A 57,671-nucleotide genomic window follows, 5' to 3' on the forward strand; every position below is an offset into this window, starting at 1 on the left:
CTTGTATTTATTAATCATAGAAATGGATGGATAAATCCTGTGACTGGATGGAAAATTATGCAAGCACAAATTGCTATATTTTTTGAGGACAGATTTAATCAATGACACAGTTTATTGAACAGACCCTCATCCCTATTTAATCCACAATATAAAACATACTATTCGCTGCAAGTTCAATACTGTCAACTGCAAGTTCTAAACTGCCAACCTCTAACCTTAAACTATCTACCACAAGTTCAATACTGTCAACCTCTAATCTTAAACTATCTACCACAAGTTCAATACTGTTAACCTCTAACCTTAAACTATCTTCTACAAGTTCAATACTTTAAACCGCAAACCTTAAACTATCTACCACAAGTTCAATACTGTCAACCTCTAATCTTAAACTATCTACTACAAGTTAAATACTATCAACCTCTAACCTTAAACTGCCTATTACAAGTTCAATACTGTAAACCTCTAATCTTAAACTATCTTCTACAAGTTCAATACTATCAACCTCTAACCTTAAACTATCTACCACAAGTTCAATACTGTTAACCTCTAACCTTAAACTTTCAACTGATCTGGCATAGCAAATTTCCAAAGGAATAAGCATTGAAAATTATGTAGAAATAATCAAAAACCAACTGGTCCAGGTAGATAATTCTTTTATCCGCTGCCGCGGGGGCTTTATTCTTTTTGACAACAAAAAGAACCAAAAATTGTCGGCTCGCAATTTTTCTGTTTAAGGCAATGGGTAGGCTTTGCTTGTGCTTCCCGAATAATTGACCATGCCGATTGCGAGCTTAACTAAAAAACAGTGATTTGGACTTGCTAGTTGGTTGGGCAATAGCTAAGCAAACGTTCATATTGCAAAAGCTTTTCCGATTACGCCCAGGCATCCACCAATACCGTCTTTGCGAGGGACGAAGCAATCTTACCAACAATAGATAATTATGATGTATTGCTTCACGCCCTTTGCTTCGGTCGCAAAAAACGATAGCCTTAAATGCGCTTAAATGTCTTAAATGGTTTTTATACAATTCTTTTATCCGCTGCCGCTGGAGGCTTCTCTTCTTTGGGCAACCAAAGAAGCAAAATTGTCGGCTCACAATTTTTCTGTTTAAGGCAGTGAATGGGCTTGGCTTGTGCTACCCGAATAATTGACCATGCCGATTGAAAGCTTAACTAAAAAACAGTGGTTTGGACTTACTAGTTGGTTGGGCAATCGCTAAACTAACTTTAATTAAAATCAGCAACCCTTTCTGATGACGCCTAGGCATCAACCAATACCGTCTTTGCAAGGGACGAAGCAATCTTACCCAACAATAGATAATTATGATATATTGCTTCACGCCCTTTGCTTTGGTCGCAAAAAACGATAGCCTTAAATGCTCTTAAATGTCTTAAATGGTTTTAATGCAATTCTTTTATCCGCTGCCGCGGGGGCTTCTCTTCTTTGGGCAACCAAAGAAGCAAAATTGTCGGCTCGCAATTTTTCTGTTTAAGGCAATGGGTAGGCTTTGCTTGTGCTTCCCGAATAATTGACCATGCCGATTGCGAGCTTAACTAAAAAACAGTGGTTTGGACTTGCTAGTTGGTTAGGAAATCGCTAAACTAACTTTAATTAAAATCAGTAACCCTTTCTGATGACGCCTAAGAATCCACCAATACCATCTTTGCGAGGCACGAAGCAATCTTACCAACAATAGATAATTATGATGTATTGCTTCACGCCCTTTGCTTCGGTCGCAAAAAACGATAGCCTTAAATGCGCTTAAATGTCTTAAATGGTTTTAATACAATTCTTTTATCCGCTGCCGCGGGGGGCTTCTCTTCTTTGGGCAACCAAAGAAGCAAAATTGTCGGCTCGCAATTTTTCTGTTTAAGGCAACGGGTAGGCTTTGCTTGTGCTTCCCGAATAATTGACCATGCCGATTGTGAGCTTAACTAAAAAACAGTGGTTTGGACTTGCTAGTTGGTTGGGCAATCGCTAACAAACGTTCATATTGCAAAAGCTTTTGCGATTACGCCTAAGCATCCACCAATACCGTCTTTGCGAGGGACGAAGCAATCTTACCCAACAATAGATAATTATGATGTATTGCTACACGCCCTTTGCTTCGGTCGCAAAAAACGATAGCCTTAAATGCGCTTAAATGTCTTAAATGGTTTTTATACAATTCTTCTTCCGCTGCCGCGGGGGCTTTATTCTTTTTGACAACAAAAAGAACCAAAAATTGTCGGCTCGCAATTTTTCTGTTTAAGGCAGTGAGTGGGCTTGGATCGTACTACCCGAATAATTGACCATGCCGATTGAAAGCTTAACTAAAAAACAGTGGTTTGGACTTACTAGTTGGTTGGGCAATCGCTAAACTAACTTTAATTAAAATCAGCAACCTTTTCCGATGACGCCCAGGCATAGCAGCATTTCGCTGGATAGCTCTTTATAATTCTTGTACTTACTATCGTTTTACGAATAACCAAAGGAATATGCAGCGAGGGTTGGGATTGTGTTTTCGGCTAAGCCTCATATTACTGCGCTCAGAATTATAATGTTGCTATGCAAGAAAGGGTGCAAGCCTTGATTTTTGGCTACCTTTTTATCAAGAAAAAGGAAGGAGCCTCTCGGCGGCGATGAGCCGAGGCAAGACAAGAGCGTTGGCTTTAAACTAATACATTAACCCTACACAAACTTATTAACCTCAGTAACACGGAACTCAAATAATCTTTCCCTTTATTCTATGTTTCCGTGGCAATCTCATAGATAAATTAAATTTCTTTATTAGCACCCTGCACCATAAAACAACAAAGGACACAAAGCTTTTATACCCTGTGTCCTTTGCAATAAAATATACAATTAAACTTATTTCCAGCCACCACCCAATGAGCGGTAAAGATTAACCACTGCGGTTAACTGTTCAGTTTTAATTGAAGTTAATTCAAGTTCGCTTTGCAATAAATTACTTTGAGCAGTAATTACCTCCAGGTAATTAGCCATCCCGTTTCTAAATAAAAGGTTGGCATTTTTCGAAGCCTGTTGTAAGGTTAACGATCTTTTCTCAGCCAAGCTATATTGAGATTTCAATTTCTCAACCCTTGTTAATTCGTCAGAAACCTCCCCTACAGCATTCAATACCGACTGTCTGAATTGAATTACACTTTTCTCTCTGTCAATTTTAGCAACTTCGTAATTAGCTTTTAGCTGACCACGCTGAAAAATTGGTTGAGTAATTCCGCCAGAAACCATACCGAATAATGAAGCAGGCACATTAAACCAGTTAGCAGCTTTAAAAGAGTTAACGCCTCCACTAGCCGTTATAACCAATGAAGGATAAAGACTTGCTTTTGCTACACCAACTTTGGCATTGGCAATATTTAGTGCAAGTTCAGCGCTTTTAATATCCGGCCTGCGACTTAACATAGCAGAAGGAAAACCCGAGCTTAATTCTGTCGGGATATTCATTTGATCCAAGCGACTTTTTCTGCTGATGGCTTCAGGTAGTTTACCAATTAAAACACTTAAAGCATTCTCTTGCAAAGCAACGTTTTGTTCCAATTTAGGAATCAGTTGTGCAGCAACTAATTGTTGCGCCTCTGCCTGTTGAATGGCTAAAGAAGTAACCTGTCCGGCAGTATATTGCAGATTAATAATTCTGATGGTACTATCATTAAGCTTCAAATTTTTCTTAGCAATTTCAAGTTGCGCATCCATCATTAACAAATTGTAATAACCTTCAGCAACGTTGGCAACCAAGCGGGTTTGCACTGCTTTTCTAGCCTCTTCAGTTTGTAAGTAAGCCGCTAAGGCACCCGCTTTTTGATTGCGAATTTTACCCCAGATATCAGCCTCCCAAAACACCCCTAAATTGGCACTATAATCTTCAATATGCTTTGAACCTGTAAACTGACTAATGCTTAAGCCATTTAAACTGTTATCAGATGGGCGACTTGTATTGCCCGTTACCTGCAACTTTAATTCAGGTAAATAACCCAATTTGGATTGTTTAAACAATACTTCCGCAGCGTCGATATTTTTCAATGCAATTTGCATATCGTAATTCTTTACTAAGGCTGTATCAATCAAAGCCTGCACTGTTGGATCGGTAATAAAACTTTTCAAAGGCAAATCGCCAATGCTTGAAGAATCTTTACCAAAAGAATTTCTGAATATTTTTGGCTCTACGCCCGCAGGTGTAGCCAAATCTTTAGAAATTGAACATCCCGCCAATGTTAAAACAAAGGCTAGGATGCTTATAATATTAAACGATTTCATGAGCAAATTCATTTTCTTTAATGTGATTTTCATTGTAAGTAGCTGCAACAACAGGTTTACGTGAAATCTTTTCCTGTAAATACTGGAAGATTACAAATAATACGGGGATAATAAATAAACCCAGAACTACACCTGAAACCATACCACCAGCAGCACCAATACTTATAGAGTGGTTACCTTGTGCAGATGGACCTGTTGCAATACTCATCGGGAATAAACCAAACACAAACGCAAGTGAGGTCATAATAATTGGTCTTATCCTTAATCTTGCTGCTTCTATAGCCGAATCAACCAAGCTAAGCCCAGCCCTTCGTCGCTGCACTGCAAACTCCACAATAAGAATGGCGTTTTTAGCTAACAAACCGATAAGCATAATCAGTGCTACCTGCACATAAATGTTATTTTCGATACCAGTTAATCCCAATACCACAAATACACCAAATACACCTGTAGGAATTGAAAGAATTACCGCCAATGGCAAAATGTAACTCTCATACTGTGCAGATAACAAGAAATAAACAAATACTAAACAAAGTAGAAATATAACAGTTGATTGTCCACCAGAAGAAATTTCCTCACGAGTTTGACCAGAGAATTCATAAGCAAACCCAGTTGGCAATTCTTCTTTAGCCGTTTCTTGTATCGCCTTAATGGCATCACCAGAACTAAAGCCTGGTTTAGGAATAGCATTTACCTCAATAGAGTTAAACAAGTTATAACGTGAAGCCGTTTCTGAACCATAAACACGGGTTAATTTAACCAATGTATTAATTGGCACGCTCTCTCCAGCCTTGTTTTTAACAAACACACGATCAATACTTGCAGGATCTGTTCTATCGGCAACATCAGCCTGAACCACCACACGATAGTATTTACCAAAGCGGTTAAAATCTGATGCCTGTGCAGTACCAAAATAAGTCTGCATAGTTTGTAAAATGTCTTTAACACTTACACCCAACTGATCGGCTTTTTCATCATTAACATCTAATTGTAACTGCGGATAATCTGCTTTATAAGAAGTAAAAGCATAAGCAATTGCCGGTTTCGCCATTAACTTTGCAATAAAGTTATTAGCCACGCCACTAAATTTATCCAATCTGCCGTTGGTTTTATCCTGTAACATTACGTTCATGGCCTCCACGTTACTAAAGCCCGGAACAGTAGGAAAACTGAATACAAAGAAGGTACCAGCAGAGATAGCCGCCATTTTAGCCCTAACTATATTTTGTATTTCATCTATATTTTTTACCGCCCCTCTTTCGTCGTTCGGTTTTAACAATAAGAAAATCTGACCAGCTGACGGACTGTTTGATGCTGTTAAAAAGTTATAACCAGCCAACGACATTACAAATCTTGCTGATGGCATAGCCCTCAACTCTTTTTCAGCCTGTTTTAATATTTTATTGGTATTAGCTAGCGAAGTTCCTGATGGACTGGCAACAGCAATAGCCACAAAACCCTGATCCTCTGTTGGAATAAAGCCTGTTTTTGTTCTGCTAACCAGAAAAACGGTAACAACAACGATTAAAGCAAGTCCACCCATGCTAATCCATTTATTACGGATAAGTACTTTTAAGCCACTAATATACCTGTTGGTCATATAATTAAAACCACCATTAAAACCAGCATAAAACTTCTCTACAAAACCTTTTTTAGGTGCTTTATGTCCATCTGCATGCTTATTTTTTAAAAATAAGGCAGCCAATGCAGGACTCAATGTTAAAGCATTAACAGCTGAGATTATGATGGCTATAGCCATTGTTAATGCAAACTGTTTGTAAAATATACCTGTCGAGCCAGTCATAAAACCAACCGGTAAAAATACCGCCGCCATTACCAACGTAATGGATATAATTGCTCCGGTAATTTCACTCATTGCCTGTGTAGTTGCAGCTTTCGGAGTAAGCGTGGGGTCTTCCTCCATTTTGGCATGCACCGCTTCCACCACCACAATCGCATCATCCACCACAATACCAATGGCCAGTACAAGCGCAAATAAGGTTAAAAGGTTTACAGAGAACCCGAACAATTGCATGAAAAAGAAAGTACCAATAATAGCTACTGGAACCGCTATAGCAGGAATTAAGGTAGATCTGAAATCTTGAAGGAATATAAATACCACAATAAATACCAGTAAAAAGGCTTCCACCAATGTATGCTCAACCTGATTGATGGATTCATCAAGATCGGTTTTGGTACGGTAAAACTGATTGTATTTAATACCTGCCGGGAAATCTTTTGATAGTTTTTCCATCAACTTATCAATAGAAATCTGAATCTCATTAGCATTTGATCCTGATAATTGGATAACACCAATGGTGATTCCATCATGCCCGTTTAAGCGATTTACACTACTGTAACTATAAGCGCCTAATTCAACACGGGCAACATCTTTTAAACGTAAAATAGAACCATCAGAATTGGAACGGATAGCAATGTTTTGATATTCCTCAGGTTTAGTAAGCTTACCTTTATACTTAATTACATACTCAAAAGCTTCTTCACTTCTTTCTCCAACACGACCAGGAGCCGCTTCCAGGTTTTTATCTTGAATGGCACTAATTACTTCGTTAGGCGTAATTTTATAGGTTGCCAATTGGCTTGGGTTTAACCAAATACGCATAGAGTAATCTTTAATACCACCAAATACACTGGCAGAACCTACCCCCGAAATACGTTTAAGTTCAGGAATGATATTAATCTGTGCATAGTTATTTACAAAAACTGCATCGTATTTTTTTGGATCCTCTGAGTAAATACCTATCGCACCAATAAAGCTATTTTGCTGTTTAGTAGTCGTTATACCATATTGTACAACCTCTGCGGGTAATTGACTTGTTGCTTGCGAAACACGGTTTTGAACGTTTACCGCCGCCTGATCGGGGTTGGTACCTTGTTGAAAGTAAACCGTAATACCCAATGTACCATCGTTACTGGCTGTAGAAGTCATGTATGTCATGTTTTCCACACCATTAATTGCTTCCTCCAATGATGGAGTTACCGAACGTAAAATAGTTTCGGCGTTAGCCCCAGGGTACACAGCAGTTACCAATACCGACGGAGGTGCGATATTTGGAAACCGCTCTAAGGGCAACTTTGTTAAGCCAAGTATACCAACTATTACCAATAATATGGAAATAACAGTTGAAAGTACTGGCCTGTCTATAAATTTCTGAAACATGACTTTTAAAATTTTATCGTTGTATTAATTTTTTGTTTTTGCAACAGCTACTTTATCTGCTGCTTTTTGAGGTTGGATAACCATGCCCTCCTGTAGTTTGTCAATTCCGCTTAATACAATCTGGTCGCCAGCTTTCACACCATCTTTAACCAAATAATTATCACCAGATTTACCAACAATTGTAATGGCTTGTTTTTTCACCTTACTGCTATCGCCTACGGTAAATACAAATACCTTATCCTGCATATCAATCGTAGCAGATCCAGGTACAATTAAGGCATCTTTATGCTCCAGACTTAAGCGAATTCTTCCGGTATTGCCTGATCTTAATAAGCCAGCAGGATTAGGGAAGCTAGCTCTAACTGTAATGGCACCAGTATTTTTATCAAACTGACCATCGATAATGTCAATTTTACCAGTTTTAGCATATTCAGTATTATCAGCCAAAAGAAGGGTAACAGCCGGAAGTTGTTTAATTTTATCCTTAAGTGTTTGTCCTGGATATTGTGATTTAAAATTCACAAAATCTTTTTCACCTAAAGAAAAATAAACGTGTACTTCATGCACATCCGATAATTGAGTTAATGCTTCAACATCTGATGGATTAACTAAACTACCACGTTTTTTAGCCAAACGACCGATGTAACCACTAACCGGAGCTTTAATTACTGTATAACCTAAGTTGATAGATGCTGTAGAAACATTTGCCTTAGCCTGCTCTACATTAGCTTTTGCAGCTTGTGCATTTGCTTTAGCCGATTTTAATTGAAAATCAGAGATTACCTTATTCTGAACCAGAGCAGTTAAACGTTCCACTTCTAAATTAGCATTTACAACAGCTGCCTCTGCAGAGTGTTGCGCTGCTACAGCATTATTTAAAGCAGCACGATAAGGTTGCTCATTAATTTTAAAGATTGGCTGACCAGCACTCACTAAAGCGCCTTCATCAACAAAAACTTTATCTAATGTGCCACTAACCTGTGGACGAACCTCAACATTATCCGTTCCTTCAATTGAAGCAGGATAATCCTGATAAGTAGTTTGAGTACCAGAAACTATACTGGCTACCGGTAAAGATGGTGGCGGCGGAGCTGCTGCAGATTGCTCCTGTTTTGATGAACAGCCAACAAATATAATCGATAAAAGAAAAACTGCAGGAATAGCTATAACACTATTAAACTGTTTAACAGCGTTAAATGATGAAAACAAGCGATGTAGAGATTTCATATGATTAAAAATTATAAGGATTTAATGGTGTAAAAACTATTTAACACTGTTAAATAGACGGGTAAAAAAAAACTAACTATTAATTGATAATGTAATGCCTTTAATGGCATCTTTTAAAATTTGTTGGTTCATTTCATTATTTGTTCTTCCATCTGGGCGAACAAGATTTATAGAAATTAAACCATGTATGATAGACCAATAGGTGTAATATTTCATGCAGATATCATCTTCATCAACCGGTTTTTTAACGAAAAGTGTTTCAATCACATCGCCAAGCAATGTGCCTACAACTTCGGCTTCGGGTAAGTTTTTTTGCATCTCGCAGCAACTCATATCCACACCGTACATTAGTTTATAGAATTCTTTATGCTTAAAAGCAAAATTCCAGTATGCTACCCACATGGCTTCCATCTGATCTTCAGGATTTTCATGTTTGGCTTTGGCAGCTCTAATGTCTTTAGCTAAAAGTAAATAGCCTTGTCTGGTTAATTCAAGTAAGATACCTTCTTTATTGGCGAAATATTCGTAAATAATTGGGGCAGTGTATTCAATCTGATCGGCAATTTTACGCATACTTAATGCCTGCCAACCTTCTGTTTGAACAATGTTCAAGGCTGCATCCAGAATTTTCGCTCTGGTTTCATCTTTTAAACGTAGTATTCTCTCTTTGCTTCCCATTTGGAATTTCAGTGTGATAAATAATCTAACACCGTTAAGCAAATGTATAACCAATTTTAAAATCCATAATCATTCAATTGTCAAATCGATTTAAATGTGCCCTAGCTTCTATTAAAATAAACTTTTTTAAAATAAATAAATTTCGAAATGCCCTGTCGCAATAAAAAATACTGACAAGCAGGGCATTCTCTATTAATAATTTCTAATTATAGATTTGAAATGAAAGGTGCAAACTTAATATAAGTATCATCAGTTATCTGCTCAATAAGGAAATTAGCCAAATTTGCCGCATTAATCTGCTTTCCGGGGCAATCTTTTAAATCAACTTTTATTTCTGTAAGCTCATCGTTTTGTATAATTAATGGTAACCTAATAAGTGTCCACTTCAAATTACTCACAGACAAAATGTCATATTCTTTCTGTCTATCGGCAGTACTTTTAGGGTAATTGGCATACATCCATTCGGTACCAATCTTTGTTTCAGGTCCCTTTTCGTCAAATGGTGTATCTACATTTAAACCTGCAATAACAATATACCTTTCTATCTCCTCTATAGCTAAGGCTTTAATAATGTTTTGAGTTGCCTGACTAAATATGTCAGTCTCGCTTGCCGGAATACCTAAGCCCAATGCACTAATTAACACTGTACAACCTTTAACTAATGTAGAAACGGCTTTATAATCGTTAACATTTCCATTTATTATTTCAACCTTCGGGTGATTAGATTGAAAGTTAGCGGGATTTCTTAAAAGAAGTTTAATTTGAAATCCTTGCTTTATTAGTGCTTTAACCAGATATTTCCCTGATTTACCTGTGCCACCAATTACAGCGACTTTTATATTGTGTTGCATATTCTCTTTATAAAATTTCAATAATATTATTTTAACTCCAATTGGCAGATTGCGAATGAAGCGTTACAGAAAGGTTTCTGTAAAAAATTGAATTATTTTATAAAGAGATTTTAATGAAACTAAATTACGTTATTTCTTGAAATATTCAAACGCCTTTTATCCCAAACAACGACAATTTTTCAAGAGAGAAAAAAGCTTGAATAAGAGAAGATCTCACCTATTCTCAATCGATTATGGTGTTTATTGATTTTAAGTTAAACCATATAAGGCGTGCAAGTAACCTAGCTTTCTTACACGCCTTATATGGTTAAAAAACACTTTAAGCTTTAAACTTTTTCATAAATCCACTCACATTTTCTTCCAGGTCTCCACTAGCAATGGCTTTTACAAAAGCGGTACCTATAATTGCTCCATTGGCATAAGCACAAGCCTTATCAAAAGTTTGTTTATCGCTAATTCCAAAACCAATCATGGTTGGGTTGTTTAAATTCATCGCTTTAATTCTGCCAAAATAGTCTTCGGTGGTATTGCTTACTTCTAAGTTTTTACCAGTTGTGGCTGATGATGATAAAAGATAGATGAAACCGTTGCTTAAACCATCAATTTTGCGAATCCGTTCTTCCGCAGTTTGTGGTGTAATCAAAAAGATATTGCTAAGATTATGTTGCTCAAAGCATTCTTTATAAAACTCTTCATACTCAACCATTGGCAAATCGGGTACAATGCAACCATCAACTCCAACTTCTACACAGGCTTTACAAAAATTTTCTACACCAAACTGTAAAACAGGATTTACATAACCCATTAATAAAACTGGTATAGTTACAGTTTTACGTAATTCCTTTAATTGATCGAAAAGCACATTTAACGACATCCCCTGATCTAAAGATTGCTTACTGCTTGCCTGAATAACAGGTCCATCTGCAACAGGATCTGAATAAGGAAAACCTATTTCAAGCATATCCGCACCAGATTTTTCAAGTGCTTCTGCAATTTTTATGGTATCGCCAATATTAGGGTAACCAGCGGTATAGTAAATTGATAATATATCTTTCTTCTTTTGGAAGAGTTGTTTAATTCTGTTCATATTTTTATTCTTTTCGCAGCTGCGAGTAACTATAAATTAAAATACTTAATGTAGGTATCTAAATCCTTATCTCCCCTACCCGAAAGACAAACAACTACATTTTCGCCGCCTTTAAATTCCATTTTTTCAAGATAGGCAAGTGCATGCGCACTTTCAATTGCTGGAATAATCCCTTCTAACTGAGTACAAAGCAAACCAGCTTGCAAACTTTCATCATCGGTAATGGAAACATATTGTCCGCGGCCTGTTTTAAACAAATGTGCATGCTGAGGGCCAATACCAGGATAATCTAATCCTGCTGAAACCGAATGCGGCTCTACCACTTGTCCATCAGGTGTTTGCATTAAAATGCTTCTGCTCCCGTGCAAAACACCTTCTTTACCCAAATAGGTTGTTGCTGCCGAGAAACCGCTCGACACACCTTTTCCGGCTGCTTCCACGGCAATTAATTTCACGTTTTCATCATCCATAAAATGATAAAACATCCCCATAGCATTACTTCCGCCACCAACACAAGCCAAAACGTAATCTGGCTGATCGCTTCCCGTTTGTTCCAATAATTGTTTTTTGGTTTCCTCAGAAATGATAGATTGAAAAATAGCCACCATATCTGGGTAAGGATGTGGGCCAACTACCGAACCAATGATGTAATGCGTATCAACAGGATTGTTGATCCAATCCCGCATCGCCTCATTTGTAGCGTCTTTTAAAGTTTTACTCCCTGAACTTGCCGGAACAACTTTTGCGCCCAGCATTTTCATTCGGGCAACATTTGGTGCTTGGCGCTCAATATCTACCTCGCCCATGTAAATTACACATTCTAAATTGCGCAATGCACAAACTGTAGCGGTTGCAACGCCATGCTGACCGGCACCTGTTTCAGCAATGATTCTTTTCTTACCTAACTTCTCGGCCAGTAAAATCTGTCCGATGGTATTATTAATTTTATGTGCACCGGTGTGGTTTAAATCTTCCCTTTTTAAGAAAATATTAGCCCCGTATTTTTCTGAATATCTTTTTGCAAGATATAATGGAGAAGGGCGCCCAACATAATCTTTTAATAACTGATGAAATTCCTTTTGAAAATCGGCATCATCAATAATCTTTAAATAATTTTGCCGCAATTCTTCTACGTTTGGATACAGCATTTCGGGAATATATGCTCCTCCAAAATCTCCATAATATCCTTTTTCGTTTACTTTGTATTTCATAATATTTTTCTTCTCTAAAAATTACTTTTATATTCGATACCCTTTGTGAAGGAATAATGATTGACAACGATCGTCATGCTGAATTTATTTCAGCATCTTTCCTACTATAAAGATCCTGAAATAAATTCAGCATGACGAGAGCTTATTTTTTCATTTCGTTTATAAATTTTTTAATTTTATCTGCATTCTTTAAACCAGGTTCCAACTCAAACTTGCTATTAATATCTAAAGCATATAACCGAGAATCTCTAATATTTTTAAGGTCATTAGTATGTTCTAAATCAATGCCACCGCTTAAAAAATAAGGTTTATTTCCTTTATATTGATCTAAAAGACGCCAGCTGAAAGTTTTACCCGAGCCACCATGTGCCTTAGTTTTGGTATCAAATAAAAAATAATCTACCGAATTTTCGTAAGGTATTGTGATCGAAAAATCGAAATCATCATCAACCCCAAAAGCCTTAATTATTTCTAATCCATTAAATGCGGTGTGCAATTCATTACAATAATCAACACTTTCATTACCGTGCAGCTGAACCGCTTTTAAATTATATGAAGCAACTTTTTGTTTTACCTTTTCAATATCTTCATCAACAAATACGCCCGTGGTTTTAATTTCTGCAGGTATATATTTAATCAGTTCGGCAGAAACATCACTAATAAATCGTGGGGATTTTTCGTAAAAGATAAAGCCCATATAATCTGGCTGCAATTCTGCTACTGCTACAATATTGGCAGCTAAACGCATACCGCAAACTTTCAATTTTAACATGCCAATAAACTTTTAAAACTGTTTAAAGCTTTTTTGCTTAACAATGATTCTTCTGCTTCGTAAAAACAATCGGCGAAAGATGCTTCGGGTTTGATGGTTTTTATCGCTAAGGCTGAGTTGCATAAAACTACATTAGTTTGTGCATCTGTGGCTTCATTATTCAACACATCCATAAATATTTTGGCCGATGATTCGACTGTGTCGCCACCTTTAATATCGTTAACTGCTAATTTTTCAAATCCCATGTCATTAAGCGTTAAAATATTTTCTCCTTTGTTGGTAAAGGTTTTCACATCACAGGTTAAAGAAACCTCGTCATAACCTTCAAGCGCATGTACAATGGTATAATTCTTATCTGTATCCTGATATAAATAGGCATATAAACGGGCCAATTCTAAGCTAAAAACGCCAACCATCTGGTATTTAGGATGCCCAGGATTTACCATTGGACCAAGCATATTGAAGAATGTTTTTACGCCCAATTCTTTACGTATTGGTGCTACAATTTTCATTGCAGGATTAAATAGTGGTGCGTGTAAAAAGCAAATTCCGGCAGCATCTAAATTACGTTTTAAAACACTTTCATCGTTAGTAAAAGTATAGCCTAAATATTCCATCACATTGGATGAACCGCAGCCAGAGGAAACCCCATAATTACCATGTTTAGCTACATGATGCCCCGCTCCTGCTACAACAAATGAAGATAGAGTAGAAATATTAAAGGTATCTTTTCCATCGCCACCAGTGCCACAAAGGTCAATCAATTCATAACCTGAAAGATTGGCTTTGATACACATATCAAGCATGGCATCCCTAAAACCCTGCAATTCTTGCACCGTAATATTTCGCATTGCATAAGCTGTAATAAAGGCTGCAATTTGCGAGGAATTGAATTGGCCTTCGGAAATGGAAACCAAAATATTACGGGCTTCTTCTCTGCTAAAGCTTTTATTTTCGAATAGATGATTTAATATTTTTTTCATGTTTGTACTCATTATCTGCCGTCATTCTGAATTTGGCTCAGAATCTGATTTGATTGATGCTGAATTAAATCCAGCATGACGATCCTCAAAAAAACTGCATAAAAAAAGGATTGCTTTTTGGGCAATCCTTCTCATTTTGTTAAATAAATATTTTAAAAAAATACACAATGGAATTTGCCTAACGAATTTCGTTATGCCACCACCAATTGTTATTTAAGTTTTTAATTATCATGTTTGTATATTGACAAATATTCACATTGTTTTTAATATTTCCAAAATCTTTATAAAAAATTATGTCTTTTTTTAAAAGAAAAGTACACTTCAATGATGATTTGGGCTTCAGCTCAGTTCCCGTTGCTAAAAATCAACGCATGCTTAACCCTGATGGTTCTGCAAACATTCTGCGTACGGGTTTGCCTTGGTTTAAATTTGATGATACTTATACCCGATTGGTTACAATGAGTTGGCGGCGTTTCTTCTTAATTATATTAATTGCCTATCTTATTGTAAACACCATTTTTGCTGTATTATACAATATAATAGGTATAAAAAACCTCGATGGGGCAAATGGTATAACTTTGAGAGATCAGTTTTTCGATGCTTTTTTCTTTTCGGCTCAAACCATTTCAACTGTTGGTTATGGGCATATCTCTCCTCAAGGTTTTATTACCAGTTGCCTTGCTGCTTTTGAAAGTATGTTGGGCTTGCTGGCCTTTGCATTGGCAACAGGCTTGTTGTATGGGCGTTTTAGCAGACCAACATCTAAAGTAAGTTTTAGCAAAAAAATGGTTATTGCGCCTTATGAGAATGGAAAGGGTTTGATGTGTAGATTGGTTAACTTGAGGAGAAATCAATTAATTGAAGTGGAAGCTGAAATGGTCATGTCGTACAATGAAACGGTAGATGGTAATAACATCAGACGATTTTATCCGCTTGAACTGGAGCGAAAAAAGGTTGGAATTTTATCTTTAAACTGGACATTGGTACATGCCATAACAGAAGAAAGTCCGTTTTACGATAAAACCGCTGAAGAATTAAAACTTGCCGAGGTTGAGGTATTTCTAATCCTCAAGGCTTTTGACGACACATTTTCGCAGAGCATACATACTAGAACAAGTTACCAGGATGAAGAAATTGAAATAGATGCCAGGTTTGTAAAAATGTACGACCACAATGATGAAGGTAAATTGGTTTTAGATTATAGCAAACTAGATGATATTGAACTGTTAAACTAAAATTTAATACATATTTAACATATTAATTGCTAATTTAGAATATCTAGATATCTAATTATGAAAAAACGCTCCACATTAATTTTCAAAAATTTAGTTCTAATTTTATTGTTCATACAGGTTTTATCCTGCAAGAAAGATGAAAAAATAGAAAGTAAAGCCATAAGAGTCAATTTCTTTCAACAAACTACAGTAGGCGTTGTTGGCGGTCCTTACTTAACTTTATCTACTCAAGAAGGCAAAATGATTGGAACTTCATCTTGGGATACATTTTCTTATAATATAGAAGGTTTTAATTATGAGCCAGGATATATTTACGATCTAAATATTACTTCTTATGAAGTAAAAAATCCGCCGGAAGATGGTTCGCGTATTGCTTATAAATTAGATAAGATCATTTCTAAAACCAAAGCACCAATTGATGCTACTTTTAACCTTGATTTAAAAGCCTACAACTACCTCTTTGTTTCTGGCAGCGCCAATATTGGTTTTAAAGTTTTAAATAGGCTTAATATAGATTGTGGAACTTTGTGTAAAGATTTAGAGCTGGCAATTTCGTCTGGTACAGAAAAGTTAACAGGTAAATTCTCCTTAAATTCTGATGGAAGTTTAAAACTAATATCAATTAAATAATTTGATTACTTTGTTTTTTCGATAAAATCAACAATGTATTTATAAAGGTCATTTCCACCAAAAATCATCTGGCTAATCATTGGAACATGACTTTTACCTTTAATTTCTTTCATGGTAACAGAAACCTTATGCTCAATCAATTTTTGATTTAAAATTGGCGTTTGAATTTTAATTGCCTCATAAGTTTTACTTCCATAAAAAAGCAAATGCGGATTGGTAATATTATTGGCATAGTTTAAGGGTGAGGCCAATTTCCAAACTTCAGGTTTATTGGTAAAGGTTCTTAAAAAATCATAGTAATAATCATCTTTTTCAGCTTCAGTTAAATACTGATAAATATCTAAGCCAAAAGGATCATTTAAAATCACGCCTTTAATTGGATTTTTAATACCTGCCTTTTTAAAATACTGTGGGTCGGCATTAATCAATTCGCCTAAATGTGCACCTGCGGAGTGCCCCATAATAAATATCTTATCAGCACTTGCCTGATAATTTTCAATATTTTCTTTAACCCATTTAATGGCTAAAGCACAGTCATCAGCCATTTTTTCATAGCCCGCATTAGGTGCCAAAGGATAATTAATAATAACGGAAACAACACCTTTACGAGCAAAATTTCTTCCCAGCCACCAATACGTTTCCTTTTTACCACTGCTCCACGATCCTCCATGAATAAACACTAAAACCGGTTTATTTACTACGCCATCATTTTTGTAATAAATGTTCAGCTTATTGGCTTCTATATCATTACCTGCATAATTAATGTTTTTAACCGCTTTAACTTGCGCTGAAGAAATTATAGTTTGAAATAAGAGCATTAGAAATATGGAAGCTTTGAACATATAAATTTTAATTCCTTAACAAGGAAATAAACGAATTTGTTCGGAAAATAGATTTTCTGCCTTTAACATCTAGGCATTTATTAAGCTTTAATTAATGGATTTTTCTCTTTAGCAAACAAATTAAACACTTTTTTATCTACAAAGGCTGGAAACAATTTATTCATCCAAACGGCTAACTTTCCTTGCCCTGTCATAACTAAAGTACGTTTACGTTGTTCTATTCCATTGGCTATATTGGTTGCAACTTCTTCTGCCGACATCATTTTGCCTTCTTCCATACTGGTTTCGCCATGCGCTGCTCCATCTTTTGATAACGCGGCTACTCGAATATTAGAGGTTGTAAAACCTGGGCAGGCTAGCAAAACATTTACACCAGTTTTAAGTAATTCTGTTCTTAAAGATTCCATAAAACCATTCATTGCAAACTTAGAAGCCGAATACCCTGTACGCCCTGGCAAGCCCCTAAAACCTGCAATAGATGAAACACCAACTATAGTTCCTTTGGTTTTCAAAATCTCCGGCAATGCATATTTTGTACAATATACCGTACCCCAAAAGTTAACATCCATCAGGTTTTTTAAAACTGAAAGGTCAAGATCATTAAATAATGCCCTCATGGATAAGCCTGCATTATTAACCAAAATATCAATTTGGTTAAAGGAAATCAGCGTTTGCTTAATAATTAATTCACAATCTACTTCTTTACTTACATCAGCTTGTACGGCAACGGCTCTGATATTATATTTTTTTTCTAAATCTGCAGTAATCTCGCAAAGGGTAACATATTGGCGTGCAGCCAGAACTAGATTAGCGCCACGTTTTGCAAATTCTTCAGCACATGCCTTACCAATTCCGCTAGATGCACCTGTAATAATGATTACTTTATCTTTCAAGTTCATATTAAAACTTAATGTATTTTTAAATTAATGATGTGACGGATTTTTTCTGCAATAAATTATTTCATCATCGCGGTTTCGTATGGTACCCGGGTAATAATGGAACGCCCAAGTGTAATTTCGTCGGTATATTCTAATTCACCACCAAAAGCAATTCCACGTGCAATTGTAGTTACCGGTACATTATATTCTTTTAACCTTTTGTAGAGATAAAAAAGTGTGGTATCGCCTTCCATATTTGGACTTAAAGCCAAAATAATTTCTTTAATACCGCCTGAAGAAACCCTTTGCACTAACGTGTCGATATATAAATCTGATGGTCCTACCCCATCCATTGGCGATATTAAACCACCCAAAACATGGTAAACACCGAAATATTGAGCTGTATTTTCAATCGCCATAACATCACGGGTATCTTCTACAACGCAAATGGTTTCTTTGTCTCTTTTATTGGAAGTACAGATTTCACAAACTACGTGATCTGAAATATTATGACAAATGCTGCAATGTTTAATCTGTTGTTTCAGTTTGATAATACTATTGCCAAACACTTCTACTTCGGCAGTTTCCTGATTAAGCAAGTGCAAAACCAAACGTAAAGCCGTTTTCTGACCAACACCGGGTAACTTAGAGAATTCGTTTACTGCATCTTCAAGCAGTTTGGAAGAGAAATTCATTTTACAAAAATAGATAAAAAGCAGGAATATTATAGATTCACAAAACCAAGGTTTGAAAACTCCTAAACGTAAATGCTAACCACAAATAATTAGCGAAATCCTTATCTTAAAAATCTATATATTGATTATAAAAATCGTTTTTACTACATTTAGCAGCTAAAAACAAATTTATGTCTCCAACAATTCTGTTATGTTTTCTTCTGGGCTATTTTCTGGTCCTGATTATAATTTCTTTTGCTACCTCAAAAAATTCGTCAGACAATTCTACATTTTTTATCGCCAACCGGAACTCTAAATGGTATTTAGTTGCCTTTGGTATGATTGGAACAGCACTTTCGGGTGTAACATTTATTTCCGTTCCTGGAGAAGTTGGTGCACCAAGTGGTAACCAATTCCAATACTTTCAGTTTGTTTTAGGTAACGCAGTTGGTTTCATAATTATTGCCACAGTTCTTCTACCGCTTTATTATAGAATGAATTTAACGTCTATTTACGGATATATACAAAAACGATTGGGCTATTACAGCTATAAAACAGCCGCTTCTATCTTTTTATTAAGTCGTACTTTAGGCTCTGCAACCAGATTATACCTTGTTGTTATCGTTTTACAGCGGTTTATTTTTGATAATTATGGAATACCCTTTTGGTTAACCGTTTTAATTTCATTAGCCTTAATTTGGTCTTATACATTTAAAGGTGGCTTAAAAACCATTATCATCACCGATACCTTGCAAACATTCTTCTTAGTTTTATCGGTCTTTTTAACCATCTACTTTATATGCAACAGCTTAAATTTCAGTATCCCACAAGCTTTTGAAACCATTAAGAGCAGTAGCTACTCTAAAATATTTTTCTGGGATGATTTCCTAACTAACAAATTCTATTTCAGTAAACAATTTATAGGTGGTATTTTTGTTACCATAGCCATGACGGGTTTAGATCAGGATTTAATGCAGAAAAACCTGAGTATGAAAACTATTAAAGAGGCACAAAAAAACATGTTCACTTTTACGGGTGTGTTTATTGTTTTAAATGTGTTTTTTTTAAGCGTTGGTGCACTGTTATATATTTTCGCCAGTAAAAATGGGATTGATATTCCATTGGATCATATCACAAATAAACCAAGAACGGATTTATTGTTTCCAGAAATTGCATTGAATAATTTGGGCGCTTTACCTGCTATTATTTTCATGCTGGGCTTAACCGCTGCAACTTTTGCAACAACAGATTCGGCCTTAACAGCACTTACTACATCATTTTGTGTAGATTTTTTAGGTATGGACAAAAAAGAAAATCTTGATGCACACAACGCCGTTAAAAAGCGCCATGCCGTGCACATCGGATTTTCAATTTTAATGTTTTTAGTTATTATCGTTATCAATGTTCTAAACAGTTCTTCCGTAGTAAGTTTAATTTTCCAAATCGCATCTTATACGTACGGACCGTTGTTGGGTTTGTATAGTTTTGGATTATTTGTAAAAAAACGTGGGTTACATGATAAATTAGTTCCATTTGTATGTTTATTTTCCCCATTTTTATGTTACTTGCTTGCAACTTACTCAAAAGAGCTTTTGGGGGGTTACACGTTTAGTGTTGAATTAATTTTAATTAATGGCTTTATTACATTTTTAGGCCTTTTACTGATCAGTAAAAAAACAGATCAACAGACGAAGTTTTAATATATAATAAGAGTTTATATGACGAGTGAAGAAAAAATAAGAAGTGCTTTTGAGAATAAAGATTGGCAGGAAATTAAAGTAACAGACAGCTGGCAGATTTTTAAAATCATGGCTGAGTTTGTGGATGGTTTTGAGAAATTAGCTAAAATCGGTCCCTGTGTTACCATTTACGGATCGGCACGTACTGCAGAAACAAATAGATATTACCAATTGGCAGAGCAATGCGGTAAACTTTTAACTGATCGTGGTTACGGTGTGATCACAGGTGGCGGCCCAGGTATTATGGAAGCTGGTAATAAAGGTGCATACACCAATGGCGGAAAATCAGTTGGTTTAAATATCGAATTGCCATTTGAGCAATTCCATAACAAATATATCGACCACAATAAACTATTACAATTTGACTATTTCTTTGTTCGTAAAGTAATGTTTATGAAATATAGCCAAGGTTTTGTGGTTTTACCTGGTGGTTTTGGAACTATGGATGAGCTTTTTGAAGCTTTAACGCTAATTCAAACTGGTAAAATTGCCCGCTTCCCAATTGTTTTGGTGGGTAAAGATTATTGGGGTGGTTTAATCGACTGGATTAAAAATACAATGTTATTAAAAGAACATAACATCCATGAGGAAGATTTAAATTTATTCCGTTTGGTTGATACAGCTGAAGAAGCTGCAGAACATATTTTCCGTTTCTACGATAAGTATGTATTGAAACCGAATTTTTAAATCAGCAAAAGATTATAGAATTAATAAAAGCGCCCGTAAAATAGGCGCTTTTTCTTTTAAACTTTAAGTGTAACTTTTAAATACATTTGTGGTCTTAAAAGAAAACCTTTGAGTGATGGAGTATATATTAAATTGGAGAAAAGGCTTATTTGACAGCAATTATCAGGTATTTAAAAATGGATTACTGAAATTTTCATTAAGTTTTAGTTCATGGAAAAATACTGCAATTGCAACTTCAATAGATGGAGTTTATCTTTTAAAAACGAATGGTATTTTGGCTTCAGAAACCAAAATATTAAATAATAAAAATGAAGCTATTGGTGTAATTAGTTATGATTTACTAAGCTTTAAAGCCAAAATTGTTTTAAATACTGGCGAACAATTTGACTGGAGTTACCAAAATAGTTGGTTAAGCAGGTGGTCTATTAATAACCATATGGATAAGCAAATTATTTACAGTTCAAGGTCGGGTAATGGAATGATTAGCAGCAATGTTGATGATGATATTTTACTAATGGCTGGTCTTTTTGCCCGAGAATACTATAACCGCATGCTAATTCTTTTTATTGTATTAATACTTATTCCAATAATTTTGAGATAAGTTGAAGCAAGAAACAATTAGACTAAAACTTCCTGAATTTTTTCCGTTGGCCTTGCAATAACTGCTTTATCACCATTAACAATTATTGGTCTTTCTATTAAAATAGGATTTTGCACCATTGCTTCAATCCATTCGGCATCACTTAAATCTTTTCCTTTATATTTTTCGGTATAAATGGTTTCACCTTTTCTAATCAATTCGAAAGGTTTTATGCCTAATTTATTTATAAGCGAAGCTAATTCTTCCTCGGTTGGGGGATGTTGTAAATAATTAACCAATTCAAAATCTTTTCCGCTCTCGTTTAAAACAGCAAGTGCTGCACGGCTTTTACTGCACTTATTATTGTGATAAATTTTAATCATATCTATTAACTACAAACCACTTACACCGCCACTAACAACCAATTTCATAGCCTCGGCAGCGCTCATTTTCAAATCTGTTACTTTACTTTTATTCACAAAACAAAGCTGCCCAGCAAATGAATAAGAAAGCGGAAAGTAAACCGCTACATCATCTGGTAGTTCTAACTTTTTCAAATCGTTTTGCGTTAAAAAACCAATTTTTTTCAGGCCTCCCTCCACTTCTACCAATACGGGGTGATTAAATTTTTTCTCATCGCCAACAAAAGCTTCTGTTAAATCCTTTATTGATGAATAAATAAAATTTAATAATGGCAAGCGATGCATTATTTTCTGAAACCAGTTGTACATGGGCTCAGTAACGAAATTGGTTACAAAAATACCTGCAACAAGAATTATACTAATCACCGTTAAAAGCCCTAAACCAGGAATATTTCTACTTGCACCCGTTCTTGGATCAACGCCTAAAATATTGTTAACATTTAACCAGCTATCAACAGTTGTAACAGCCCAAATTACAATAAAAACACTAAGGGCTATAGGTACAACTATTAATAAACCTTTAATGAGGTAATTTAAAATGGCTCTCCCTATTCTATTCATGGTGCAAATTTACTTTATTTTTGCCACAGATTTCCAGAGAGAATTCAACACTTTTAACCACAACGCAACAAGTAAAACAGAAAATTTATTTCTGTATTCAGCCTTTTTTGGCAAGTTATAAGCTAAATAATTTTGGAATTAATTTCTTCAAAATGAATCTATTCATAAAAATAAACTCTTTTTACCCTTTGAGAAATGTTGGTTAAAATCTCATAAGGAATTGTATTAACATCTTCTGCAAGCTGCATAATAGTATGCTCCTTATTAAATACGATGGCTTCATCGCCTTGTTTAACATCAATATCCGTAACATCAAGCATCGTCATATCCATACAAATAGAGCCAATTGTAGGCACCAAACACCCATTTACAAGCATTTTACCAACGCCATTACCAAAAGCCCTGCTATAACCATCTGCATAGCCAATTTTTACGGTTGCTATTTTACCCCCTTTTTTCATTACACCTTTACGACTGTAACCAACAGTTTCGCCAGCTTGCAAATGCTTTACTTGAGTAATGGTTGTTTTTAAAACCATTACCGTTTGTAAACCACGATTTTGATGTAGACCTGAATCAAAACCATATAAACCAATGCCGAGGCGCACCATATCCATTTGCGCATTTGGCCAACGACTTATACCAGAGGTGTTTGAAATATGAAATAATGGTTTATAACCTAAGGCATCAACTATTTTATTTGCCAAAGGTGTAAATTTATCAATCTGAGATTGCGTAAATCCATCGTGCTCGGCAGCATCACTGGCCACTAAATGAGAAAATATACTTTGAACTTTTATCTTATTGTTATCTTTCAGTAAGTCTAATAAAGTTTCCACTTCCGCTTCATCAAAACCCAATCTGTGCATTCCGCTGTCTATTTTAATATGTACTGGATAATTAAATTCATAATCAGAAAGTGCATTTAAGAAGCTTTTAAGAATTTCTAAACTATAAACTTCAGGTTCTAAATTATTCTTAATAATAGCTTCGAAAGCTGATTCTTCAGGACTCATAACCATAATTGGCAAAGTTATACCTGCTTTTCTCAAGGCCAAACCTTCATCTGCGTAAGCAACCGCAAGGTAATCTACCTTATGAAATTGAAGTAAATTGGCAATTTCGAAACTTCCGCTTCCATAAGAAAAAGCCTTTACCATTGCCATAATTTTTACGCCTGGTGCTAATTTAGAACGATAAAACTGCAGATTACCAACCATTGCATTTAAATCTATTTCTAAAACGGTATCGTGAATTTTTTGTGTTAAAAGTTTACTGATTTTACCAAACTCAAAGCGCCTTGATCCTTTCACCAAAATGGTTTCGTGGTTAAATATTAAGCCGGGAAAAGCCTCAATAAAATCATTTGTAGTATCAAAAAACTGTGTTTCAAACTTAAAAAGATCAGCAAATTGAGCAATACGTGTGCCTATTCCAATTAGTCGGTTTACCTTTTTCTGGGCTAGCAAATCGGCAATTTCAGTATATAAATCTATATCTTCTTTACCAGTTTCAAACAACTCCGACAGAATTACCGTTCTTTTAGGGTGTTGGTTTTGCTGGTTTAAAAAATCGAGGGCAATAGCTAAAGAGGAAATATCAGCGCTGTAAGAATCATCAATAACAGAGCATTGGTTAATACCATTTTTAAGCTCCAAACGCATGCTCACGTGGCTCAATTTCTCCAAACGTAAATCTGCTTGTTCTGGTGTATAACCTAATGCAAGCAAAGTTGCCCAGCAAATCATTCCATTTTCTATCGAAGCCTTATCCTTAAATGGCAACAAGCATTCTATCTCCCTATTTTCATAAATCGCCCTCAAATAACAGTTACCTTCAATGGGTTCTACAGCAACAATTTGTAAATCTGCTGCTTGTTTACTACTCCAACTAAATTGTTTTTTACCTGGGAGATCTTTAAAACTAACCTCACTTACATATTCCGGGGCATAAATAAATAAGTCTGCATTTTTAAACAACTTTAGTTTTTCAACAAGTTTTTCCTTTCGGGAAGCAAAACCTTCAGCATGCGCCTCTCCTATATTGGTTAAAATCCCAATTTGGGGCTGAATAATTTCTGCAATATTTTCCATTTCATTTACCGCAGATATTCCGGCTTCAAAAATACCGAGATCATTCTGAGCATCTATTTGCCACACAGCAAGCGGAACGCCAATTTGAGAATTATAACTTTTAGGACTACGGACAATGTTAAAATCGGCAGCTAAAAGTTGATACAACCATTCTTTAACAATCGTTTTACCGTTACTCCCTGTTATGCCGATGGTTTTTAGATTAAATTGTGAGCGATGATGTTTTGCTAAAGTTTGTAATGCTTCCAAAACATTTTTCACAATGATGAAATTGCAATCTGGATAAAGAATAATATATTTTGAATCGCTGATTACGAAATTGCGAATATCTTTTTGATAAGCGTCTTTTATAAATTCGTGTCCATCACGATGAGAAACTAAGGCGAAAAATAAAGAATTTTCTGGCACTAAAACTGAACGGCTATCAATAACTAAATATTGAATAATCATCTGATTATCAATAAATTTTGATTCACATTTTAAAATTTCAGCAATATTTGCAATCGTATATTTAGGGTTCAGCATCTTTTTATATTCAGAAAAATACAGTAATCGTTTTTATTTTTACGAATTTCAGTAATTAATTATGAAAAGCGGGAAACCAGAGGCAGTATTTTTAGATAAAAAACAAGCATTAGCAAAAGCCGAAAGTTTTTGTGCTTACCAAGAACGTTCGCAAAAAGAAGTTAGAGGTAAATTATTAGATTGGGGAATGCGTGGCGATGAACTGGAAGAAATTATTTCAGAATTAATTGTTTCCAACTTTTTAAATGAGGAACGATTTGCACTCCACTACGCTGCAGGAAAATTTAACATCAAAAATTGGGGCCGGATAAAAATTAAACAGGGCTTGAAATTAAAAGGAGTTCCAGATCGGATTTTACAAAAGGCAATTTATAGCCTTGATGAAGATGATTATTTACGAACACTTGAAAATTTAGCCGAAAAAAAGGCAACCGTTTTAAACGAAAGTGATCCTTTTAAGCGAAAATTTAAGCTTATAAACTACCTGCAGGGAAAAGGTTTTGAAAGTGATTTAATTTTTCTTGTACTGAAAGCCAGCAATTTAAACTAAATGTTATTTTTTTTGTTAAAAATCCCTTGACAGAAATATAAATCTGCCTATATTTGCATCACCAAAACGAAACACATACACTTGTTTTGTTAATGCGAAAGTAGCTCAGTTGGTAGAGCACGACCTTGCCAAGGTCGGGGTCGCGAGTTCGAATCTCGTCTTTCGCTCTAAAAGCCTTCTTAATTGAAGGCTTTTAATTTAAAAGGTTAATCACCTGCTCGGGTGGTGGAACTGGTAGACACGCAGGACTTAAAATCCTGTGCACCTAAAATGCGTGCGGGTTCGATTCCCGCCCCGAGTACTTACAAAAAATCGAACTGAAAGCCTTGATGAAAATCAAGGCTTTTTTTATGTGCTTGATTCTTTGATCACTACTAAAAACTTTTATGATCTAGATAGAAATTGAGGATCCACTTTTGGCAATTAAATTATTATTTTCCATATTTATAACAATTTTTTGTCTCAATTGAAACGGATAGTGTTTGGGAAAACTGAGATTGAAAGATTAAAAAAATCTAAACACTAACGCACTCATGAAAAAAATTCTATTCAGTTTTTTTTGCTGGCAAACTATAGCCTATTTGCTCAAACCGATCCAACAAATTATAACACACCAAACTTAATTGCACAATCTCCTAATGCCTCGGTATTGATGGATTTTACCGTTTGATACAAGAGGACAATGATTGGGAACTTCAGCTAAAATAGCTAATCCCCTATCCATCACCTAGTATTACTTATCAAAATAGCTTTATTACCAAATCTTAAGTTTAACACTCTTAAAATGAACAAAAGAATTTTATTTTCTTTAATGCTTGCTTTGCTTTTTTGCAAAGCATTTGCACAAGATCGGACAAATTATTTGCGAACTGATCTAATAAGCCCGTCCCCAACAGCAGCTGGAATTACCCGGTATGGAGATATTTCGGTTAATCCTTCCTCAGGATCGGCAAATTTGAGTATTCCAATATTTAATGTCCAAGGGCTAGAGCTTTCCCTGCCCATAAGTTTAGGCTATGGGTATTCTGGTTTAAGATCTGCAGAAAATGCAGGTTGGGCAGGCCTTGGATGGACACTGCAATCAGGTGGTGTAATTACCAGAAATATAAGAGGAAAAGTAGACAGAGATAATGATGCTGGTGGTTTTTCTAGTGATTATGTTTCCAATAAAATTTATAACGGCTTAAACAACTCCGATAGTGAAGATTTTCAAACCTTTTTAGAAAATGTATATAACGGAAATTATGATGCAGAACCAGATGTATATAGCTTCAACTTTCCTGGCCATTCAGGCAAATTCATTATATATAAGGGAGTAACGTATTGTTATCCTGATCAAAAATTAAAAATTATTGAACAGATTGGTGCATTTGTTATCATTACAGAGGATGGAACAAATTACCTTTTTAGTGCAACAGAAACTACGAGATCAAAAGGCAATGCCAATGCGCAATATAATTTACCTCCATATATATCTGCTTACTATCTTACCAAGATACAAAATGCTGCTCTTACAGAATCAATAGATCTGAATTATACTCAAGAGGCAGAAATCACTCAAATGGGTCCTTTAACACAGACTTACAAGAAATATTCAACATTTTATGATGAAAGTATTTTGTATGACCCTGTAAATAGTTACCCAACTTTTGTGGCTCCGTTGAGGCTGACTCAAATCTCTTCTGAAAAATTTACTGTAAATTTCCTTCCCGAAGTTTCTCCCCGACTTGATCTAAAAGGTATTAACTATGCTATAGGTGGTATTTCTGTTGTAGATAAAGATGCTTTGAGAGAAATTAAATATTTCAAATTTAATCATAGCTACTTTGGTGATAATGCCTTTTTGAAATTGACATCACTGGAAGAAAATATTGGAGGCGATCTCCATGGAACTTCATCATCTCCACTTATCCATAATTTTGAGTATGAAGAATCTTTCGGTTTCCCAATTAAACCTACCCTTGGAGCAGATCATTTTGGATATTATAACGGTAGTTCATCCAGTATTCTTATACCATCATCTATTTATCCCAGCGGTCCAAATAGAGAACCAAACCTATCTTTTACAAAACAAGGAGCGCTAAAAAAGATTACCTACCCTACAGGCGGCTACACTACCTTTACTTATGAAGGAAATGTAGCTTTTGATGGCAGAAATTATAAAAAGAAAGATATTGGAATAACAGCAAAGGCTTTTGTTCAAGGAACTGATGTGGTTCCTTTTGTATTAGAAACAGCTCAAGAGATAAGGATAGAGGTTGACCGTTATCCATTAACAACTTGGGGCGATGGGAATATACGTGGTGAAACCGATTTTGAAGTCCGTAATTCTATTACCGGAGAAAAAGTAATGTTTGGGAGAGTTGTTAGTGAAAATGCCAACCCACCATTTACGCAGGTATTGCCTGCGGGAAGTTATTTTTTATATGCCATGGCCGATAGATATGAAAACGAACTTAGGGCAACTGTAAATTATACAAGAACAACAGATATTCCTTTAGAAGGAAAAGTAGTTGGAGGAATTAGGGTAAGGTCAGTTAAAGATTTTCCACTTATCGGGCTTTCAACCGTTAAAGAATATAAATATACTGATGCAGATGGCTTTTCAACTGGTACTTCTAATCCAACCCCAGTTTACCATCAATCCAACATAACAGAAGTCATTGAAGAACCAACGGGTTATAGAACAAGAAATGCGGTTATATATAGTTCGTCAATTTCTGAAAGCGACTATTATGGAGTGCAAGATTATTATCAATCAGTAACTGAAACTAATACATCTGTAGATAATAAATTGGTAGTTAGATCAGATTATTCAATGAATAACTATTTTAATGCCCAGCCTCATTTAACCCAAACCACAGTATTCAAAAGTCTTTCTTCAGGACTGTTACAACCTATAAAAAGAACAGTGATGAATTACATGGCTGTATTTGGTAATAGTATCACATCGGTTAGACCAGAACAAACTTTTGAAGTTATTCTAAATCGGTCAGGTCCTGCATGGGGATATCCTGGCCCATTAAAGCAGTTTGCCCCAATTACTACCCAATATAACCAAGGTTGGGAATATGTACTTAAAAGTAGTGAAATAAATTACTTTGGTACCGATTCTGTTAAAAATGAATCTATAAATATTTATGATCCTGTTAAGAAAAACTTGCAAATGACAAGACAGTTAAGTGCAGATGGCGGTATTGTAGTAACAAAGTATAAATATGCAGATAATTACGTCCCCTCTTTAAGCGCTCCATTTCTAACAGCAAACGTAACAGCGCCAGTTTGGGAAAAACAATTATGGAAGAAGACTTTAACGGATTCTGTTCTTATTGCTTCAACGGTTACACTCTTCAATAATCAATTCCGCCCTACAGATATTTATACTATGGATGCAACAGGTATTCATTCATTAAATAGCGAGTTTCGGTCTGCAGGATTGTATAATACAGTTATAAGTGATACCAGACTATCACCAAAGGCACATTTTTATTATGATGCAGTTGGACATTTGGTACATCAGAAGCAAGAAAATGGCCCATCTATGGCTTACAAGTGGGGATATGGTACAAACACCAAACATTATCCAATTGCTGAAGCTAAAAACGCTTCAGATAGTGAAATTTTTACAGAAAATTTCGAAGATATTTCTAATGAATCTACAGGTAATGCACATACTGGAAATCGCTTTCATAATGGCAATTATTTGGTAAACTGGATTACCCCCAATGCAAAACCTTATTTAATCGATTATTATTTTCTAACGGGATCTGGTTGGCAATATAAAACCGAGCCATTTATAAGTGGAAACCATTCTTTGAGCGGAGGAACTGCTTATGATGATATAAGGGTTTTTCCTTCTGATGCACAAATTACAACCTATACTTACAATACGGGTATAGGAATTAGTTCCATTATTGACACTAAAGGACTTACACAGTTTTATGAATACGACAGTTTCAATAAACTGGAAAACATAAAAGATGGAAATGGTAATATATTAAAAAACAATAAGTATAATTTTCGTGTAGCCGATGGCAGATTTTATAACACAGAAACTTCGGCTGTTTTTTACAGAAACAACTGCGGAACAGGTGTTTCTGGAAGCGGTGTATTTTATACCATTGCTGCAGGGAGCTATGTTTCTTCACTAAGTCAAGCTGATGCTGATGCTCAGGCTACAGCTGCATTACAATTGGCTGGGCAAGCAAATGCCAATGCAAAAGGAACTTGTGGTGAAACCATATTGATCTCATTTGTAAACGAAACAGGAACACTACCTAGTAGTGGGGCCAAATCTGGCAATATTTCATCTGTCGAATTCAGAAATACAGTTTCAAAAGCTACCTACATCTTTAACCAAGAACAAGTTAATGCTGGCATTAGGCTTCCGAAAGGGATCTATAATATTGATTTTGAAATTACTGGCGGTAAGTACTCTGAATCTCTAAACTTAGGATGGTCACTTCTTACATTAAGCTATGGAAATTCTATCAAGTATTTGGATTTCTATAGTGACTATTATATGAGAAATGTTGATCTGAACCTTAATAGTGCGACCCTAAAGCTTTCAGCCAAAAATGAGATAGAATAAATCTCAAGGAATTATATTTTAACAAAAAAATAAATTAATGCTTTTATACCATTATAAAAATTAGTGCCTCATGAAAAGATATTTAAATTATAGCTCCGTTCTTCTTTTACTGCTCAGTGGTTTTGGCTTAAAAGCACAAGACCATAAAACAGTAAGTACTTATAATGGTGAGGCAGAGATTAATGCCCCCTTAAGTGTAACCTTAACCGACGGTTTCCATGCTACAGGTAACGTTCGTATTTATACGACTGGGAAAAGCCTGCAGAACTGTTTCCCTTTGGTCTCCTTACCGAGCAGCAACCAGAACTACATTTTAACCCGAATATTTAAACAGCGTGGAGTAACCGAAGCCACGTTGGGTAACGCAAGACTGGTATGCGATGAAAATCAAACCATCCAATACTTTGATGGCTTGGGCCGCCCGCTACAAACCGTTACGGTGCAAGGCAGCCCTACAGGAAAAGATCTGGTGCAGCCTGTGGCTTACGATGCCTTTGGACGTGAACAATTTAAATACCTGCCCTATGCCGCCAGTACAGGCAGCAACGGCAGTTACCGGGCTGATGCTTTAACCGGGCAATCTTCTTTTTACCTCAGCCAGCCTGCCACAAGCGGCATCCCGGTTATCTCTACACCTTTTAGCCAAACGGTATTTGAGGCCAGCCCGTTAAACCGGGTGCTGGAACAAGGCGCCCCAGGATTAGACTGGCAACCTGCACCAAACAGTTTAGCGGGGCATACGGTAAAAATGGATTATGGAACAAATGCATTGAACGAAGTTAAACTCTGGACGATAAATGCGGCCGATAACGGGGCAAGTGCAGGCGTTTACCTGCCGGGTAAACTATATAAAACGATCTCTAAAGATGAGAACTGGAAACCAGCAGATGATAAGATGGGCACGGTTGAAGAGTTTAAAGATTTTGAAGGCCATGTGGTATTAAAAAGGACTTGGGAAACCAACAGCAAAAGCCTTTCTACCTATTACCTTTATGACGATTACGGCAATTTAAGGTATGTATTGCCTCCCGCAGTAAATGAAAACGGGCAAAGCCCGGTTAGCTCTTTCACTGAAAGCGATGCCAGCTTTAACAACTTTATTTATGGCTATCATTATGATGGACGTAAACGTTTAGTTGAAAAGAAGATTCCAGGTAAGGGTTGGGAATATATGGTTTATAATAAGTTAGATCAGGTAGTGTACAGTCAGGATGCCGTACAAGCAGCTAAATCACCAAAAGAATGGTTGTTTACCAAGTATGATGCTTTGGGGCGTGTAATATTAAGCGGTTTATATACAGGAGGAGGCGAGCGGCTAACACTGCAGGCATCAGTTGACAGCCAAGCAGCTTCAAACCAGCCATTATGGGAGAAACGGGATAACGCCAACAGCAATGGTTTAAATACGGGTTATACCAACCAGACTCTTCCAACGGCAAACATTGGTGCCTATTACAGTATTAATTATTACGATGATTATGATTTTTTGGCCAATACATTTGGGCAACCAAGTGGAGCAAACCAGGTAAATGGCGGGCGTACCAAAGGATTACAAACCGGGAGCCGTATTTTAACGCTGGGTAGTAGCAGCCAGCTGCTTACGGTTAACTATTACGATGAAGAAGGAAGGGTTGTGCAAAGCAAAAGTCAAAACCATTTAGGCGGAAGTGATGTAGTAGACAATACCTACAACTTTGCCGGCGAACTCACGGCCAGCACCCGTACCCATGTAGCAAGCGGAGTAACCACAACAATTGCCAACCGCTATGAATATGACCATATGGGCAGGAAACTCGGCACCTTTGAAAACATCAACAGTAAAGGTGAAATACTTTTAAGCAAACTGGATTATAATGAATTGGGGCAATTGCAGCAAAAGAACCGCCACAGTGTAGATGGAGGCAATACCTTTTTACAAAACACCAAATTTGCCTATAACGAAAGGGGCTGGTTAAAAAGCAGTATTTCCGATCAGTTCAGCATCCAGTTAAACTACCAGGATGCTATAAACGTGACCCCCCAGTACAATGGCAACATCAGCAACCAATTATGGGGACCAGGGAATAATTCAGCCATCAATACCTTTAGTTACAGCTACGACAGGTTAAACCGTTTAACCAATGCCAGCTCCCCTAACCTTGGCGAGGCGATTAGTTATGATGTTATGGGTAACATTACCAGCCTGACGAGAGATAACGCTGGGACAAACAATTATACGGGTTACACGGGTAACCAACTGACACAGATTAGTGGTTTTACCAACAGTAGTTACACCTACAACGAAAATGGGAATTTAAAGAGCGATAGCCAAAAAGGGATTAACTTAACCTACAACTACCTGAACCTGCCAACACAGGTAAGTGGCAACCAAAACATCACCTATACTTACAATGCCGCCGGACAAAAACTAAAGAAAGTTAGTGGAACAAATACTACCGACTATGTAGCTGGGATCCAATATACGAATGGTGCGATAGAATTTATCCAGACCGAGGAAGGTGTAGCAAGAAGAAACGGAACAGATTACAGTTACGAATATAACCTGACCGATCATTTGGGTAATGTGAGGGCTACTTTTTACAAGAATCCAAACGGGCAACTGGCAGAGGTAATCCAAAGGGACGATTATTATGCTTTTGGCTTAAGGAAAATGGGTATTCCAAATTCAAATGTAAACAAGTACCTTTATAATGGCAAGGAGTTGCAGGAAGAGTTAGGGCAATATGATTACGGCGCTAGGTTCTATGATCCGGTGATTGGCAGGTGGAATGTTGTTGACCCCAGTTCTGAGCAAGGCGGACAGGAAAGTTTAACCCAATACCAATATGGGATGAACAACCCAATTAGGTACACCGACCCTGATGGCAAATGCCCAACTTGCCCCATATTCTGGGCAATGGAATTGTATGAGGCCGCAAAATATAAGGTTACGTCTGTACTTGGATTTAAAACTTATGCAGACGGTGCTGTTGCCAAGGTACGTAACGATGTACAGAAGCAAGACCCAGATTATGTCAAGAATGTTCCGGAAAATGTCCGCAATGTTATAGATAAGGGCAATGACATAAAGGCATATACAAAGGTCATTCAAGGTGGAGCCGAAATTATGGGCAATGCCTCAGATGCAATGGGTTTGGCTATGGGGGGGGTACAGGGAACTATGAGTGCTGCTGTAGAAAAAGTAGCCGCAGAAAAAGTGTCTGTCTACCGTGTTTTTGGTGGAGATGCTAAAGCAGAGGGGTTTTCTTGGACACCAAAAGACCCCTCAACTGTTAAAAACTTTAGAAACGTTGCAGGGTTGCCATCTGGTGGTGCGAGTGGTGTGACAAATACGGCGGAATTTATGGTAGAGGGGATAGTAAAACCTAAGAACATCATTACAACGAGAGCGGCAAAAGCATTGGATGGGAATACTGGAGGGCTTCCTGAGTATCTAATAAACCCAAAAAATGTAACACAAAAAACTTATTCAATCTTTAATCCATTTAAGTAAATTATGAATGAAAAATATAGGGGTACCACTGTAAATGAACGACTATATCTAAGTGGGACATTAAATAAATTTGATAAGGCGGTAGAGGAAAAAGATATAGATGAAGTTATAAGAATACTCAAAAATGTAGATGTCGACGACAATTCAATTAAAGCTATTTTAAAGCAAATGGGTTTAACTGATAGAGATACGTAATTTATCAGATACTTTGAATATCCAGCTATTCGAGATGTTCCACAGGTCATCTCGAATTAAAGATAAAGACGTGCTATTTCAAATGTTGTTACTGTTCAAAGTGATGCAAGCGTAACTCAAAGCGTTGACAATATTTACAATACAAGTAAAAGCACAATGATAGAACAGTCAGGATCAATTGTATTAGATACGAAAAATAAAACACCCAGCTATTCGAGATGTTCCACAGGTCATCTCGAATTAAAGATAAAGACGGATTTGAAATCCGAAAGCATAAAGACAGCCATGTAAAAGTATAGTTGGCTTTGTTTTATTTAGCGTGCATTTCGAGTAGCTCCTATTGGACAATTAGCACTAAATCTAAAAAAGACGTTGACAAAGATCGCAAGAAAACTAAATCAACGTCTGGTGGAGGTGAGAAGATGGGGGAAACAGAACACTGGGATGAGTTTGTTACTCCCGGATCTGGCAAAGCGCAAGGAAGGATTGAGTTTGGGAAATCTTGGGACGGGATAATCGATAGTAAACACAAGGAAGCAAAAGATCTGGATTTAAAACAAATTGCCAATGAATCAAAATCTAGTACTGAAAAGCGAATCTATAAATTTGACATAAAAGCTAATAAAGAGATTGCTCCATATGGCCCTATGACAGGAGGTTTACTTGATGGTAAATATGCTACAGCTCGATCTGCAGGGAATTATCTGGCTGGATACAACGGGAGGACAGGAACTTATTTTGGAGTTCATATTAGCTTAACCACATATATGAAACTGGCGGGGGCTTTACAGCAAGGACAGTATAATAGTACAAATGCTATGAAGATTGTTATGTTTGGCAAAAGCTACGGGCCTTCACCTTGGTATGGAGAGATTGAATACACTGGAAGAAGGGTAACACAGGGTTGGAATTCTTCAAGAAACTGATAAAAGAGTATGAGTAAAATAAAAATGATTGTTTTGGTAGCGACCATTCTTGTAATGCTTGCGTTTTTGTTTTTTTATTTTGCATTTCCAGAAAAAAATGAAGACGTTCAGTTTGATGTAGTTGAATTATCTTCAAAAAAAATAAAATCAAAGTTATTTATAAAAAAGCTTGTTTGGGGAATGACTTCGGATAATTGCTTAGTGACAATAGGTACTTCTAATATAAAGGAAAATAAACCGAATAGAAACAAGAATTATATTTACAATGGGTTAGATCCGTTATTCTATAAAGTCTCAGGCGATACATTGAGTATTTATACATACAAAACCTCGACAGTTCCCAAAGATTTTTTGACAGCCTTTAAAATCATTCAAATTGAATTAGAAAATCCAGAGATGATGGAGTTAATTGAAAAAGACAATTATAAAAACAAGGGATTAGTCAAGGTTAATTAATATCCTTCTTAATGACGTGCGTGTGTTTCGTCTGTGAGAAATAAAAATAGTAACAAAGTCCGGCAGCAATGCTGGGCTTTTGCTGTTTTACATTGCTGCTATACTTTTTAGCCAGCTATTCGAGATGTTCCGCAGGGCATCTCGAATTAAAGAGAAAGACGGATTTGAAATCCTAAAGAATAAAGCCTAATGATCGTCGCCTCATAAACATACATACTATAAAAATGGAAAACGTAGTAAAGGTCTTTAAGTACAGAATAATCAATGAGATAAAAAGTTTATCTTTTATAGAAGATATATTAAAAATTGAACCGAAAATACAGATGTGTGGTGAGCTTGAAATTGAGCCGTACATAGAATTTTCAGTTAATTTCCAATCCGACTACTGGTATATTAAATATCTTTTATTAAAAGATCAGCTCGTTAATCTTAATGATGAATTCAAATATTTCTATAATGAACCAGATTTAAATATTATTTGGGCATCATTTACGGATGGTAAAACATTTCTTTTAGAATTTAAAGACGGGCAGCCATTTATTAGCTTTTCAAAAGACAAACTTTTGATAAAAAAATACTTTGAACAATTTATCTTGAATGAGTTCTAATTGTTGGGCTTTTCTATTTCTAGATGAGTTCGAATTTAATGAGCCTCTGCTTTAATGGCTATATATGTATTGGATTAGAACTTAGCAAATAGCCGCTACCATGGGTAAAACTGTTTGGGAAGGACTTAAATGCAGGAGGAGCTACAGTAGCAGTTGGGGCTAATGCCACAGTTGGTGAAATTATTTGGCAGGGTATTACTTCTTTCGTTGAAGGTGTAGAAGTTGTGGGTGCTGGTGCAGCGACTCAGCTGTTCGAGATGTTTCACAGGTCATCTCGAATTAATCACATCATGGTTATGAGTAATAATATTGCAGGTGAAAAAGAAAGCGTACAAGGACTAGCTAAAGTAGGTGGGACATCTTCTACGGTTGAAACGGGTACTTTGTCAACTTCAGGAAGATTTGAAAAGGTTGCAAGTCATGAAATTGGGCATAATTTGGGATTAGATCATAAAGATGCGTCAACAAGCTTAATGAATGAGTTTGTTTCAGGAACTTATGTGACACCAAATGAACTTAAGCAAATATATGGTGGCGCTGTGATTTCAGTACCTAACAATGGAAAACTGATAATGTATAACGATAAAGATACACGTAAAGATGCAAAAGAGTTTATCAAAACAAATAGAGTACAATAATATTTTACGATTTGGATGCTGGCTTTTAATGGTATTCTTGATTGGGTCATGTGGGAGATCAAAGCAAATTGTTACACCTTTTTTTTCTCTGACGCCTGTAAGATCTTTGAGTTTGTCTTACAAAATCATTGATAATAATATAGACTCAGAGAACGGCTTTATTTTTTTTGATACAGATACTATTAAATTTGAATATGGAAAAGGAGTTTTTAAAAGACCGGAAGAAAAAACAATTGTTCCATACGAGCAGAAAAAATATTGGGACTCAGTAGGATTGTCTAAGGAAGTAATCTTATCTAAGAGATCAAAAGAAGATTATGATAGTAGAAGCTTTGAAATACATTATTATGTGAATGATACAATTTCAAATAAAGATGTGGTTTGGGTATTTCCTAAAAGATTTAGAAATGGAATGATAGGAGCCTATTTTTATGATGTAGATAAAAAAGGTAATAACTTGAGTATTTACTGCCGAAATTTACCTTTGTCTAAAGTGGACACTTTTATAGAGTTAATTAAAACTATCAAATTCCCCGCTGGCACTCCGCGTGATTAGATAGTTTCGCTGTTGCAAGCCAGCTATTCGAGATGTTCCGCAGGGCATCTCGAATTAAAGATAAAAACGGATTTGAAATCCGAAAGTATAAAGACAGTCATGTAAAAGTATAGTTGGCTTTGTTTTATTTAGCATGCATTTCAAGTACGCTATTTTAAAAATTAGACCCACTGTTCCATTGCGTGTTTAGTTGGTGTCTGCCTATTGTTAGTATCAAAATAGATAAATAAAAGCCTAACGGTTAAGAGCTGTTAGGCTTTTTTGTTTATTCTGAATAATGATCTGGAATAAGTTGGTAACGGTTACAATTGACTTGGTAACAGTCGTAATTGACTTGGTAACAGTCGCAATTGACTTGGTAACAGTCGCAATTGACTTGGTAACAGTCGCAGTTGATTTGGTAACAGTCGCAATTGACTTGGTAACGGTCCGGAGTGACTTGGTAATGGTCTGGAATGGCTTGGTAACAGTCGCAATTGACTTGGTAACAGTCGCAATTGACTTGGTAAAGGTTACAATTGACTTGGTAACGGTCGCAATTGACTTGGTAAAGGTCGCAATTGGCTTGGTAACGGTAGCAATTGACTTGGTAACAGTCGCAATTGACTTGGTAACGGTCGGCAATGACTTGGTAAATTCAACTATTTGAGATGTTCCACAGGTCATCTCGAATTAAAGATAAAGACGGATTTGAAATCCGAAAGTATAAAGACAGCCACAATGACTTGGTAACAGTCTCAATTGACTTGGTAACAGTCGCAATTGACTTGGTAACAGTCGCAATTGACCTGGTAACGGTTACAATTGACTTGGTAACGGTCGCAATTGACTTGGTAACAGTCGCAATTGACTTGGTAACGGTCGGCAATGACTTGGTAAATTCAACTATTTGAGATGTTCCACAGGTCATCTCGAATTAAAGATAAAGACGGATTTGAAATCCAGAAGTATAAAGCCTAAAGAGGTAAAAACATAGTAGTGCTCCATTTGCATATGCGGGAGCCGAAATAAAGGCTTCGAAGATTTCACCTAGTGATTTTGTAAGAAAAGGAAATATTGTGGTATCAAATCAACTGATTAAGGGTAAAGGGAACTGTCCCTGTATGTAAAGAATGTCACACGTATTTGCATGGGAAAGCTAAATAAATAAATATGGAGAAAGATGAGTTTTTAAATATTATTAGAGCAAATATCGATGAAAACGATTATCATATAACGCTTGTTAACAGAGGACAGAATCCTGATTTTTCTTACTCTATAGGATTAACTGAAAAGATTGGATTTGAACTGATTATTGCAGGTGGAGGTAATTCAATAAAAGAGAATGAATTAATATTTAAGCACGTAAATCAATGGTTACAGCGTGGATCTACAATTGATTCTCAGTTTTTTTTATCTGATAATGATATTTACTATCTAGCGAATGTAGATCCATCTTGGAGTAAAAAACTTATGCTAGGTGTCTACGATTATTATGATACAGATGAAATTGTAGCTTTTCAAATTATTCACGTAAATAAGACTCTTGATACACCTTGTATGTCGGAAGTGAGAATTTTAAATGATCCTATTTGGAAATGGTTAGATATAGAATGGAATATAGAGGCACCTAAAAATTCTTATGTAATAACCGATATTTATGCTTTAAGAGGCAAAGCAATAACCGAACTCACTAGGTGGGAAGATCATGTATGGGAAATGTTTTCTGGACCGGGGCCAGATGTTAAGGAAGAAGACATAAAGATAGTTCCATTAGGAACAATATTGGGAATTGATGATACACTACAACCTATAGTAAGTTTGCTTATTGGTGAAGGGCTATGGCGAGATAGCAAAGATTCAAGTTGGCAAAATTGGTGACCCTCTGATGTTGTATATGAGTTTCAGTTATTCGAGATGTTCGAACTGCCAATAAATCTAATCAGCTATTCGAGATGTTAGCTTTCAGCGCATCTCACACTTCTTGGTAATGCCTATTTTTGTTTTGTCAGGAATTTTATCGCTTTTTAATATCGCCTCTATTAACACTTTAAAAGCATTATCGGGATATTAGCAATCTGAGATGATTCAGCAACTCAATTACACCAAAAACAAAAGCGTCCTTTACACTACAGTAATAGACGCTTTTGTTTTTATAAAATATGCATTAGGGGGTTGTCCAAAATAAAGCAGGATTATTCGTTTTGTAGTTGATAAACTTAACACCAGTTTTCTCATTACGTGCTTCATTTTTATGTGGTCCCTGTACCAAACCATCAAGCGGTAATAATTCTACATAAGCAATTTCTTTTCCACTCTTCCAGGTTTCAGAATCATATTGACTGATAACGGGAACTTCCAAACGGTAAAGATTCTTTGCCATATATGTTTGTAGGTAATATTCTTTTGTTTGCAAAGCAGATCTATTCCAGTTTGCATCAGCATTTAATACAAGTGGTAAGCCCTTTATTAAACGTTCTCTTACCTCTTCAATACCTAAAAGACCACCTTTTTCATCCATCACGTAAGCATCAAAGGTAGGATCAATCCATATCCATTTTTTTAAATCCTTTATATAAACCATGTTTATTACATGGCAATCATCAAAATAAGTTTCCTTTGGCATGCATGTAATGTATCTGGAGGTAATTCCCATTGATAAGTAACACTCGTTAAGCACCGTGGCAAGCATTCTACAATTAACACCACGGTTTTCTTCTCTACACACCTTTATTAAGTCAATAGCATTTTTTAACGTTGGGTTATTACTACTTCCGTCATGTCTAATCAGGTTATGCACCCAATGTAAAAGGTTAAAAACCTTCGAAAGTTCATTACCCTTACCCGCGATAGAATCAAGTTTCAAATCTTTTCTAATTCGAACCAAATTTTCATCGTCTTTTGATTGATAAGTAAACACAGGAATTTCACGTTTATCAGTAGCATTATACTTACTGCCTTTCCGTAAAGTATCAATATATACAACAGGCTTTCTACTAGGCACTTTTTCATCGTATTTAATCTGCGTTCTGGCAGTATCCTTACCATTTACCAGGATAATAAAATTGTACTCCCCCACTTTTGGGTCTACGTTAAATGAAATAGATTCCTGATCGGTGTAAAAGGTTACCTTTTTAGCACTAGTGGCATAAACATCTAATTTTTCTGTAGGAACTATGGACCATGCATTTTTACGCACGGGATAATCATCATCCTTTATGTCTACGCTGAGCGAGTTTGCTTTAATAATTCTAAGTTTCTGTTGTGAGAAAGACTTACTTGCAGAAAAAAGGAACAAGAGGATAAAAAAGAGTTTAGTTTTCATGTCAATAATAATGTTTTAAGTTTTGTTTGATAGGAAGACGATAAAAGAAAAGAAAATGTTGCAAGCAGAAATCAAAAAATTCTTTTATTAAATTTTCTAAATAATATCGAACTCTGAAAACCTTTGAGAAACATTAGTATCACCATTTAATAATCTGTATCTACAGATCTGAAATAAATTCATTTTAGCGCAAATAAAACACTGGTAATCCGTTTTTTGATGTTATATTGGTTATAATCATTTCTTCAACTATGGTAGTAAAACGAAGCTCCAGATTTCGTCTTAGAAAAATAAAAAAATTCTTAAGCCTTTTAGGTCCGGGTTTAACCACAGGTGCAGCAGATGACGATCCTTCTGGAATTGCCACTTATTCTCAAACAGGAGCTCAATTTGGTTATGGACAATTATGGACGGCCCTTTATATGCTCCCTTTTATGACAGCCGTACAAGAAGCTTGCGCCAGAATTGGCTTGGTTACTGGTAAAGGTATAGCCGCTGTAGTAAAAGAACATTATAACCGTAAAATACTTTATGCTGTTGTAGGTATTGTTGTAGTAGCAAACACCATAAATATTGGTGCAGATATTGGCGCTATGGCAGCAGCAGCACAACTTTTAGTTCCTGTACACTTTGTAGTGCTTACGCTTCTTTTTGCTGTCGGAATATTGTTACTGGAAATATTTACCAGTTATAAAATCTATTCACGTATATTAAAATGGCTCGCCCTTGCCCTACTCGCCTATCCAATTACCGCATTTATTATCGATCAACCCTGGCAAACCGTTTTACGGGCTACCGTTATTCCACATTTCGAATTTTCATTTAGCTTTCTATTTATTATAACAGGTGTATTTGGAACAACAATTACGCCTTACATGTTTTTTTGGCAAGCATCTCAAGAGGTAGAAGAAGAAAAAATTAAAGGTTTGGTTCGCAATGGGAAACCTAGAATTGGCTGGCCCCACATTAGAGCAATGCGAAAAGACAATAATATTGGAATGATTATTTCGGAGTTTACCACCTGGTGTATTCTGCTCGTTGGTGCCACCGTTTTGCATAATAGTGGCGTTACAGATGTTAAAAGCGCTGCAGATGCCGCAAAAGCACTAGAACCATTAGTACACTCCTTCCCTGATTCTGGCCTTTTAGCTAAAGTAATATTCTCCGTCGGCGTTATTGGATTAGGTCTTTTAGCAGTTCCTGTATTATCTGCTTCTGCAGCCTATGCCGTTGCTGAAGCTTTTGATTGGGATGCCAGCTTTAACCTTAAATTTAAAAAAGCACACGGTTTTTATACCGTTATTATTATTTCTACTCTTATAGGCCTTACCATTAACTTTTTAGGAATCGATCCGGTTAAAGCACTCGTTTACACCGCCGTATTAAATGGTGTAGCGGCAGTACCATTATTATTTCTTATTGTAAGAATATCTGCCAGCGAAAAAATTATGGGTGAATTTAAAAGCGGATGGCTTTCTAAAAGTTTATTATGGGCAACATTTGTTGTTATGGGTGCAGCGGCCGTGGCTTTATTTTTTACAATATAAAATCAGTGACAAAGCAATTGTTAGTCGTGTAAATAAATTTATAATATATATTTGACTAGAATCTTGTAACAAAAAATCATGAAAGCACTGGTCATTTCAGGTGGTGGAAGCAAAGGCGCTTTTGCTGGCGGAGTAGCAGAATACCTCATCAATTACAATCATAAAAGTTATGATCTTTTTGTAGGCACTTCAACCGGAAGCCTCCTCATTCCATTTTTAGCCATTGGTGATATTGAACGCATAAAAAAGCTATACACAACTATTGCCCAATCGGATATATTTACCGTTTGCCCTTTTGTTGTGAAATATAAAAATGGAAAGCTAAAATTGCGCATGAACCATTTTGGAATAATAATGCAGTTTTTTAGACGGCAAAAAACCCTTGGAGATAGCAGTAATTTAAGAAAGCTAATTCATGATAATTTTACTAAAAAAGACTTTGAGCAAATTAAAATTTTAAAAAAAGAAGTCGTTGTAACCGTTGCCAACCTCACTACTCAAGTTATAGAGTATAAATCATCAAATGATTACGGTTACGAAGATTTTTGCGATTGGATGTGGGCATCCTGTAATTTGGCTCCTTTAATGAGTTTATACCAAAAAGATGGCTTTGATTATGCCGACGGTGGTTTTGGGAATCTAATCCCGGTACAAGAAGCCATAATTAAGGGCGCCACAGAAATTGATACCATTGTTTTACGACAAGAGAAGGCAGAATACAACAATCCACCGCTACAAAATGCCATTGAAGTTTTTGCCCGCACCAGCGATTTTATGCTTAATCAAATTGCTAATGACGATCTGATTATCTCTAAACTGGAAACCGCCAGTAAAAATGTTAAAATTAGCTTTTACTTCGCAAATCGACTCCTTACCACTCATTCATTTATTTTCAATAAACAAGAAATGGCTACTTGGTGGCAGGAAGGCTATGAACTTTTTCAACAAAAAGAATGTAAAACCCATTTTCTTGAAGTAAAACCAGCCTAAGTATATCGCAGTGCAAGTAATTTAATTAACGTTTAATTTTTATTTGAAATTTAAGTCCCTATAAATTAGACAGTATGAATAAAAGCCAGCTGTTTTATTAAATATTTTTTATTTTATTTTTGAATCTGTAATTTATATTTCTATATTTGCAACCCCAAAGGAAACAAGCTTTATTCATTTAAAGCACCTGCGAAAGTAGCTCAGTTGGTAGAGCACGACCTTGCCAAGGTCGGGGTCGCGAGTTCGAATCTCGTCTTTCGCTCTAAAAGTTTTTCTTAATTGAAAGCTTTTAATTGGTCACCTTCCGAATAAAATCGGAACAAAGCCTGCTCGGGTGGTGGAACTGGTAGACACGCAGGACTTAAAATCCTGTGCACCTAAAATGCGTGCGGGTTCGATTCCCGCCCCGAGTACTTACAAAAATCGAACTAAAAGCCTTGATAAAAATCAAGGCTTTTTTTATGCCCTCCATCCTACTATATTGCAATTAAACAGGATTTATAAATTTAGTTTTCACTCTACAAGTATCTATCCTTAGAAATAAAAGGTATCTTCACCGAAATTATGGGTTACGCAAAAGAAAGAGGGAAACTGGAAAAGTTATCCGAAAATATTAGTGGTTTAGAACTTTACAATGAAAAAAGTTTAGCCATTTTAAATGATAGTTATGAAAAATATTCTCACTCCGTTAGAATATTAAAAAATAAAGTGCCCGATTTATTTGGTTCACTTTACGAAAATGAATTACAAGACATTAAAAAAGGCAGAAAACTATTAAAAGAAAGTGAAACAGATGAATTACGTCAACAAAACTTTCTTCAATACAAAAGTTTAGTACAGGTTGCTTTAGAAAAAACCATTCAGGTAACAAAAGATTCTCAATAAGATTATACTACCAAAATAAAAAGCCATTCATAAATAAAATGAATGGCTTTTCTGTTAAATAAGGATGATAGTTACAACAATCCACGTTTTTTAAGCATTGGCTTAATATCAGGTGTATGACCACGGAAATTATAAAACATTTTGCCTAAATCTTCCGTATTTCCCTTTGATAAAATCAAATCACGGAAACGCTGTCCATTTGCTCTGTTCAAACCACCGTTTTCTTCAAACCAAGAGTAAGCATCATTCTCCAACATTGATGTCCAGCTGTAAGCATAATAACCTGCGGCATAACCGTTGCTCCAAATGTGCAGAAAATAGCTAGATCGGTAACGTGGCGGCACATAAGATAAATCTAAATGTGTTTTCTTTAATGCATCAGCTTCAAATTTATCCACATCTTGCAAAGGTGCATTGGGTGGTAGCGTATGCCATTGCAAATCTAATTCTGAAGCAGCCAAAGCCTCTGTAAAAGCATATCCTTCATTAAAAGAACTTGCTTTCTTAATTTTATCCAAAAGCGTTTGCGGCATTACTGCGCCTGTTTGGTAATGTACAGCGTAGTTCTTCAACACTTTAGGGTCAGATGCCCAATGCTCATTAAACTGAGATGGAAATTCTACATAATCCCTTGCTACGTTAGTGCCGGATAAACTGGGAAATTTCTGATTGGCAAAAAGGCCATGTAAGCCGTGGCCAAACTCATGAAACATGGTCGTAACATCATCAAAGCTAATTAATGCTGGCTGGCCCTTTTCAGGTTTATCAAAATTGCAAACGTTATAAATTACGGGTTTCGTTCCAAATAATTTAGATTGTGTTACTAAATTATCCATCCAGGCACCGCCATCTTTATTATCTCTTTTAAAGTAATCGCAATAAAATAATCCAATCTGACTGCCATCTTTATCAAAAACATCAAATACTCTAACATCTTCTTGGTAAACAGGTAAATCCTTACGCTCTTTAAATGTTAATCCATAAAGCTGATTTGCGGCATAAAACACACCATTGGTTAACACTTTATTCAATTCGAAATAAGGTTTTACTTCATTTTCATCTAAATTATACTTTGCCTTACGTACTTGCTCTGCATAAAAGTTCCAATCCCAAGGTTCAACTTTAAACCCACCCTTTTGCTGATCGATTACAGCTTGAATATCTGCTGCTTCACCTTTGGCTTTTGCCGTTGCAGCAGGTACAATTTTGCTAAAAAAGGCTTCAACAGCTTCTGGTGTTTTAGCCATTTGATTTTGAAGTTTCCATGCTGCATAATTTTTAAAACCTAAAAGCTGGGCTTGTGAAGCTCGTATTTGGGCAATTCTTGAAATAACTTTACGGGTATCATTTGCATCACCTTTCTCTGCACGGTTCCATGAAGATTCGAAAAGTTTTTGACGAGCCACTCGATCGCCCATCGTTTGTAATTCGGGTTGTTGTGTTGTATTTCTTAAACCTTTGCCTGCCGCCTGTAATTGAGCGGTAAACTTTGCGCTTAAGGATGCTTCTTCTTTATTTAACTCTTTTAGTTTCTCTTTGTCGGCATCAGATAATTTTGCACCTGCTAATTCAAATTTTTGATAGTAATATTCAAGTAATCGTTCTGCTTCTGCATCTAACTTAAGGTCAGCACGTTTTTGATAAATTGCTTCAACTCTTTTAAACAGTTTTGTATTTAAATAAATTGCATCACTATTAGCCGTTAACTTGGGCGCTTCTTCTTCCTTTAATTTCTGTAATTCGGGATTTGTATTTGCGCCCGTTAGCAATGTAAACACCATATTTACACGGCTTAAAAGCTGACCGCTTTTTTCAATTTCAACAATTGTATTTTCAAATGTTGGTGCTTCGGTGTTATCTGCAATTTTATTAATTTCTTCCATTTGTTGCTTCATTCCTTCTTCTAATGCAGGTTTAAAATCTGCATTTTTAATTTTATCGAATGCAGGCGCATGGAAGGGCAGCTTACTTTCTGCATAAAATGGATTGGAGGTTGAAAATGATTGCGCACTTTCGCTTCCGTTTTTACTATTACAAGCGCTCATTATTGCTAGCAAAGCTAACATGGGCATATAGGGTTTCTTTTTCATTGTTGCTGATTGATTTTAATACTTTTAAAATAATAACATCTATTTATAGCCATTTTCGTTGGTTTTAATACGGCTCGAAGATGATGATTTCATGAATTAATAGTTTGGCATAGAATAAATGTAGGTAATTATGACAAATAATTAATATTTAGCACAATTATCATCCTAAAATCATCCTAACGTAACATTTCTGCATTATTTGATTTTCATAATTATTGATTTGAACTGAATACTTTGCTTCTACCTTGTTATAATAAATTTGCCGTGTAATTTTCACACTATGTTCCGAACATCTTTACTTTATTCAACGCTTGGATTACTTTTTTTTAATGCATTAGCCGCAAATGCTCAAAAATTAACTCTAAAAGATGCCGTTAATACTGCATTAAATAATTACGGCACCATTAAAGCTAAAAATAATTATGCAAATGCATCAAAAGCAAATATTCAACAGGCAAAAAGAGAGTATTTACCAAATTTAAATTTAAGTGCCCAACAAGATTACGGAACTATAAACGGTCAAAACGGACCTTCGTATGGTTTTGGTGGTTTTGGAACTGCCTCATCTGGCCCTTCATTAGATAAGCAAAACTGGAATGCAGCTTTCGGAGCACTTTATTTAGCAAATATAAATTGGGATTTTTTCACATTTGGAAAAGTAAACCAGAAAATAAAGGTTGCTGATGCGGCATACAAAAGAGATCAAAACGATTTAGAGCAGGAAAAATTTCAGCAGGAAATTAGAGTGTCCGCAGCGTACCTTAATCTTTTGGCAGCACAGCGATTAACTAAATCGCAACAGAAGAATTTAGAAAGGGCAATTACCTTTAAAAATACAGCCGTAATTAGGGCAAAAAATGGATTAATAGCTGGCGTAGATTCATCTTTTGCAAAGGCTGAAGTTTCAAGTGCTAAAATTGCATTAACCAAATCTCAGGATTTAGAACAAGAGCAAGCCAATCGGCTAGGTGTTTTAATGGGTTTAACCGCTATAGACTATACATTGGATACAACTTCAATTAGTAGAATCCCTTTGGATATGCTTAATGATACAACCATTAAAAGTAATCATCCAATTTTAAAATATTACCAAAATAGGATTGATGTGAGTAAAGAGCAACAAAATTATTATCGCCGATTATACTATCCGAGTTTTTCTTTATTTGGCGTGATTCAAGGGCGTGGGTCGGGTTTTAAATCAGATTATGGGTTAAATCAAAATGCTTATACCAGCAATTATGCAGATGGAATTAATCCCGTTAGAGGCAACTATTTGATTGGAATAGGAATGAGTTGGAACTTGGCTAGCCTTTTAAAAAATGCACCACAGGTTAAAGCACAACATTATATTACCGAGGGGCTTAAAGACGAATATGAGCTGGCAGACCAGCAATTAAAGGCTCAGCTTGCACTTGCGGATGCTAAGTTAAAAAATGCGTTAAGCAATTATAATGAAGCGCCCATTCAGGTAAAAGCTGCATCTGATGCATACTTACAGAAAAGCACTTTATATAAAAACGGATTAACTACGCTGGTTGATCTTACGCAGGCACTTTTTACTTTAAACCGAGCAGAAACCGACCGTGATATTGCTTACACCAATGTTTGGCAGGCTTTATTGCTAAAGTCTGCCGCTTTAGGCAATTACGAATTATTTATCAATGAATTTTAATCAGGCTATTTTATAAATGAACTTAATACGTTTCGCACTTCGTAAACCCATTTCCATACTAGTTTTAGTTGCAGGATTATTCTTTTTTGGAATTGGGGCCATCAACCAAATTAAGGTTGATATTTTACCCCAAATGAATTTGCCTGTTATTTACATTGCGCATCCATTTGGTGGTTATACGCCTAGCCAAATGGAGGCTTATTTTGGCAAGCAATACATAAATATTTTATTGTTCGCCAATGGCATAAAAAGCATTGAAACCAAAAACACGCAGGGTTTAATGCTGATGAAATTAACCTATTACGAAGGTACAAATATGGCGCAGGCGGCATCAGAGCTGAGTGCGCTTTCTAACAGGGCGCAGGCAATTTTTCCGCCTGGTTCTCAACCGCCATTTATTATTCGCTTTGATGCTTCATCACTTCCAATAGGTCAGTTGGTGTTAAGCAGCCCAATTAGAACCAATAATGAGCTGCAGGATATGGCCAATACATACGTACGTTCATCTTTTACAGCGATTCCTGGTTTACTCGCTCCTGCTCCATTTGGTGGTAGTCCGCGTACAATAGAAATTAATGTTGATCCTACCCTTTTAAGATCTCATAATCTTACGGTAGACCAGGTGGTAGAGGCTATACGATTAAACAATCAAACTGCTCCTTCGGGAAATGTTAGAATTGGCGATAAAAACTACATTACACCAACCAATTATACCATTAAAAAAATCAAGGATTTTGAATCTATTCCACTATTTAAGGGCAGTGTACAAAATTTACAGCTTCGCGATGTAGCTACCGTTAAAGATGGGGCGGATTTAACTGCTGGGTATGCTTTAATTAATGGTAAGCGTTCGGTTTATTTAAGTATTGCTAAATCGGGCGATGCCTCTACCTGGGATGTAGTTAAAAACCTAAAAGCTAATCTTCCAACAATTCAAAATACGCTGCCAGAAGATGTTAAGCTATCTTATGAGTTCGATCAATCTGTTTATGTAATTAATGCTGTAAAAAGTTTAATTAGCGAAGGGGCGATTGGTGCAATTTTAACGGGATTAATGGTTTTGTTATTTTTGGGAGATAAGCGTGCTGCCTTAATCGTAATTTTAACCATACCAACTTCTATCATTGCAGGCGTATTATTTTTAAAGCTATTTGGGCAAACCATCAACATCATGTCGTTAAGTGGTTTGGCACTAGCAATTGGTATTTTGGTGGATGAATCTACTGTTACCATAGAAAATATTCACCAACATTTTGACATGGGTAAGCCCAAAGCTCTAGCGATTTGGGATGCTTGTAAGGAAATTGCGTTCCCTAAGTTGTTGATCTTGTTCTGTATTTTAGCCGTTTTTGCCCCTGCATTTACCATGACGGGCATTCCAGGAGCTTTGTTTTTACCACTGGCACTAGCGATTGGTTTTTCAATGATTGTTTCTTTCTTCTTATCACAAACTTTTGTGCCCATTATGGCTAACTGGTTAATGGTTGCCCACCCCAAGAAAGGAGCTAAACACCATGGTATAACACAGGATGAGGCTGATTTTGCTGCAACGGGAATCCCGATGGAAACTGAGGGAGATACGCTTAATCAGAAGAAAATATTGGTAGAACGTGAAGATTTTAGTGGCGATGGAAAGATTTCTTTCTTCGATAAATTCAGGAATCGTTTTATGCGTTTTCTCGATCGGATTTTACCTTACCGTAAACCTGTTGTGTTACTTTATCTGGTTGTGATTATTGGGTCTGCCGCCTTATTACTGATGAATATTGGGCGAGATGTTTTACCAAAAGTAAACTCCAGCCAGTTTCAGCTCCGCTTAAGGGCACCCGATGGAACCCGTTTAGAGCGTACAGAAGAAAAGGCAAATAAAGTACTTGCAGAACTTAAAAATATGGTTGGTGCAGATCATTTGGCAATTTCTTCGGTTTATGTTGGTCAACACCCTGCATTATTCTCTGTAAACCCAATTTACTTATTTATGGGTGGCCCACACGAAGCCGTTTTTCAGGTAAGCTTAAAGGATTACCATGTAGATATGGATGAATTTAAGGATAAGTTTAGATCAAGAATTAAGGAGTTAATGCCTGATGTAAAACTATCTTTTGAGCCTATAGAATTAACTGAAAAAGTATTAAGCCAAGGCTCTCCTACCCCTGTAGAGGTAAGAATAGCTGGGAAAAACAAAAAGCAAAACGAGCAATATGCGAATAAAATTCTTGCCGAGCTTAAGGATATACCATACATGCGTGATGTACAAATTGCACAGCCAATTAAATATCCATCGTTAAATATTAACATTGATAGAACACGGGCGGCACAGCTTGGTGTTGATATGAACGATATTGCTAAATCGCTTGTAGCTTCTACCTCATCATCCCGTTATACAGATAAAAACGTATGGCTTGATGAAAAAATAGGTTTAACGTATAATGTGCAAGTTCAGGTACCTTTAAACCAAATGAACAGCAAAGATGATATTGGCGAAATCCCGCTGCTTAGAAACACAGCACGCCCTGTATTAAGCGATGTTGCTACCATACAGCCTGATACCACTTATGGAGAAAATGATAATCTTGGTGCCACACCTTATTTATCAGTAACGGCAAACCTTTACCACACCGATTTAGGAACAGCTACAAAAGATGTAAATAAAGCAATAAAACAAGTTGGAGAACTACCAAGGGGCTTAATTATTACGCCAATTGGTTTAAGCAAGGTTTTAACCGAAACGCTAGGCAGTTTACAATCAGGCTTATTTGTTGCTATTGTTGTAATATTTTTAATGCTTTCGGCAAACTTCCAGTCGTTTAAAGTACCATTGGTTATTTTAGCAACAGTACCGGCGGTTGTTTTAGGATCTTTATTATTGCTAACCATTACCGGCTCTACGTTAAACTTACAATCATACATGGGAATTATCATGTCGGTTGGTGTTTCAATTGCCAATGCGGTGTTGTTAATTACCAATGCAGAGCACTTGAGGAAGCACAATGGAAATGCATTGGAATCTGCTAGGGAAGCGGCGGCATTGAGGTTGCGCCCAATTATAATGACGAGTGTGGCCATGGTTATGGGTATGTTGCCTATGGCGATAGGACATGGTGAAGGTGGCGATCAAGTTTCGCCATTAGGAAGAGCGGTAATTGGTGGGTTAATTGCATCAACATTTGCCGTTCTAATTATCCTGCCATTGGTTTTTGCTTGGGTACAAGGAAAAGTTTCAACGGATTCAATCTCTCTCGATCCTGAGGATAAAGAAAGTACACATTACATTAAAGGTTTAGAAGAAAACGAATAAACGATCATTACAAATGAAAACAAACATATTTTTTACCACATTATTGGGTACGGGTTTAGTTGTATTAACAGCCATGTATGGTTGTGGCAGCGCTGAAACTAAAGCTGAGCCTGCAAAAGAAAAAAAGGCTGCAGTTGCTACTTTCGATTTAAAAAAGGATAAACTTTCTACAACGTTAAACCTACCAGGCGAATTAATTGCCTTGCAGCAGGTAGATTTGTATGCTAAGGTAAGCAGTTTTGTTAAATCGCTAAAAGTTGATATTGGTTCTAACGTAACTCAAGGACAGTTGCTAATGACTTTGGAGGCTCCAGAAATGGCTTCGCAACTTGCAGCAGCGCAATCTAAATTAAAATCGCAAGAAGCCATTTACACAGCAAGTAAGGCAAATTATAATCGTTTGTACGAAACCAGCAAAACACCTGGAACCATTTCTACCAATGATTTAGACCAGGCGATGGCAAAGAAAAACTCTGATTTAGCACAATATGAAGCGGCAAAAGCATCGTATAAAGAGGTGGGTACTATCCAAAATTATCTGGAAATAAGGGCTCCTTTTAGCGGTATTATATCTGCCAGAAATGTAAACTTAGGCGCCTATGTTGGTCCGTCAGGTAAGGGCTCAGAATTGCCGTTGTTTACTTTACAAGATCAACGTAATTTACGCTTAGCAGTTTCTATCCCTGAGATTTATACTGGTTATTTAAAAAATGGCGATGAGGTAACTTTTACGGTTAAATCTTTACCAAACCAAACTTTTAAAGCAAAAGTTAAGCGCATGTCGGGTGCATTAGATCTTCGTTTACGCTCTGAACGTGTTGAAATGGATGTTCCAAATTTAACCAAGACTTTATTACCGGGTATGGTAACAGAAATAAATATTCCTTTACCTGCCAATGCAAGTACATTTATTGTTCCTAAAAAATCATTGTTAGATACTAGTGAGGGTTTATTTGTGCTAAAAATTGTAGATAATAAAGTTGAAAAAGTTGCAGTAAAAAAAGGTAGAGAGGCTGAAGATAAAATTGAAATATTTGGCAATTTAAACGAAGGCGATAAATTAGTTACAGAACCTACGGAAGAAATGCACCAGGGAATGGCAATTAAATCTTAATTTTGTACACCATTAACAGCTAAAGCCATGTTAACCAAACATCAGGAACTGTATGCCGTAAGCAAAAGTGAATCTTTAGAGGATTTTTACAACCGGTTAAAAATTAACCGTCCTGAAATGGTTATACCCAGCTTAAACATGGTGAACGATATGGGCCATTTTAATGTTTTTAAAAGGTCTACTTATTGCTCGCTCACTCCATCGCCTTACAACAGAAGGGATTTTTATAAAATTTCGTTAATTATTGGTTCGGGCATTTTGCATTATCCCGATAAAAGCATTGAGGTAAACGGCCGTGCATTATTGTTTACCAACCCAAATATACCATATGCATGGGAAGGTACATCGGAAAAACAGGCTGGCTATTTTTGCTTATTTACCGACAATTTTATTCATAACCGCAACGAAAGTCTTAGGGAATCTCTTTTGTACCGCATCAATGATTACCCAATTATAGATATTAATGATGAGCAAGAAAAGTGCTTAAATACTCTTTTTAGCAAAATGATGGAGGAAATGGATGGAGAATATGTGCATAAATATGATTTACTCCGTAATTATGTTCAACTCGTTGTTCACGAAGCTTTAAAAATTCTACCTTCTGGCAATACTTCTAAGCCTAGTACCGCTGCCGTTCGGTTAACATCCTTATTTATAGAACTGCTGGAAAGACAATTCCCCATTGGTTCTACAGATCATAATTTAGAATTAAAAACGGCACATGATTTTGCGTGTAAACTTTCTGTACATGTAAATCATTTAAACCATGCGGTAAAAGAAGTTACAGGCAAAACCACTTCCGAGCATATATCAAAACGAATTGCCACCGAAGCCATTGCCTTATTAAAACATACGGAATGGAATATTGCTCAAATTGCGTATTGCCTTGGCTTTGAATATCCGGCTAACTTCAATATTTTTTTTAAGAAACAAATGCAATGCACACCACGGTTTTTTAGAAAGTAAATTTTGAGTTTGCAATCATTGCCAAAGCATCACAGCATTACACGGAAGAAAAGCTCGCTGTTTTTTACTCCACTAAAATTAAAACGACCTATAAATAAAGAGTTAATATTCCCTATGTAAGAGGCAATGTTCCCTATGTAAGAGGCAATATTCCCTGTACAAGAGGCAATGTTCCCTATTTGAGAGGCAATATTCCCTGTACAAGAGGCAATATTCCCTGTACAAGATGCAATGTCCCCTATGAAAGAGGCAATGTTCCCTGTACAAGAGGCAATGTTCCCTGTGGAAGAGGCAATGTTCCCTGTACAAGATGCAATGTTCCCTATGAAAGAGGCAATGTTCCCTGTGTAAGAGGCATTATCTCCATAATACGCTCAAAATACCTAAAAGAAAGTGCTAACTAAACCCGGGTGAAGCGGCAGCTCCCGATATTTTTCATCGGGACTATAGCGTAAAACGGGGCTGACATTAAAAAAAGTTACCGCCTTTGCTTTTCCATAAATTATAATAACCAGCCACAGAAACACGGAATTACACACTGCCCTTGGCGTTTTTATTAGTTATAAAGAAAAGGTAATGCCTGCATTGAAACCCAGCCAACCTTGCCCCCCATTACCGAAATTATGGTGCTTATTTGGTGCAATTTCTTGCTTATAATTTTTACCCGAAGAACCCATCGGTGCATCACTTTTGTAATATGAATACGCAGGACCGGCAAATAATGCTACGTATTTATGAATGTTTGCCTGAAAGTTGGTTTGAAACCTGTATAACGTGTTTACATAATCCGAATTACCTAAATATAAGGATTGAATAGTACCTTCAACAGCAATAGAAAAATGTTTATTTAGAACAAAATCGTGCCCTAAACCAAAACCAAAGCTAATTACTTGTGCTGTATCTGAAAAATTTTTCCCAGCAATAAACAAACTATACAAGTTTGCATTACCCGTTTTAAAAGAGATATTGGTATTGGTTACTTCGTTTGTATACAAACTAATTTTGCGGTATCCGTTATGAGAAAGGTTAATTAAACCTATGCTTACGCCTGATGATGAATCGGCAAGATTAACTACTCCAAACTGGAAACCATCCATTTTTTTAGCGTAATTAACCAAGCCTGCTATTTGCACGCCCCTCAAGCGCTCGGTATTGGTATTAACAGCGCCCGAAAACTGAACTCCACTTGTGTTTTTACTTGCATTAACTAAACCTGCTAATTGTACACCCTTAACATCTTTAAGCCCTACATTGCCTACACCTCCAATTTGCATCCCTCGAACTTTTCCCCTTACGCGATTAAAAATTCCGGCAACATGTAAACCGCCCATATTTAGGTTAACATCATTGTAAACTCCAGCAAATTGAACACCTTTTACTGAGCCACCAACAATATTAAACAATCCTGCAATTTGAATTTTCTTGATATCGCCTTTGTTTAAGTTGAATGCACCAGCAACCTCTACCCCATCGGTTCCGGCTGTATAACCGCCTAATAAGTTTAACGATACCTTATTAACTACGCTAGAACTCATGCTGCCATGAGAACTTAAGCCTGGTGTAAATGATGCCTGGAAAGGTGTTTGAGCCAAAAAGCTAGGGATATTTAAATTCTGAATACGTTGTTTTGACGACAGTAAAAACCGCCATAAGCCACGCCCACCAAAAGTGTTTGAAAAAAATGCACCTTTTTCCTTATCCGGGTCGTTATATGCGCCTGGGCGAATATTTACATCAGCTAAAAAAATCAAAGCAGTATCTCTATAAGTTTCCTTACTTGCGGTTAAAATAACACTGCTGTGCAAGCCTCTAAAACGCAAAATAAAATGACCGTCGTTATCTGTTAAGGCAGATTGTAATAATCTTTTTTCGTAAACACTGGCCTCCTTAACTTTATTTCCTGTTTTAGTATCTACAACAAAACCACTAATGGTGTACTGGCTCTCATTACTCAAAATATTTTCAGCTTCGATGGTTAAATGGTTTACCGCATAGCGGAGAATAATGTAATCGTCGCTCTCTTTATAATCTACCTTTCCATCAAAAATTTTATCTAATACCTCTCGTACAGGCATATTTTTAGCGCTAAGTGTAACCAAGCTATCTTGTTGAAATAATGCCCCGTTATACGAGAAATAAAAGTTACCTGCTTTACTCAGCATCTGCAAAACGTTGCTTACACGCTCTTTTTTTACGTTGAGTGATACCAGTTTTGATAAATTTTGACGGTAAGTTACAGGATTCTGCGCCACACAAAAACCACAAGTAAAGAGCAATAAAAAAATCAGTTTAAACCTCATTATTCTTTATTAAACAGCAGAATATTGTCGCCATTACGTGATAAACCTAAGCCCAAAGTGTTACAGATAATTTTTAGATTTTCGTCTAATGATTTCATCTTTATAACCGTTGTAATTCTTAAATCTTTTGCCTTTTCATTCAAGGTTATATTTACGCCATAAGCTTCGTTCATTGTATTTATCAATTTGCTTAGCAACATATTATCGGCTACAAATAAATTGGTACGGTAATATTGGTACAATTGATCGGTACTTTGCTCTTTTACTAAATTTAAGGTTTTACTGTTTACTGTAACTCTTTCGCCTTTGTACAGCTTAATTTCTTGATGACCAAAATCAACCTTTACAATTCCACTTTCAACTACAATTTCAGTTTCGCCCTTAAGGTGTTTAATATTAAAGGATGTGCCAACCACCATAACCGAAACATCTTTTATGCTTATGGTAAACGGATGACTTTTATCCTTCGCTACATCAAAAAACACATCACCACTATCCATCTTTAAATCGCGGTTATTTTTAAAGTTACCTGCATAGCTTATTTTAGAGTGTCGGTTCAACGTTAGTGTTGATCCATCTGGCAATTTTTGCATAGCAACCTCATTGGTGGTACTTAGCATGGTGTAATTACCAGAATGAGAGAGATTGTAAACCGTCCATGCACCGATAGCAATAACTAAAACTGCAGCAATTTTTAACCAGCTAAACTTTGGTTTTAAAGGTTTTACAATGGCTTCTTTTGATTTTAAAGTTTCAGTTTTCGCTTTAAATTTCGTCCATGCTAAATCTTCATCAACTTTACTTTCGTTGTGTAGTGTTTTGCTCAGTTGCCAAATGGTTTCTAGTTGGGTAAAATGCTTTTTATTGGCATCAGCGGCATTTAGCCATTCTTTTACCTTAATATTTTCTTCTTCAGTAGATTCTTTTAGAAGAAATTTCATCAATAACTCATCCATCATGTTCTTCTAGTTAAAAAAATCCTTATAATACCATATCCCTAAAACAATCAAAACCATGAAATCGGCTAATTTAAACCTCAAAATTTTCAACGCTTTACCCATTTGGTTTTCGACCGTTTTTATAGACAAACCTAACTGATCGGCAATTTCGCGGTACTTTAATTCATCAAACCTGCTCATTTGAAATATCGTTCTGCACTGTTCGGGTAAGTCGTTTAAAGCCTGCCTTAAATTTTGTTGCAGCTCTGTAAATTCAACTTTCAACGATGCCGGTTCATGTTCTGTATTCATGGTGTGTACGGTAAATTCCTGATATTTAGTTTTGGTTTTTTCCTGCCGGATGTAGTTTAAACTTTCATTATATACGCACCGGTATAGGTATGCTTTTATGGATTGTATTTTGAGTGTATCTCGTTTTTCCCAGAATTTTAAAAACATGCCTTGCACAATCTCTTCGGCTATATCTTCATCCTTTAAAATTACCTGCGCATAAACATGCAGGGCTTTATAATGCGTTTTAAAGAGTTCTTCAAATGCTTTATCATCATAATATTGATGCGTACTTCCGGAAACTGCTGCTGTTAATACCACGGCTTTAATTGTATTCAAATATATAATAATTGAATTTTGAATGAGAGAATTATTGAATGAATAAATGACCTGTAATAATAATTGAATTTTGAATGAATGAATGAGAGAATGAATAAATGGCCTGTAATAATAATTGAATTTTGAATGAATGAATGAGAGAATGAATAAATGACCTGTAATAATAATTGAATTTTGAATGAGAGAATTATTGAATGAATAAATGACCTGTAATAATAATTGAATTTTGAATGAGAGAATGAATAAATGGCTTATAATAATAGTTGAATTTTGACTGGTCTGTCATGCATCTTATTCTTTTATTAAATCATTCAAAATTCACTCATTCTCTCATTCAAAATCCTCTCATTCAAAATTCAATAACTACCTAAAAACTAATTGCAACACCACCTGTATAGCCTAAAAACATGGCATTAAGGGTATTATTTTTTCTATCCCAAGTTTTAAAATAATGTTTTTGTAATGTTTTACCTTCTTCAGTGTTGGTTGATACAAAATTAACTGAAGGGCCAGCAAATATTTCTAAATAAGGTCCTATCCTGTAGGACGGCATAATCTGAAGTGTAGATTTAAAATAATCTCCTCGTTTAAAGTTTTGAAGTGATGTTGCTGTAAGCTCTGTGTTTAATCTAAATTTTTCGGTTTGAAAAAAGTGTGCACCAAAGCCCGCTTCGAAAGCATATACTTCATCTTTATTTTTGAAATTGTAGCCTATTCCAATAATGCCGTACAAAACTTTACCCCCCGACCTAAAAGTAGCCATAGTTGTTAAGTTTTGATTGGTGCTTAAAGCAATGCTTTTCTCAC

47 protein-coding genes and 4 tRNA genes (1 of these 51 running past the window's edge) are annotated in these 57,671 nt (G+C 36.1%); 28 read left to right on the forward strand and 23 right to left on the reverse strand.

Annotation, left to right across the window (positions count from 1 at the left end; genetic code table 11):
- Positions 1-136 precede the first annotated feature (136 nt).
- From EHC72_RS22815 to trpD, 11 genes are all read right to left on the reverse strand, one after another.
- Positions 137-274: a hypothetical protein gene (locus tag EHC72_RS22815; protein ID WP_165585900.1), complete on the reverse strand. Its 138-nt coding sequence runs from the start codon at positions 272-274 to the stop codon at positions 137-139.
- A 129-nt stretch (positions 275-403) separates the two neighbouring features.
- Positions 404-601 (reverse strand): hypothetical protein, encoded by a 198-nt coding sequence (locus tag EHC72_RS20370; RefSeq protein ID WP_131539568.1) that lies wholly within the window; start codon positions 599-601, stop codon positions 404-406.
- Positions 602-2,851: 2,250 nt separating this feature from the next.
- Positions 2,852-4,261 carry a TolC family protein gene (locus EHC72_RS20375; protein ID WP_131539612.1) on the reverse strand — a complete coding sequence of 470 codons (1,410 nt, stop codon included), beginning with the start codon at positions 4,259-4,261 and terminating at the stop codon, positions 2,852-2,854.
- The gene (locus tag EHC72_RS20380; RefSeq protein ID WP_131539569.1) at positions 4,248-7,442 is read right to left on the reverse strand and encodes an efflux RND transporter permease subunit; all 3,195 of its coding nucleotides are present in this window, start codon (positions 7,440-7,442) and stop codon (positions 4,248-4,250) included. The genes EHC72_RS20375 and EHC72_RS20380 overlap by 14 nt, the downstream gene beginning before the upstream one ends.
- A 24-nt stretch (positions 7,443-7,466) precedes the next feature.
- The gene (locus EHC72_RS20385) at positions 7,467-8,669 is read right to left on the reverse strand and encodes an efflux RND transporter periplasmic adaptor subunit (protein ID WP_131539570.1); all 1,203 of its coding nucleotides are present in this window, start codon (positions 8,667-8,669) and stop codon (positions 7,467-7,469) included.
- Positions 8,670-8,741: 72 nt separating this feature from the next.
- Positions 8,742-9,347, reverse strand: a complete 606-nt coding sequence (locus tag EHC72_RS20390) for a TetR/AcrR family transcriptional regulator (protein WP_131539571.1) — start codon at positions 9,345-9,347, stop codon at positions 8,742-8,744.
- Between the two features lie 206 nt (positions 9,348-9,553).
- Positions 9,554-10,198, reverse strand: coding sequence for an NAD(P)-dependent oxidoreductase (locus EHC72_RS20395; protein WP_131539572.1), 645 nt, complete (start codon positions 10,196-10,198; stop codon positions 9,554-9,556).
- Positions 10,199-10,517: 319 nt separating this feature from the next.
- Positions 10,518-11,285: a tryptophan synthase subunit alpha gene (gene trpA / locus EHC72_RS20400; RefSeq protein WP_131539573.1), complete on the reverse strand. Its 768-nt coding sequence runs from the start codon at positions 11,283-11,285 to the stop codon at positions 10,518-10,520.
- Positions 11,286-11,314: 29 nt separating this feature from the next.
- Positions 11,315-12,496, reverse strand: a complete 1,182-nt coding sequence (trpB, locus tag EHC72_RS20405; protein WP_170311741.1) for a tryptophan synthase subunit beta — start codon at positions 12,494-12,496, stop codon at positions 11,315-11,317.
- Positions 12,497-12,638: 142 nt separating this feature from the next.
- On the reverse strand, positions 12,639-13,268 hold the full coding sequence (locus EHC72_RS20410) for a phosphoribosylanthranilate isomerase (protein WP_246029471.1): 630 nt from the start codon (positions 13,266-13,268) through the stop codon (positions 12,639-12,641).
- Complete coding sequence (trpD, locus tag EHC72_RS20415; RefSeq protein ID WP_131539576.1) at positions 13,262-14,251, reverse strand: anthranilate phosphoribosyltransferase; 990 nt, start codon at positions 14,249-14,251, stop codon at positions 13,262-13,264. The genes EHC72_RS20410 and trpD overlap by 7 nt, the downstream gene beginning before the upstream one ends.
- 293 nt (positions 14,252-14,544) lie before the next feature.
- On the opposite strand from trpD, the gene EHC72_RS20420 reads away from it, so the two are divergent.
- Together EHC72_RS20420 and EHC72_RS20425 are read left to right on the forward strand one after the other, a co-directional pair.
- Positions 14,545-15,486 (forward strand): ion channel, encoded by a 942-nt coding sequence (locus EHC72_RS20420; protein ID WP_131539577.1) that lies wholly within the window; start codon positions 14,545-14,547, stop codon positions 15,484-15,486.
- Positions 15,487-15,543: 57 nt separating this feature from the next.
- Positions 15,544-16,116, forward strand: a complete 573-nt coding sequence (locus tag EHC72_RS20425) for a DUF4377 domain-containing protein (RefSeq protein WP_131539578.1) — start codon at positions 15,544-15,546, stop codon at positions 16,114-16,116.
- 5 nt (positions 16,117-16,121) lie between these two features.
- Here EHC72_RS20425 and EHC72_RS20430 read toward each other — a convergent pair whose 3' ends face one another.
- From EHC72_RS20430 to recR, 3 genes are all read right to left on the reverse strand, one after another.
- Positions 16,122-16,934 (reverse strand): alpha/beta hydrolase, encoded by an 813-nt coding sequence (locus EHC72_RS20430; protein ID WP_246029472.1) that lies wholly within the window; start codon positions 16,932-16,934, stop codon positions 16,122-16,124.
- A gap of 104 nt (positions 16,935-17,038) precedes the next feature.
- Positions 17,039-17,857 (reverse strand): SDR family oxidoreductase, encoded by an 819-nt coding sequence (locus EHC72_RS20435; RefSeq protein WP_131539580.1) that lies wholly within the window; start codon positions 17,855-17,857, stop codon positions 17,039-17,041.
- A 56-nt stretch (positions 17,858-17,913) separates the two neighbouring features.
- Positions 17,914-18,531, reverse strand: a complete 618-nt coding sequence (gene recR / locus EHC72_RS20440) for a recombination mediator RecR (protein ID WP_131539581.1) — start codon at positions 18,529-18,531, stop codon at positions 17,914-17,916.
- 170 nt (positions 18,532-18,701) lie between these two features.
- On the opposite strand from recR, the gene EHC72_RS20445 reads away from it, so the two are divergent.
- The 3 genes from EHC72_RS20445 (at position 18,702) to EHC72_RS20455 (ending at position 21,537) form a co-directional block, all read left to right on the forward strand.
- Positions 18,702-20,210, forward strand: a complete 1,509-nt coding sequence (locus EHC72_RS20445) for a sodium:solute symporter (RefSeq protein WP_131539582.1) — start codon at positions 18,702-18,704, stop codon at positions 20,208-20,210.
- A gap of 18 nt (positions 20,211-20,228) precedes the next feature.
- Positions 20,229-20,936 carry an LOG family protein gene (locus tag EHC72_RS20450; RefSeq protein WP_131539583.1) on the forward strand — a complete coding sequence of 236 codons (708 nt, stop codon included), beginning with the start codon at positions 20,229-20,231 and terminating at the stop codon, positions 20,934-20,936.
- A 115-nt stretch (positions 20,937-21,051) separates the two neighbouring features.
- Positions 21,052-21,537 (forward strand): hypothetical protein, encoded by a 486-nt coding sequence (locus tag EHC72_RS20455; RefSeq protein ID WP_131539584.1) that lies wholly within the window; start codon positions 21,052-21,054, stop codon positions 21,535-21,537.
- 17 nt (positions 21,538-21,554) lie between these two features.
- On the opposite strand, the gene arsC is transcribed toward EHC72_RS20455, so the two are convergent.
- The 3 genes from arsC to EHC72_RS20470 form a co-directional block, all read right to left on the reverse strand.
- Positions 21,555-21,899, reverse strand: coding sequence for an arsenate reductase (glutaredoxin) (arsC, locus tag EHC72_RS20460; RefSeq protein ID WP_131539585.1), 345 nt, complete (start codon positions 21,897-21,899; stop codon positions 21,555-21,557).
- Between the two features lie 9 nt (positions 21,900-21,908).
- Positions 21,909-22,499: a DUF502 domain-containing protein gene (locus EHC72_RS20465; protein ID WP_131539586.1), complete on the reverse strand. Its 591-nt coding sequence runs from the start codon at positions 22,497-22,499 to the stop codon at positions 21,909-21,911.
- 158 nt (positions 22,500-22,657) lie between these two features.
- Positions 22,658-25,117 carry a bifunctional UDP-N-acetylmuramoyl-tripeptide:D-alanyl-D-alanine ligase/alanine racemase gene (locus tag EHC72_RS20470; RefSeq protein WP_131539587.1) on the reverse strand — a complete coding sequence of 820 codons (2,460 nt, stop codon included), beginning with the start codon at positions 25,115-25,117 and terminating at the stop codon, positions 22,658-22,660.
- A 61-nt stretch (positions 25,118-25,178) separates the two neighbouring features.
- On the opposite strand from EHC72_RS20470, the gene EHC72_RS20475 reads away from it, so the two are divergent.
- The 14 genes from EHC72_RS20475 to EHC72_RS20535 all read left to right on the forward strand — a co-directional run bounded on the left by EHC72_RS20475 (position 25,179) and on the right by EHC72_RS20535 (position 38,990).
- A complete protein-coding gene (locus tag EHC72_RS20475) occupies positions 25,179-25,667 on the forward strand; it encodes a regulatory protein RecX (RefSeq protein ID WP_131539588.1) in 489 nt (162 codons plus the stop codon).
- A gap of 94 nt (positions 25,668-25,761) precedes the next feature.
- Positions 25,762-25,834: transfer RNA gene (locus EHC72_RS20480), tRNA-Gly, on the forward strand.
- Positions 25,835-25,883: 49 nt separating this feature from the next.
- Positions 25,884-25,968, forward strand: a tRNA-Leu gene (locus tag EHC72_RS20485).
- A gap of 483 nt (positions 25,969-26,451) precedes the next feature.
- Entirely contained in the window at positions 26,452-30,258 is a 3,807-nt protein-coding gene (locus EHC72_RS20490; protein ID WP_131539589.1) for a DUF5977 domain-containing protein, read from the forward strand.
- Positions 30,259-30,328: 70 nt separating this feature from the next.
- Complete coding sequence (locus tag EHC72_RS20495) at positions 30,329-33,751, forward strand: DUF6443 domain-containing protein (protein ID WP_131539590.1); 3,423 nt, start codon at positions 30,329-30,331, stop codon at positions 33,749-33,751.
- 3 nt (positions 33,752-33,754) lie between these two features.
- A complete protein-coding gene (locus EHC72_RS20500) occupies positions 33,755-33,946 on the forward strand; it encodes a RidA family protein (protein WP_131539591.1) in 192 nt (63 codons plus the stop codon).
- A 305-nt stretch (positions 33,947-34,251) separates the two neighbouring features.
- Positions 34,252-34,872: a hypothetical protein gene (locus EHC72_RS20505; RefSeq protein WP_131539592.1), complete on the forward strand. Its 621-nt coding sequence runs from the start codon at positions 34,252-34,254 to the stop codon at positions 34,870-34,872.
- Positions 34,873-34,881: 9 nt separating this feature from the next.
- Positions 34,882-35,328, forward strand: coding sequence for a hypothetical protein (locus EHC72_RS20510; protein ID WP_131539593.1), 447 nt, complete (start codon positions 34,882-34,884; stop codon positions 35,326-35,328).
- 224 nt (positions 35,329-35,552) lie between these two features.
- Positions 35,553-35,936, forward strand: a complete 384-nt coding sequence (locus EHC72_RS20515; protein ID WP_131539594.1) for a hypothetical protein — start codon at positions 35,553-35,555, stop codon at positions 35,934-35,936.
- A gap of 290 nt (positions 35,937-36,226) precedes the next feature.
- Positions 36,227-36,574, forward strand: coding sequence for a matrixin family metalloprotease (locus tag EHC72_RS20520; protein ID WP_262711079.1), 348 nt, complete (start codon positions 36,227-36,229; stop codon positions 36,572-36,574).
- On the forward strand, positions 36,537-37,130 hold the full coding sequence (locus tag EHC72_RS20525; RefSeq protein WP_131539596.1) for a hypothetical protein: 594 nt from the start codon (positions 36,537-36,539) through the stop codon (positions 37,128-37,130). Before EHC72_RS20520 ends, EHC72_RS20525 begins: the two co-directional genes overlap by 38 nt.
- A gap of 277 nt (positions 37,131-37,407) precedes the next feature.
- Positions 37,408-37,779, forward strand: coding sequence for a hypothetical protein (locus tag EHC72_RS23360; RefSeq protein ID WP_449415927.1), 372 nt, complete (start codon positions 37,408-37,410; stop codon positions 37,777-37,779).
- 1 nt (position 37,780) lies between these two features.
- Positions 37,781-38,023, forward strand: coding sequence for a hypothetical protein (locus EHC72_RS20530; protein ID WP_131539597.1), 243 nt, complete (start codon positions 37,781-37,783; stop codon positions 38,021-38,023).
- 259 nt (positions 38,024-38,282) lie between these two features.
- On the forward strand, positions 38,283-38,990 hold the full coding sequence (locus EHC72_RS20535; RefSeq protein ID WP_131539598.1) for a DUF4262 domain-containing protein: 708 nt from the start codon (positions 38,283-38,285) through the stop codon (positions 38,988-38,990).
- A gap of 286 nt (positions 38,991-39,276) precedes the next feature.
- On the opposite strand, the gene EHC72_RS20540 is transcribed toward EHC72_RS20535, so the two are convergent.
- A complete protein-coding gene (locus EHC72_RS20540; protein ID WP_131539599.1) occupies positions 39,277-40,434 on the reverse strand; it encodes a transglutaminase domain-containing protein in 1,158 nt (385 codons plus the stop codon).
- 251 nt (positions 40,435-40,685) lie between these two features.
- Here EHC72_RS20540 and EHC72_RS20545 point away from each other — a divergent pair, with 251 nt between their 5' ends.
- From EHC72_RS20545 to EHC72_RS20565, 5 genes are all read left to right on the forward strand, one after another.
- Positions 40,686-41,981, forward strand: a complete 1,296-nt coding sequence (locus tag EHC72_RS20545) for an NRAMP family divalent metal transporter (RefSeq protein WP_131539600.1) — start codon at positions 40,686-40,688, stop codon at positions 41,979-41,981.
- A gap of 78 nt (positions 41,982-42,059) precedes the next feature.
- On the forward strand, positions 42,060-42,971 hold the full coding sequence (locus EHC72_RS20550) for a patatin-like phospholipase family protein (RefSeq protein ID WP_131539601.1): 912 nt from the start codon (positions 42,060-42,062) through the stop codon (positions 42,969-42,971).
- A 189-nt stretch (positions 42,972-43,160) separates the two neighbouring features.
- Positions 43,161-43,233 (forward strand) — tRNA-Gly (locus EHC72_RS20555).
- Between the two features lie 66 nt (positions 43,234-43,299).
- Positions 43,300-43,384, forward strand: a tRNA-Leu gene (locus EHC72_RS20560).
- 151 nt (positions 43,385-43,535) lie between these two features.
- The gene (locus EHC72_RS20565) at positions 43,536-43,856 is read left to right on the forward strand and encodes a hypothetical protein (RefSeq protein ID WP_131539602.1); all 321 of its coding nucleotides are present in this window, start codon (positions 43,536-43,538) and stop codon (positions 43,854-43,856) included.
- 71 nt (positions 43,857-43,927) lie between these two features.
- Here EHC72_RS20565 and EHC72_RS20570 read toward each other — a convergent pair whose 3' ends face one another.
- Entirely contained in the window at positions 43,928-45,946 is a 2,019-nt protein-coding gene (locus tag EHC72_RS20570) for a M3 family metallopeptidase (RefSeq protein ID WP_131539603.1), read from the reverse strand.
- A gap of 280 nt (positions 45,947-46,226) precedes the next feature.
- On the opposite strand from EHC72_RS20570, the gene EHC72_RS20575 reads away from it, so the two are divergent.
- The 4 genes from EHC72_RS20575 to EHC72_RS20590 are packed head-to-tail and all read left to right on the forward strand — an operon-like array spanning position 46,227 to position 52,996.
- The gene (locus tag EHC72_RS20575; protein ID WP_131539604.1) at positions 46,227-47,618 is read left to right on the forward strand and encodes a TolC family protein; all 1,392 of its coding nucleotides are present in this window, start codon (positions 46,227-46,229) and stop codon (positions 47,616-47,618) included.
- A gap of 16 nt (positions 47,619-47,634) precedes the next feature.
- Positions 47,635-50,916, forward strand: coding sequence for an efflux RND transporter permease subunit (locus EHC72_RS20580; RefSeq protein WP_131539605.1), 3,282 nt, complete (start codon positions 47,635-47,637; stop codon positions 50,914-50,916).
- 13 nt (positions 50,917-50,929) lie between these two features.
- Positions 50,930-52,030 carry an efflux RND transporter periplasmic adaptor subunit gene (locus EHC72_RS20585; protein ID WP_131539606.1) on the forward strand — a complete coding sequence of 367 codons (1,101 nt, stop codon included), beginning with the start codon at positions 50,930-50,932 and terminating at the stop codon, positions 52,028-52,030.
- 27 nt (positions 52,031-52,057) lie between these two features.
- Positions 52,058-52,996 carry a helix-turn-helix domain-containing protein gene (locus tag EHC72_RS20590; protein ID WP_131539607.1) on the forward strand — a complete coding sequence of 313 codons (939 nt, stop codon included), beginning with the start codon at positions 52,058-52,060 and terminating at the stop codon, positions 52,994-52,996.
- Between the two features lie 560 nt (positions 52,997-53,556).
- Here the strand turns inward: EHC72_RS20590 and EHC72_RS20595 are convergent.
- From EHC72_RS20595 to EHC72_RS20610, 4 genes are all read right to left on the reverse strand, one after another.
- Entirely contained in the window at positions 53,557-55,296 is a 1,740-nt protein-coding gene (locus EHC72_RS20595) for an STN domain-containing protein (RefSeq protein ID WP_131539608.1), read from the reverse strand.
- A complete protein-coding gene (locus EHC72_RS20600; RefSeq protein WP_131539609.1) occupies positions 55,296-56,255 on the reverse strand; it encodes a FecR family protein in 960 nt (319 codons plus the stop codon). The genes EHC72_RS20595 and EHC72_RS20600 overlap by 1 nt, the downstream gene beginning before the upstream one ends.
- 6 nt (positions 56,256-56,261) lie before the next feature.
- Positions 56,262-56,864, reverse strand: a complete 603-nt coding sequence (locus EHC72_RS20605) for an RNA polymerase sigma-70 factor (RefSeq protein WP_233167002.1) — start codon at positions 56,862-56,864, stop codon at positions 56,262-56,264.
- Positions 56,865-57,231: 367 nt separating this feature from the next.
- A protein-coding gene (locus tag EHC72_RS20610) for a hypothetical protein (protein WP_233167003.1) crosses the window boundary here: on the reverse strand, positions 57,232-57,671 show its 3' portion. It continues 643 nt past the right edge of the window; 440 of the gene's 1,083 nt are visible here — the last part of the coding sequence; the start codon falls outside the window, past its right edge; its stop codon occupies positions 57,232-57,234.

Origin of the sequence: Pedobacter nototheniae, assembly GCF_004335085.1 — a bacterium.
Taxonomy (GTDB): Bacteria; Bacteroidota; Bacteroidia; order Sphingobacteriales; family Sphingobacteriaceae; genus Pedobacter; species Pedobacter nototheniae.

What these genes read in the sequence shown, in the direction of transcription:
- EHC72_RS20455 (WP_131539584.1), top strand. Translation starts at nt 21,052, where the DNA reads ATGGAGTATATATTAAATTGGAGAAAAGGCTTATTTGACAGCAATTAT.
- EHC72_RS23360 (WP_449415927.1), top strand. Translation starts at nt 37,408, where the DNA reads ATGATCTGGAATAAGTTGGTAACGGTTACAATTGACTTGGTAACAGTC.
- EHC72_RS20575 (WP_131539604.1), top strand. Translation starts at nt 46,227, where the DNA reads ATGTTCCGAACATCTTTACTTTATTCAACGCTTGGATTACTTTTTTTT.
- arsC (WP_131539585.1), bottom strand. Translation starts at nt 21,899, where the DNA reads ATGATTAAAATTTATCACAATAATAAGTGCAGTAAAAGCCGTGCAGCA.
- EHC72_RS20540 (WP_131539599.1), bottom strand. Translation starts at nt 40,434, where the DNA reads ATGAAAACTAAACTCTTTTTTATCCTCTTGTTCCTTTTTTCTGCAAGT.
- trpA (WP_131539573.1), bottom strand. Translation starts at nt 11,285, where the DNA reads ATGAACAGAATTAAACAACTCTTCCAAAAGAAGAAAGATATATTATCA.
- EHC72_RS20510 (WP_131539593.1), top strand. Translation starts at nt 34,882, where the DNA reads ATGAGTAAAATAAAAATGATTGTTTTGGTAGCGACCATTCTTGTAATG.
- EHC72_RS20500 (WP_131539591.1), top strand. Translation starts at nt 33,755, where the DNA reads ATGAATGAAAAATATAGGGGTACCACTGTAAATGAACGACTATATCTA.
- EHC72_RS20545 (WP_131539600.1), top strand. Translation starts at nt 40,686, where the DNA reads ATGGTAGTAAAACGAAGCTCCAGATTTCGTCTTAGAAAAATAAAAAAA.
- EHC72_RS20475 (WP_131539588.1), top strand. Translation starts at nt 25,179, where the DNA reads ATGAAAAGCGGGAAACCAGAGGCAGTATTTTTAGATAAAAAACAAGCA.
- EHC72_RS20470 (WP_131539587.1), bottom strand. Translation starts at nt 25,117, where the DNA reads ATGCTGAACCCTAAATATACGATTGCAAATATTGCTGAAATTTTAAAA.
- EHC72_RS20390 (WP_131539571.1), bottom strand. Translation starts at nt 9,347, where the DNA reads ATGGGAAGCAAAGAGAGAATACTACGTTTAAAAGATGAAACCAGAGCG.
- EHC72_RS20435 (WP_131539580.1), bottom strand. Translation starts at nt 17,857, where the DNA reads ATGAACTTGAAAGATAAAGTAATCATTATTACAGGTGCATCTAGCGGA.
- EHC72_RS20425 (WP_131539578.1), top strand. Translation starts at nt 15,544, where the DNA reads ATGAAAAAACGCTCCACATTAATTTTCAAAAATTTAGTTCTAATTTTA.
- EHC72_RS20550 (WP_131539601.1), top strand. Translation starts at nt 42,060, where the DNA reads ATGAAAGCACTGGTCATTTCAGGTGGTGGAAGCAAAGGCGCTTTTGCT.
- EHC72_RS20570 (WP_131539603.1), bottom strand. Translation starts at nt 45,946, where the DNA reads ATGAAAAAGAAACCCTATATGCCCATGTTAGCTTTGCTAGCAATAATG.
- EHC72_RS20525 (WP_131539596.1), top strand. Translation starts at nt 36,537, where the DNA reads ATGCAAAAGAGTTTATCAAAACAAATAGAGTACAATAATATTTTACGA.
- EHC72_RS20420 (WP_131539577.1), top strand. Translation starts at nt 14,545, where the DNA reads ATGTCTTTTTTTAAAAGAAAAGTACACTTCAATGATGATTTGGGCTTC.
- EHC72_RS20590 (WP_131539607.1), top strand. Translation starts at nt 52,058, where the DNA reads ATGTTAACCAAACATCAGGAACTGTATGCCGTAAGCAAAAGTGAATCT.
- EHC72_RS20380 (WP_131539569.1), bottom strand. Translation starts at nt 7,442, where the DNA reads ATGTTTCAGAAATTTATAGACAGGCCAGTACTTTCAACTGTTATTTCC.
- EHC72_RS20395 (WP_131539572.1), bottom strand. Translation starts at nt 10,198, where the DNA reads ATGCAACACAATATAAAAGTCGCTGTAATTGGTGGCACAGGTAAATCA.
- EHC72_RS20535 (WP_131539598.1), top strand. Translation starts at nt 38,283, where the DNA reads ATGGAGAAAGATGAGTTTTTAAATATTATTAGAGCAAATATCGATGAA.
- EHC72_RS20495 (WP_131539590.1), top strand. Translation starts at nt 30,329, where the DNA reads ATGAAAAGATATTTAAATTATAGCTCCGTTCTTCTTTTACTGCTCAGT.
- EHC72_RS20385 (WP_131539570.1), bottom strand. Translation starts at nt 8,669, where the DNA reads ATGAAATCTCTACATCGCTTGTTTTCATCATTTAACGCTGTTAAACAG.
- EHC72_RS20585 (WP_131539606.1), top strand. Translation starts at nt 50,930, where the DNA reads ATGAAAACAAACATATTTTTTACCACATTATTGGGTACGGGTTTAGTT.
- EHC72_RS20410 (WP_246029471.1), bottom strand. Translation starts at nt 13,268, where the DNA reads ATGTTAAAATTGAAAGTTTGCGGTATGCGTTTAGCTGCCAATATTGTA.
- trpB (WP_170311741.1), bottom strand. Translation starts at nt 12,496, where the DNA reads ATGAAATACAAAGTAAACGAAAAAGGATATTATGGAGATTTTGGAGGA.
- EHC72_RS20490 (WP_131539589.1), top strand. Translation starts at nt 26,452, where the DNA reads ATGAACAAAAGAATTTTATTTTCTTTAATGCTTGCTTTGCTTTTTTGC.
- EHC72_RS20580 (WP_131539605.1), top strand. Translation starts at nt 47,635, where the DNA reads ATGAACTTAATACGTTTCGCACTTCGTAAACCCATTTCCATACTAGTT.
- EHC72_RS20595 (WP_131539608.1), bottom strand. Translation starts at nt 55,296, where the DNA reads ATGAGGTTTAAACTGATTTTTTTATTGCTCTTTACTTGTGGTTTTTGT.
- EHC72_RS20430 (WP_246029472.1), bottom strand. Translation starts at nt 16,934, where the DNA reads ATGCTCTTATTTCAAACTATAATTTCTTCAGCGCAAGTTAAAGCGGTT.
- recR (WP_131539581.1), bottom strand. Translation starts at nt 18,531, where the DNA reads ATGAATTTCTCTTCCAAACTGCTTGAAGATGCAGTAAACGAATTCTCT.
- EHC72_RS20370 (WP_131539568.1), bottom strand. Translation starts at nt 601, where the DNA reads ATGCTTATTCCTTTGGAAATTTGCTATGCCAGATCAGTTGAAAGTTTA.
- EHC72_RS20465 (WP_131539586.1), bottom strand. Translation starts at nt 22,499, where the DNA reads ATGAATAGAATAGGGAGAGCCATTTTAAATTACCTCATTAAAGGTTTA.
- EHC72_RS20530 (WP_131539597.1), top strand. Translation starts at nt 37,781, where the DNA reads ATGTTCCACAGGTCATCTCGAATTAAAGATAAAGACGGATTTGAAATC.
- EHC72_RS20515 (WP_131539594.1), top strand. Translation starts at nt 35,553, where the DNA reads ATGGAAAACGTAGTAAAGGTCTTTAAGTACAGAATAATCAATGAGATA.
- EHC72_RS20565 (WP_131539602.1), top strand. Translation starts at nt 43,536, where the DNA reads ATGGGTTACGCAAAAGAAAGAGGGAAACTGGAAAAGTTATCCGAAAAT.
- EHC72_RS20450 (WP_131539583.1), top strand. Translation starts at nt 20,229, where the DNA reads ATGACGAGTGAAGAAAAAATAAGAAGTGCTTTTGAGAATAAAGATTGG.
- trpD (WP_131539576.1), bottom strand. Translation starts at nt 14,251, where the DNA reads ATGAAAAAAATATTAAATCATCTATTCGAAAATAAAAGCTTTAGCAGA.
- EHC72_RS20520 (WP_262711079.1), top strand. Translation starts at nt 36,227, where the DNA reads ATGGTTATGAGTAATAATATTGCAGGTGAAAAAGAAAGCGTACAAGGA.
- EHC72_RS20375 (WP_131539612.1), bottom strand. Translation starts at nt 4,261, where the DNA reads ATGAAATCGTTTAATATTATAAGCATCCTAGCCTTTGTTTTAACATTG.
- EHC72_RS20600 (WP_131539609.1), bottom strand. Translation starts at nt 56,255, where the DNA reads ATGATGGATGAGTTATTGATGAAATTTCTTCTAAAAGAATCTACTGAA.
- EHC72_RS20445 (WP_131539582.1), top strand. Translation starts at nt 18,702, where the DNA reads ATGTCTCCAACAATTCTGTTATGTTTTCTTCTGGGCTATTTTCTGGTC.